The sequence below is a fragment of the Mycobacterium sp. ABE4_509 genome, from assembly GCF_056160785.1.
The window spans coordinates 1-56,431 of record NZ_JBSWXU010000016.1 but is presented as its reverse complement, the minus strand read 5'-3'; the positions used below and the strand labels follow the sequence as shown (position 1 = coordinate 56,431).

The 56,431-nt window shown below is 68.3% G+C and carries 50 protein-coding genes, 3 tRNA genes and 1 pseudogene (1 of these 54 cut by a window edge); 38 read left to right on the top strand and 16 right to left on the bottom strand.

Translation table 11 applies throughout. From position 1 onward, the window contains the following. Positions 1-81: the final stretch of a cupin domain-containing protein gene (locus ACXAID_RS06035; protein ID WP_475021275.1), read on the top strand. It extends 267 nt beyond the left edge of the window; 81 of the gene's 348 nt are visible here — the last part of the coding sequence; its start codon lies off the left edge, out of view; its stop codon occupies positions 79-81. 21 nt (positions 82-102) lie between these two features. Here ACXAID_RS06035 and bcp read toward each other — a convergent pair whose 3' ends face one another. After that, on the bottom strand, positions 103-576 hold the full coding sequence (gene bcp, locus ACXAID_RS06030) for a thioredoxin-dependent thiol peroxidase (protein ID WP_475021274.1): 474 nt from the start codon (positions 574-576) through the stop codon (positions 103-105). A 127-nt stretch (positions 577-703) separates the two neighbouring features. On the opposite strand from bcp, the gene ACXAID_RS06025 reads away from it, so the two are divergent. The 4 genes from ACXAID_RS06025 (at position 704) to ACXAID_RS06010 (ending at position 5,492) form a co-directional block, all read left to right on the top strand. After that, complete coding sequence (locus ACXAID_RS06025) at positions 704-931, top strand: DUF3618 domain-containing protein (RefSeq protein ID WP_475021273.1); 228 nt, start codon at positions 704-706, stop codon at positions 929-931. Positions 932-1,491: 560 nt separating this feature from the next. After that, complete coding sequence (locus ACXAID_RS06020; protein WP_475021272.1) at positions 1,492-1,881, top strand: hypothetical protein; 390 nt, start codon at positions 1,492-1,494, stop codon at positions 1,879-1,881. A 313-nt stretch (positions 1,882-2,194) separates the two neighbouring features. Further along, positions 2,195-5,005: a CocE/NonD family hydrolase gene (locus tag ACXAID_RS06015; protein ID WP_475021271.1), complete on the top strand. Its 2,811-nt coding sequence runs from the start codon at positions 2,195-2,197 to the stop codon at positions 5,003-5,005. A 124-nt stretch (positions 5,006-5,129) separates the two neighbouring features. Continuing rightward, positions 5,130-5,492, top strand: coding sequence for a SpoIIAA family protein (locus ACXAID_RS06010; RefSeq protein ID WP_475021270.1), 363 nt, complete (start codon positions 5,130-5,132; stop codon positions 5,490-5,492). 67 nt (positions 5,493-5,559) lie between these two features. Here ACXAID_RS06010 and ACXAID_RS06005 read toward each other — a convergent pair. Then, positions 5,560-5,635 (bottom strand) — tRNA-Lys (locus ACXAID_RS06005). 159 nt (positions 5,636-5,794) lie between these two features. Between ACXAID_RS06005 and ACXAID_RS06000 the strand changes: the two genes are divergently transcribed. Next, complete coding sequence (locus tag ACXAID_RS06000; protein ID WP_475021269.1) at positions 5,795-7,015, top strand: L,D-transpeptidase; 1,221 nt, start codon at positions 5,795-5,797, stop codon at positions 7,013-7,015. A gap of 260 nt (positions 7,016-7,275) precedes the next feature. Beyond that, positions 7,276-8,652, top strand: coding sequence for an MFS transporter (locus ACXAID_RS05995; RefSeq protein WP_475021268.1), 1,377 nt, complete (start codon positions 7,276-7,278; stop codon positions 8,650-8,652). Positions 8,653-8,710: 58 nt separating this feature from the next. On the opposite strand, the gene ACXAID_RS05990 is transcribed toward ACXAID_RS05995, so the two are convergent. From ACXAID_RS05990 to cmrA, 3 genes are all read right to left on the bottom strand, one after another. Continuing rightward, positions 8,711-8,783, bottom strand: a tRNA-His gene (locus ACXAID_RS05990). A 28-nt stretch (positions 8,784-8,811) separates the two neighbouring features. Beyond that, positions 8,812-9,459 (bottom strand): oligoribonuclease, encoded by a 648-nt coding sequence (gene orn, locus ACXAID_RS05985; protein ID WP_475021267.1) that lies wholly within the window; start codon positions 9,457-9,459, stop codon positions 8,812-8,814. A gap of 159 nt (positions 9,460-9,618) precedes the next feature. Beyond that, positions 9,619-10,425 (bottom strand): mycolate reductase, encoded by an 807-nt coding sequence (cmrA, locus tag ACXAID_RS05980; protein WP_475021266.1) that lies wholly within the window; start codon positions 10,423-10,425, stop codon positions 9,619-9,621. A 25-nt stretch (positions 10,426-10,450) separates the two neighbouring features. Between cmrA and ACXAID_RS05975 the strand changes: the two genes are divergently transcribed. Beyond that, the gene (locus tag ACXAID_RS05975; protein ID WP_475021265.1) at positions 10,451-11,776 is read left to right on the top strand and encodes an MFS transporter; all 1,326 of its coding nucleotides are present in this window, start codon (positions 10,451-10,453) and stop codon (positions 11,774-11,776) included. Positions 11,777-11,779: 3 nt separating this feature from the next. Here ACXAID_RS05975 and ACXAID_RS05970 read toward each other — a convergent pair whose 3' ends face one another. Continuing rightward, positions 11,780-12,577 (bottom strand): MmpS family transport accessory protein, encoded by a 798-nt coding sequence (locus ACXAID_RS05970; RefSeq protein WP_475021264.1) that lies wholly within the window; start codon positions 12,575-12,577, stop codon positions 11,780-11,782. Between the two features lie 135 nt (positions 12,578-12,712). On the opposite strand from ACXAID_RS05970, the gene ACXAID_RS05965 reads away from it, so the two are divergent. The 3 genes from ACXAID_RS05965 (at position 12,713) to ACXAID_RS05955 (ending at position 15,018) form a co-directional block, all read left to right on the top strand. Beyond that, positions 12,713-14,539 (top strand): alpha/beta hydrolase family protein, encoded by a 1,827-nt coding sequence (locus tag ACXAID_RS05965; protein ID WP_475021284.1) that lies wholly within the window; start codon positions 12,713-12,715, stop codon positions 14,537-14,539. 85 nt (positions 14,540-14,624) lie between these two features. Beyond that, positions 14,625-14,828 (top strand): hypothetical protein, encoded by a 204-nt coding sequence (locus tag ACXAID_RS05960; RefSeq protein ID WP_475021263.1) that lies wholly within the window; start codon positions 14,625-14,627, stop codon positions 14,826-14,828. 34 nt (positions 14,829-14,862) lie between these two features. Continuing rightward, positions 14,863-15,018 carry a DUF6131 family protein gene (locus tag ACXAID_RS05955; RefSeq protein ID WP_475021262.1) on the top strand — a complete coding sequence of 52 codons (156 nt, stop codon included), beginning with the start codon at positions 14,863-14,865 and terminating at the stop codon, positions 15,016-15,018. Here the strand turns inward: ACXAID_RS05955 and ACXAID_RS05950 are convergent. Beyond that, entirely contained in the window at positions 15,015-15,632 is a 618-nt protein-coding gene (locus ACXAID_RS05950; protein WP_475021261.1) for an SACE_7040 family transcriptional regulator, read from the bottom strand. The two genes, ACXAID_RS05955 and ACXAID_RS05950, sit on opposite strands and share 4 nt — an antisense overlap. 109 nt (positions 15,633-15,741) lie before the next feature. Here ACXAID_RS05950 and ACXAID_RS05945 point away from each other — a divergent pair, with 109 nt between their 5' ends. The 5 genes from ACXAID_RS05945 to ACXAID_RS05925 all read left to right on the top strand — a co-directional run bounded on the left by ACXAID_RS05945 (position 15,742) and on the right by ACXAID_RS05925 (position 21,847). Continuing rightward, on the top strand, positions 15,742-17,292 hold the full coding sequence (locus ACXAID_RS05945; protein WP_475021260.1) for a carboxyl transferase domain-containing protein: 1,551 nt from the start codon (positions 15,742-15,744) through the stop codon (positions 17,290-17,292). Positions 17,293-17,299: 7 nt separating this feature from the next. Next, on the top strand, positions 17,300-19,300 hold the full coding sequence (locus ACXAID_RS05940; protein ID WP_475021259.1) for an acetyl/propionyl/methylcrotonyl-CoA carboxylase subunit alpha: 2,001 nt from the start codon (positions 17,300-17,302) through the stop codon (positions 19,298-19,300). Then, positions 19,297-20,457: an acyl-CoA dehydrogenase family protein gene (locus tag ACXAID_RS05935; protein WP_475021258.1), complete on the top strand. Its 1,161-nt coding sequence runs from the start codon at positions 19,297-19,299 to the stop codon at positions 20,455-20,457. The genes ACXAID_RS05940 and ACXAID_RS05935 overlap by 4 nt, the downstream gene beginning before the upstream one ends. 77 nt (positions 20,458-20,534) lie before the next feature. Continuing rightward, positions 20,535-21,035: a MaoC family dehydratase gene (locus ACXAID_RS05930; RefSeq protein WP_475021257.1), complete on the top strand. Its 501-nt coding sequence runs from the start codon at positions 20,535-20,537 to the stop codon at positions 21,033-21,035. Beyond that, positions 21,032-21,847: an HpcH/HpaI aldolase/citrate lyase family protein gene (locus tag ACXAID_RS05925; RefSeq protein WP_475021256.1), complete on the top strand. Its 816-nt coding sequence runs from the start codon at positions 21,032-21,034 to the stop codon at positions 21,845-21,847. Before ACXAID_RS05930 ends, ACXAID_RS05925 begins: the two co-directional genes overlap by 4 nt. Before the next feature lie 37 nt (positions 21,848-21,884). On the opposite strand, the gene ACXAID_RS05920 is transcribed toward ACXAID_RS05925, so the two are convergent. The 3 genes from ACXAID_RS05920 to ACXAID_RS05910 form a co-directional block, all read right to left on the bottom strand. Continuing rightward, complete coding sequence (locus tag ACXAID_RS05920) at positions 21,885-22,637, bottom strand: enoyl-CoA hydratase (RefSeq protein WP_475021255.1); 753 nt, start codon at positions 22,635-22,637, stop codon at positions 21,885-21,887. 22 nt (positions 22,638-22,659) lie between these two features. Continuing rightward, positions 22,660-24,456, bottom strand: a complete 1,797-nt coding sequence (locus ACXAID_RS05915; protein ID WP_475021254.1) for a BCCT family transporter — start codon at positions 24,454-24,456, stop codon at positions 22,660-22,662. A 190-nt stretch (positions 24,457-24,646) separates the two neighbouring features. Then, a complete protein-coding gene (locus ACXAID_RS05910; RefSeq protein WP_475021253.1) occupies positions 24,647-25,468 on the bottom strand; it encodes a hypothetical protein in 822 nt (273 codons plus the stop codon). A 58-nt stretch (positions 25,469-25,526) separates the two neighbouring features. Here ACXAID_RS05910 and ACXAID_RS05905 point away from each other — a divergent pair, with 58 nt between their 5' ends. Together ACXAID_RS05905 and ACXAID_RS05900 are read left to right on the top strand one after the other, a co-directional pair. Beyond that, positions 25,527-26,438, top strand: coding sequence for a helix-turn-helix domain-containing protein (locus ACXAID_RS05905; RefSeq protein ID WP_475021252.1), 912 nt, complete (start codon positions 25,527-25,529; stop codon positions 26,436-26,438). Positions 26,439-26,594: 156 nt separating this feature from the next. Continuing rightward, complete coding sequence (locus ACXAID_RS05900) at positions 26,595-27,767, top strand: Fic family protein (protein WP_475021251.1); 1,173 nt, start codon at positions 26,595-26,597, stop codon at positions 27,765-27,767. 146 nt (positions 27,768-27,913) lie between these two features. On the opposite strand, the gene ACXAID_RS05895 is transcribed toward ACXAID_RS05900, so the two are convergent. Further along, positions 27,914-27,986, bottom strand: a tRNA-Arg gene (locus ACXAID_RS05895). Positions 27,987-28,084: 98 nt separating this feature from the next. Here ACXAID_RS05895 and ACXAID_RS05890 point away from each other — a divergent pair. The 8 genes from ACXAID_RS05890 to ACXAID_RS05855 all read left to right on the top strand — a co-directional run bounded on the left by ACXAID_RS05890 (position 28,085) and on the right by ACXAID_RS05855 (position 42,432). Further along, positions 28,085-29,566 (top strand): wax ester/triacylglycerol synthase family O-acyltransferase, encoded by a 1,482-nt coding sequence (locus ACXAID_RS05890; RefSeq protein WP_475021250.1) that lies wholly within the window; start codon positions 28,085-28,087, stop codon positions 29,564-29,566. A gap of 38 nt (positions 29,567-29,604) precedes the next feature. Beyond that, a complete protein-coding gene (locus ACXAID_RS05885; protein WP_475021283.1) occupies positions 29,605-31,293 on the top strand; it encodes an HAD-IB family hydrolase in 1,689 nt (562 codons plus the stop codon). Beyond that, positions 31,290-33,638, top strand: coding sequence for a glycerol-3-phosphate 1-O-acyltransferase (locus ACXAID_RS05880; protein ID WP_475021249.1), 2,349 nt, complete (start codon positions 31,290-31,292; stop codon positions 33,636-33,638). The genes ACXAID_RS05885 and ACXAID_RS05880 overlap by 4 nt, the downstream gene beginning before the upstream one ends. Before the next feature lie 462 nt (positions 33,639-34,100). Continuing rightward, positions 34,101-34,574 carry a single-stranded DNA-binding protein gene (locus ACXAID_RS05875; RefSeq protein ID WP_475021248.1) on the top strand — a complete coding sequence of 158 codons (474 nt, stop codon included), beginning with the start codon at positions 34,101-34,103 and terminating at the stop codon, positions 34,572-34,574. Between the two features lie 113 nt (positions 34,575-34,687). Next, positions 34,688-36,361 (top strand): energy-dependent translational throttle protein EttA, encoded by a 1,674-nt coding sequence (gene ettA, locus ACXAID_RS05870; protein ID WP_475021247.1) that lies wholly within the window; start codon positions 34,688-34,690, stop codon positions 36,359-36,361. A gap of 91 nt (positions 36,362-36,452) precedes the next feature. Next, positions 36,453-41,321 (top strand): NAD-glutamate dehydrogenase, encoded by a 4,869-nt coding sequence (locus tag ACXAID_RS05865; protein WP_475021246.1) that lies wholly within the window; start codon positions 36,453-36,455, stop codon positions 41,319-41,321. Beyond that, complete coding sequence (locus tag ACXAID_RS05860) at positions 41,318-41,737, top strand: acyl-CoA thioesterase (protein WP_475021245.1); 420 nt, start codon at positions 41,318-41,320, stop codon at positions 41,735-41,737. Before ACXAID_RS05865 ends, ACXAID_RS05860 begins: the two co-directional genes overlap by 4 nt. Continuing rightward, positions 41,734-42,432, top strand: coding sequence for a DUF8010 domain-containing protein (locus ACXAID_RS05855; RefSeq protein WP_475021244.1), 699 nt, complete (start codon positions 41,734-41,736; stop codon positions 42,430-42,432). Before ACXAID_RS05860 ends, ACXAID_RS05855 begins: the two co-directional genes overlap by 4 nt. Before the next feature lie 4 nt (positions 42,433-42,436). Here the strand turns inward: ACXAID_RS05855 and ACXAID_RS05850 are convergent, their stop codons facing one another. Beyond that, positions 42,437-42,838: a globin gene (locus tag ACXAID_RS05850; protein WP_475021282.1), complete on the bottom strand. Its 402-nt coding sequence runs from the start codon at positions 42,836-42,838 to the stop codon at positions 42,437-42,439. 167 nt (positions 42,839-43,005) lie between these two features. On the opposite strand from ACXAID_RS05850, the gene ACXAID_RS05845 reads away from it, so the two are divergent. The 4 genes from ACXAID_RS05845 to ACXAID_RS05830 all read left to right on the top strand — a co-directional run bounded on the left by ACXAID_RS05845 (position 43,006) and on the right by ACXAID_RS05830 (position 44,972). After that, positions 43,006-43,659 carry an HNH endonuclease gene (locus tag ACXAID_RS05845; RefSeq protein ID WP_475021243.1) on the top strand — a complete coding sequence of 218 codons (654 nt, stop codon included), beginning with the start codon at positions 43,006-43,008 and terminating at the stop codon, positions 43,657-43,659. 40 nt (positions 43,660-43,699) lie between these two features. Further along, positions 43,700-43,918, top strand: coding sequence for an aa3-type cytochrome oxidase subunit CtaJ (gene ctaJ / locus ACXAID_RS05840; protein ID WP_475021281.1), 219 nt, complete (start codon positions 43,700-43,702; stop codon positions 43,916-43,918). Next, positions 43,905-44,381: a DUF5130 domain-containing protein gene (locus ACXAID_RS05835; RefSeq protein WP_475021242.1), complete on the top strand. Its 477-nt coding sequence runs from the start codon at positions 43,905-43,907 to the stop codon at positions 44,379-44,381. The genes ctaJ and ACXAID_RS05835 overlap by 14 nt, the downstream gene beginning before the upstream one ends. Positions 44,382-44,447: 66 nt before the next feature. Continuing rightward, complete coding sequence (locus ACXAID_RS05830; protein ID WP_475021241.1) at positions 44,448-44,972, top strand: EspA/EspE family type VII secretion system effector; 525 nt, start codon at positions 44,448-44,450, stop codon at positions 44,970-44,972. Here the strand turns inward: ACXAID_RS05830 and ACXAID_RS05825 are convergent. The 3 genes from ACXAID_RS05825 to ACXAID_RS05815 are packed head-to-tail and all read right to left on the bottom strand — an operon-like array spanning position 44,945 to position 48,458. Then, positions 44,945-45,340 carry an HNH endonuclease gene (locus ACXAID_RS05825; RefSeq protein WP_475021280.1) on the bottom strand — a complete coding sequence of 132 codons (396 nt, stop codon included), beginning with the start codon at positions 45,338-45,340 and terminating at the stop codon, positions 44,945-44,947. The two genes, ACXAID_RS05830 and ACXAID_RS05825, sit on opposite strands and share 28 nt — an antisense overlap. 57 nt (positions 45,341-45,397) lie before the next feature. Beyond that, on the bottom strand, positions 45,398-47,983 hold the full coding sequence (gene pepN / locus ACXAID_RS05820; protein ID WP_475021240.1) for an aminopeptidase N: 2,586 nt from the start codon (positions 47,981-47,983) through the stop codon (positions 45,398-45,400). Between the two features lie 37 nt (positions 47,984-48,020). After that, entirely contained in the window at positions 48,021-48,458 is a 438-nt protein-coding gene (locus tag ACXAID_RS05815; RefSeq protein ID WP_475021239.1) for a DUF732 domain-containing protein, read from the bottom strand. Positions 48,459-48,724: 266 nt separating this feature from the next. Between ACXAID_RS05815 and ACXAID_RS05810 the strand changes: the two genes are divergently transcribed. The 4 genes from ACXAID_RS05810 (at position 48,725) to ACXAID_RS05795 (ending at position 51,269) form a co-directional block, all read left to right on the top strand. After that, complete coding sequence (locus ACXAID_RS05810) at positions 48,725-49,342, top strand: mycothiol-dependent nitroreductase Rv2466c family protein (RefSeq protein ID WP_475021238.1); 618 nt, start codon at positions 48,725-48,727, stop codon at positions 49,340-49,342. A 27-nt stretch (positions 49,343-49,369) separates the two neighbouring features. After that, a complete protein-coding gene (locus ACXAID_RS05805; protein ID WP_475021237.1) occupies positions 49,370-49,813 on the top strand; it encodes a nucleoside deaminase in 444 nt (147 codons plus the stop codon). 157 nt (positions 49,814-49,970) lie between these two features. Next, complete coding sequence (locus ACXAID_RS05800) at positions 49,971-50,444, top strand: ribose-5-phosphate isomerase (protein WP_475021236.1); 474 nt, start codon at positions 49,971-49,973, stop codon at positions 50,442-50,444. Between the two features lie 12 nt (positions 50,445-50,456). Then, entirely contained in the window at positions 50,457-51,269 is an 813-nt protein-coding gene (locus ACXAID_RS05795; RefSeq protein ID WP_475021235.1) for an Fpg/Nei family DNA glycosylase, read from the top strand. Between the two features lie 10 nt (positions 51,270-51,279). Here the strand turns inward: ACXAID_RS05795 and ACXAID_RS05790 are convergent, their stop codons facing one another. Continuing rightward, complete coding sequence (locus tag ACXAID_RS05790; protein WP_475021234.1) at positions 51,280-52,074, bottom strand: DUF1542 domain-containing protein; 795 nt, start codon at positions 52,072-52,074, stop codon at positions 51,280-51,282. 216 nt (positions 52,075-52,290) lie between these two features. Here ACXAID_RS05790 and ACXAID_RS05785 point away from each other — a divergent pair, with 216 nt between their 5' ends. From ACXAID_RS05785 to ACXAID_RS05770, 4 genes and pseudogenes are all read left to right on the top strand, one after another. After that, a complete protein-coding gene (locus ACXAID_RS05785; protein ID WP_475021233.1) occupies positions 52,291-53,901 on the top strand; it encodes a substrate-binding domain-containing protein in 1,611 nt (536 codons plus the stop codon). 9 nt (positions 53,902-53,910) lie between these two features. Then, positions 53,911-54,480: a hypothetical protein gene (locus ACXAID_RS05780; RefSeq protein WP_475021232.1), complete on the top strand. Its 570-nt coding sequence runs from the start codon at positions 53,911-53,913 to the stop codon at positions 54,478-54,480. A gap of 16 nt (positions 54,481-54,496) precedes the next feature. After that, the gene (locus ACXAID_RS05775) at positions 54,497-55,624 is read left to right on the top strand and encodes a hypothetical protein (RefSeq protein ID WP_475021231.1); all 1,128 of its coding nucleotides are present in this window, start codon (positions 54,497-54,499) and stop codon (positions 55,622-55,624) included. A 224-nt stretch (positions 55,625-55,848) separates the two neighbouring features. After that, positions 55,849-56,431, top strand: a pseudogene (locus ACXAID_RS05770) (hypothetical protein); the annotation flags it as partial.

Sequence of the window (56,431 nt, the reverse complement as noted above, 5' to 3'; positions counted from 1 at the left end):
GGAAACCCGGTGATCCCGCACGACTTCCGCGTCCTGGTGCTGAAGATCGACTACCGCGACGACGACACCGTGTGGCACTGACCACCGGGCCGCGTGGCCGGCTCAGACGGACAGGTCGCGCCGTAGCTTGGCGACGTGCCCGGTGGCGCGGATGTTGTACTGCGCCAGCGCGATCTTTCCCTTCTCGTCGACGACGAACGTCGACCGGATGACGCCCTGAACGGTCTTGCCGTACATCTTCTTCTCGCCGTAGGCGCCCCACGCCTCGAGCACCGTGCGTTCGGGATCGGCCAGCAGCGGGAAGGTGAGCCCTTCCTTGTCGCGGAACTTCGCCAGCTTCTCGGGTTTGTCGGGTGAGATGCCGACGACGTCGAGGCCGGCCTCGTTGAGCTCGCCGAGGTTGTCGCGGAAATCGCAGGCTTCCTTGGTGCAGCCCGGCGTGGACGCCGCCGGGTAGAAGTAGACGATGACTCTGCGGCCCTTATAGTCGGAGAGCTTGACGGTCTTACCGTCGGCGTCGGGGAGGCTGAACGCGGGCGCGTTGTCGCCAACCTCGAGCCGGGGGGTCTGCGGCATGGTCGATGTCCTCCAGTATCGCGGCGTGTCCGGTGCGGTCGGTCGACCGGGGCGCTCACGCGCGCTCCGGCTGATCTAGGGTAGTTCGGCAGGACAGCCCGGTAGGCGAGTAGGCACGGAGGCAGATGTGGCGGACCGCGATCCCGACACGATCAAGGCGGACATCGATGAGGCCCGCGAGCAGTTGGCCGTGACCGTGGACTCGTTGGCCGCGAGGGCCAACCCGCGCCGAATGGCCGATGATCTCAAGGCCGGAGTGGTGCGGTTCGTCAAGCAGCCCGCGGTGGCGGTCACACTGGCCGGTGTCGGTGTCGTCGTGATCGTGGTGACGGTGCGCCGGCTCCGGCAGCCCTGAGCCGCGGTTCAGCGTCGGCGGCCGACTCGGAACCAGTCCGCCAGCGAGAACCCCGGGGGGTTGGCCACCCGTCCCAGCCGGCTGCAGCTGTACACCGCGACCGGTTGTTGCGTAGTTACGCTGACAGCCGAGTCGTCGTCTCCAGCACCGGGAGCTATCGGTTCCCTCATGCCTGCCATCAGCTAATTCCTCGATCCTTCGTTCGCGACCTGGCCAAGGTTGGGCGCCTCGGTGGTCAGCTAACTGAGACCCTATCACTAGTTCGCGTCTTTTCGCAGCACAGATCCATTCTCGTCCGATATTGACTCGCTCGTCGTTACGTTCGAATCAAGATCGACCGAACGGTGCCCGTGTCTGATGCGTGAGGTTTAGCACAGTGCGTTCAGTGTGGCGATCTGAGGCACGCGAATTTACATTGTCGTCAATGGGCTAAGTCCTCGGCCTTGCCGGGAAGGCGCCCGGCCGGCTCTCGGGGAAATCCGGGCGGGGTGATACCGCGCGTCGCGCAGCCCGGTGTCCTCTACGCTTGCGCTGTCAACGACGAGCAAAGGAGCGCGGGCATGGCATGGTTCCTGGCCCTGCAGGGCGCGACGCAGCCCAGCCACCAGTCGTCGGTCTACGAACTGCAGGACTCGACCGACGTCGACAAGCTCGCCCAGGAACTGGTCAGCGCCGTGACGCTCGACCGAGTGGTTCCTGTCCCGGCGATGCTGCCGCAGTCCACCCGCAAGAAGCAGAAGGTGACGCTCTATGTGCGGCCGGCGGCGTGGGGCATGTGGACGTTCTACGAGCTGTCCGATGAGGACCGTCGCCAGTTGATGAAGGACAACCCGCTGGTCCAGGCCATCCAGCAACAGCGGGGCCAGGCGGGGCAGCCGGGTCAGCCCGCCGGGCCGGCCAACCCGCTCATCGGGCAACCCGGCCCAGGTGGGTTCGGCACTCCGCGCTGACTGACGTGTTCGGCGCCGGCAGCGTCATTGCTGCGCCGGTCGCCGGGTTGCGGGAACGGCCGCCGGGGTGTGAATCGCGGCGTACTCTGCTCCCTACCGGGGGCGGCGCCTGAGCGGCGGTGTACCGGTGAGTTTTGCCCGCACCGTCCGCCGTGGCTCCTTCCGGACCTGCTGTACGGGCACCTTCGTGCCCAACTCGGGTTGACTGCAGCAATTATGACCGTTTCGACGGCGTTCGTTCATTCGGCCGCGCACACGTATTGACGAGACCTATAGTTTGCCGGGCAGTCGCGCGAGGTCGGGAGGCAAGCTAATGAGCGCAGGCGGATACGTGGGTCGGATCGGTGGCCTGGCGGTCGCCCTCGGTGTCGGGACCGCCGTCCTGACCGGATATGGAGTCGCGGCCGCCGACACCGGCACCGCAGACTCCGGATCGGCCTCCTCGGCGTCGAGTTCGTCCGGCTCGCCGGGCGCCCGCGCCGGAAGTTCGGCCGATTCGGGCAGTGCCGACTCGGCGACCGGCTCGACCTCCGACAGCGACGACGCCGGCGACGGCAGCGGCTCGGCGGCGGGAAGCGCCGACGCCGCCGATGACACCGACGCCGACGACGATCTCGACGGCGCCGACTTGGACGTTGGCGACGACGCCACCGATGACGCCGATGACGCCGACGGTGCCGACGACGCCGACGAGGAGAACGCGGACCTCGGGACCGAACCGGCTGATGACGTGGATGATTCGGATCTCGCCGACGACGATGCCGGGGGAGTCGACGTCCTCGACGATGCCGTGGCGGAAGAGGAGACCGAGGCATCGGGTTCCGCCGGATCGGCGCAGCCCGGTGTCGACGACGCCGCAACAGACGCCGGGGCGGGCGCACCGACCGATCAGGAACCCGAGACCGACACCGCGACCGACCTCGACATCCCCGCCGACCGGCGCGCCGAGGCGGTCGAATGGCTGGCCAGCCCGCAGGCCGCAGCCGGTCGCGCCACGGCGCGCTCGGCGACGTCGGCCTACACCATTGCCGCTGCGGCGGTGGGGACTCCGGATCCCGCGCCGGTCCAGACTGCCACCGCGGCCCCGAACTGGATCTTCGATCAGATCACCGGCCTGCTGAGCCCCTTCGCCGGAGGCGGACCGCTGGTGCCGCCGGTTAACTCCCCGATGGAGTGGGCGATGGCCGCGGCCGCCCGGCGCGACTTCCTCAGCGGGCCCATCTCGGTCAGCCCGATGCTCGAATTCGTCGACGGCGTCATCTACGGCGACGTCGGGGCGACCGATTCCCGGGGCAACCCGCTGATCTACACGGTGGTCAGCGGCCCCGACCAGGGCGGCAAGGTGTCACTGGCCTCCGACGGCACCTTCTCGTTCCTGCCGGACCTGTCCGTGGTGGACACCGCCGGCACCGAGCGGTTCACCGTCCTGGTCAGCGAGCGGACCCGGCTGGTGACGGTCCTCGAGCAGATCCCGCTGCTGGGCGGCTTCGTCCAGCCGATCGTGCTGGGCCTGCAGCAGGCCCCCATTCTCGGTGAACTCCTGCAGCCGCTCATCGGGTACCGGGTCTACGCGCCCATCGACGTCAACGTCGGCGAGCTGGTGCCCGACGGTGACCCGGTCGCGTTCACCACCATGGTGACGTCGTTCGACGGGGTGCAGATCTCCACCAACTTCTTCCCGGCGTCCGGGCTGCTGGCGGGCGAGACCGCGCCGACGGTGCTCAACGGGCCGGGGCTGGGCAGCGCCGGCAACATCGACCCGGCCTCCGAGACGTCGGTCTACAACCTGGTGCCCGGTCTGGCGCCGCTGCGCGAGGCCGGCTACAACGTCGTGACGTGGGATCCTCGCGGTGAGTTCGATTCCGGCGGAATCCTGCAGCTGGACAACCCCTTCTTCGAAGGCCGCGACGTGCAGGCCATCATCGACTGGGTGGCCACCCTGCCCGAGACCGAGCTCGACGCCCCGGGTGACCCGACTATCGGCATGGTCGGCGGCTCCTACGGCGGCGGTATCCAGCTGGTCACCGCGGGCATCGACGACCGCATCGAGGCCATCGTTCCGGTGATCGCCTGGAACTCGCTGAACGAGGCCCTCTATCCCACCGGGGCGTTCAAGAGCGGCTGGGGCACGCTGCTGGCCTTGGACCTGCTCGAGGGCGGGGCCCGGATCAACGGGCAGATCTACCCGGCCGTCATCCTCGGCGACCTGCTCGGCTACCTGACCCAGACCCAGCAGGCGATCCTGGCCAGCAGCGGCCCCACCGTGCTGGTCAGTCAGATCACGGCGCCGACGCTGCTCATCCAGGGCACCGCCGACGGCCTGTTCACCCTTGCGCAATCCCTCACCAACGCCGAACTGCTCGAGGCCGCCGGAACCCCGGTGGACATGATCTGGGCGTGCGGCGGGCACGGGGTGTGCCTGGATCCGTTGAACCCGTTGCAGACTCCGCTGCTGATGAATTCGACGCTGGACTGGCTGGACAAGTACGTCAACGGCGAGGTGGTTCCCAGCCGGCCCCGGTTCGAATGGTTCGACCAGAACGGCGACTACCACTCCTCGGACCTGTTGCCCACGGATCCGGACTTCTACGGCGACCCGGTCGTCACCACCGCCGCCGGCGGATTCCTGCCGATCATTCCGCTGCTCGGCGGCTCAGGGCCGCAGACCATGTCGCCCACCCCGCTGCTGGTCTCACCGGCACTGGCCTCCGAGGCGAGCCTGGCGATCAACGTCGACATTCCGTCACCGGACAGCACCATCGAGGTCGTCGGCGCTCCCGAGATCACCCTCACCTACTCCGGTCTGGGCACCGGCCGGCACATCTACGGCCAGCTGGTCGACAACACCACCGGGCTGGTCCTGGGCAATCTCGTCACCCCGATCCCGGTGATCCTGGACGGCCGTACCCGCACGGTCACCATCGATCTGGAGGGGATCGCCTACACGATGACCCCGGATGACAGCCTCACCCTGCAGTTGGTCGCCTCGGCGACGCCGTACGAGAACCTCACCTCGGTGGGCTGGATCAACGTCGGCGAGGTCACCCTGGCGATGCCCACCGTGGCCGGTGTCGGGGGGATGGCCGCCGCGGTGGCGTCCGAGGAGAACGTGGTGGCCGCATAGCGCTGTGCTGCAGCGACTCTCCGATGAAGCGCCAAACCGGGCCCCGGAGTGACTTTCTGCTCTACGCCCACCGGTCCGGTCGCGCTCAGGATGGACGGGTCACTGGGTGTTGGGAGGATAAATCATGATCGAACAGTTGACCGGCTTCCCCGACAACGTCGCGGCGTTCGCCTGCCGCGGCCATGTCACCAAGGCCGACTACGAGACGGTGCTGATCCCCGAGGTGAACCGGCGCCTCGAACGGCACGACAAGATTCGGATCTACTACGAGATCGACCCCGATTTCGGCGGTTTCGACCCCGGCGCGGTGTGGGACGACACCAAGGTCGGCTTCCGGCACTTCCACCGGTGGGAACGCTTCGCCGTGGTCACCGACATCGGATGGATCGAGCAGACCATGAAGTTCGTCGGCTTTCTGATGCCGGGCGAGTTCCGCGCCTTCCCGGTCGCCGAGGAGGCCAAGGCGCGGGAATGGATCGCCGAGTAGCGGTATCCGCTCGAACCCGGGCAGCCCCCTACAACCACAAAAACCCTGCCTGAGCAGGGTTTCTGGGTGGTGCGCCGTCAGGGTTTCGAACCCCGGACCCGCTGATTAAGAGTCAGCTGCTCTACCAACTGAGCTAACGGCGCGCGTGTGAGACAATAACAGGCCCGCGGCGCAGGGGAGAAATCACGTCGTCCGCGCGGTACCGGGTGGCGACGTCGGCGTCGCATTCCCGTCACAATGTGGCCGTAGAATCGGTGCGAGAATTTCGGTGGATCAACCCTGTTTGTGAGGTGGAGCGGAGTATGTGGCAGGTCAGCACGGCAAACCGTGCGCGGCGGAGCCGTGTGTGGTTGACGGTCGCCGCATTGGTTCCTGCGGTGGCGCTCGTCCTCACCGCATGCGGCGGTCCGGCGGAACCACCGGCGCCCGAGGTGATCAGCGACAAGGGCACCCCCTTCGGTGACCTGCTGGTGCCCAAACTCACCTCGTCGGTGGATGACGGCGCCGTCGGCGTCAGTGTCGAGTCCCCGGTGACGGTGAGCGCCGAGTTCGGCGTGCTCGGCGCGGTGACGATGGTCAACGAGAGCGGCGAGCAGGTTTCCGGCGAGTTGTCCAAGGACGGCCTGACGTGGCAGACCACCGAGCCGCTCGGCTACAACAAGCGCTACACGCTCAACGCGCAGTCGTTGGGCCTGGGCGGAGCCACCAGCCGGCAGATGTCGTTCGAGACGCACTCGCCGGAGAACCTGACGATGCCCTACGTGCTGCCCAACGAGGGTGAGGTCGTCGGAGTCGGACAGCCGGTGGCGATCCGCTTCGACGAGAACATCCCCAACCGGCTGGCCGCCGAGCGCGCCATCACCGTGACGGCCAACCCGCCGGTGGAAGGCGCGTTCTACTGGCTGAACAACCGCGAGGTGCGCTGGCGTCCGGCGGAGTACTGGAAGCCCGGGACCGCGGTCGAGGTGTCGGTGAACACCTACGGGGTGGATCTGGGGGACGGGCTCTACGGCCAGGACAACGTGTCGACGAACTTCACCATCGGCGATGCGGTCATCACCACCGTCGACGATGCCACCAAGACGCTGACGGTGACGCGCAACGGTGAGGTCGTCAAGACGATGCCGGTGTCGATGGGCAAGAACAGCACGCCCACCAACAACGGCGTCTACATCGTCGGTGACCGGCGCTCGCACATGGTGATGGATTCATCGACCTACGGCGTGCCGGTCAACTCGCCCAACGGTTATCGCACCGAGGTGGACTGGGCCACCCAGATCTCCTACAGCGGCATCTACGTGCACGCCGCGCCGTGGTCGGTGGGCAGCCAGGGTTACAGCAACGTCAGCCACGGCTGCATCAACGTCAGCACCAGCAACGGTCAGTGGTTCTACGACAACTCCAAGCGCGGCGACGTCGTGGAGGTCATCAACACGGTGGGTTCGACCCTGCCGGGCACCGATGGCCTCGGCGACTGGAACGTCCCGTGGCACCAGTGGGAAGCCGGCAACGCCAGCATCTGACGCGGACGCCCGGCCGCGCGCCTCGGCCACCAGACATCCCCCTCCCGTTCGCGGGTGGGGGATGTCTCGTTTGCGGGCCGTGACCACGGTGACGACTGCGGGGCGACCAGCCGGTCTCGCATTCACAGCAACCTCGCAGCGTGTGCACAGCTGATCCGCTGACTGGCGCCGCATCCTTCCATGGGCCGACCGAACGGCGGCCCACCAGCGAGGGCTCTCGCCGCGGTGGTCACCGTGGCCCTGCAGAGACGGAGGGAACCATGATCGACGACGCGTTGAGCGTACCGGTGTCCCAGCCCGGCGCCACGGTCCCGCTCCGTCGGGTCGGCTTGGCGTGCGCCGCCGGCACCACGATCGAGTATTACGACTTCTTCATTTTCGGTACCTGCGCGGCGCTGGTGTTTCCCGACGTGTTCTTCCCCCACCTCGGGCCCACCATGGCCACCGTGGCCGCGTTCGCGACCTTCGCGACCGCCTTCCTCGCGCGCCCGCTGGGGGCCTGGTTCTTCGGGCATTTCGGCGACCGGATAGGACGCAAGAAGACCCTCGTGATGACCCTGCTGATCATGGGTGTCGCGACGACGGCGGTCGGACTGGTCCCCTCGGCGGCGTCCATCGGAATCGCCGCGCCGCTGATCCTGGTCGTGCTGCGCCTGCTGCAGGGTTTCGCCGTCGGCGGTGAATGGCCGGGCTCGGCCGTACTCAGCGCCGAGTACGCCCCGGAGGGCAAGCGCGGGCGGTTCGGCATGTTCACCCAGCTCGGTTCCGGCGGCGGAATGCTGCTGGCGGGCCTCGTCTTCCTGGTGGTCAACGTGGCGGTCGGGGAAACCAGCGCGGCGTTCCTGGAATGGGGCTGGCGACTGCCGTTCTTCTTCAGCGCAGTGCTGGTCGTGGTGGCGCTCTACGCGCGGTTGAACATCGCCGAGCCTCCGGTGTTCGTCGTTCAGACCGAGCAGGCGTCCACGGCGAGAACGCCCATGTCCGAGCTGTTGGCCAATCAGCTCCGTCAGGTCGTCCTGATGGCCGGCCTGCTGAGCACTCCCTTCGCGTTCAGCTACCTGGGCAGCACCTATCTGCTGGGCTATGCCAGCGACAAGTTGGGCTATTCCCGGACCCTGGTGCTGGCGGCCGGTGTCCTGGGGGCGTGCGCGCTGATGGCGTGGACGGTGGTCTCGGCGGTGGCGTGCGACCGGCTGGGCCGTCGCCGGGTGGTGCTGTTCGGGACCGCACTGGGGATCCCGATGTCCTTCGCGATCATGCCGCTGATCGACAGCGCCACCACCGTCGGCCTCGTTGCCGGCATCGTCGGGACGTTGTCGGTCGTGGGGATGGTCTACGGGCCCGTGGCCGCCTACGTCCCGGAGATCTTCGCGACCCGCTACCGCTACACCGGGGCCGGACTGTCCTACAACCTGGCCGGCGTCGTGGGTGGGGCCGTCCCGACGGTGATCGCCGGCGCGCTGCTGGCCGCGTTCGGAAGCGCCGCGATCGCGGTGATGATGGCGGCCATCGCACTGGTCAGCCTGATCTGTAGTTGCCTACTGCCCGAAACCAGGCACCACACGCTGTGGCACGGACTTCCGTTTGATGCTGCTCGCCGGCCGGAGGTAGGTGCGGCAGCGACGGTGTCGAGATGACGCACTGCGGGAGAACGAGTGTGGCCCCGCCTAGCCGGCGGGGCCACACCCGAACTTGGGTGGCTGACGGGACTTGAACCCGCGACCCCCAGGATCACAACCTGGTGCTCTACCAACTGAACTACAGCCACCATTGCCGCGTGTGCGGCGTGCTAGATACTAGCTGCTGGAACCCTCGTCGATCGAATCAGTATCCGAATCCGCTGGTGAGGCCGGTCCCAGCGCCTTCGCCACCTCGGCGATCTCGCCGGTCGAAGGCCCCGGCGGCGCGACGAACGCGGTCTGCCGGTAGTACTTCAGTTCCCGGATCGATTCGTAGATGTCGGCCAGTGCGCGGTGCGCGAGCCCCTTCTCCGGCTGGCCGAAGTAGATCCGTGGATACCACCGCCGGCACAGCTCCTTGATCGAGCTGACGTCGATCATCCGGTAGTGCAGGTAGTCGTCGAGTTTGGGCATGTCGCGGGCGATGAAGCCGCGGTCGGTGCCGATGGAGTTGCCGGCCAGCGGTGCGGTCTTGGCCTGCTTGACGTGGGTGCGGATGTAGTCGAGCACCATCTCCTCGGCGGTGGGCACGTCGACCGTGGAAGCCCGCACCTCTTCGATCAGCCCGGATTTGGTGTGCATCTGCGCGACGACGTCGATCATCGACGTCAGGGCGTCCTCTCCGGCGTGGATGACCACATCCACCCCGTCGCCGAGGACGTTGAGCTCTGAGTCGGTCACCAACACCGCGATCTCGATGAGCAGGTCGGACTTGAGGTCCAGCCCGGTCATCTCGCAGTCGATCCACACCAGTTCGTCGCGCACAGCGTTTCACAGTAAGCCCAACGGTGCGTCGGGTCGGCCCGGACCCCCTTCGGGGCGCGTCGCCGGCCGCCACCCCCGGTCTGGCGCCGAAACGGCATTCCAGCAGGCTTCTACTCGAACTTTCGCTGCCGGAATGCCATTTCGGCAGCGGGGGGGGGGTTAGCTGCCGCCGAGCTTCTTGTAGGCCGCCCCGACGATCGGCGCGACGATGGCCCGGGGAGCGTAGCCGCTGGCCGCCGACATCGCCTTGGACGTCACACCGGGGACCACCCGCATCTTGTTGTGGACCAACCCGTCCAGCGACACCTTGGCGGTGTAGGTGGTGTCGATCCACAGGAAGTCCGGGATGAGCCGGTCGACCAGCGACTGCTTGCCGGCATCGGGCAGTTCGGTGCGCACCGGGCCGGGTGCCAGCACGGTGACGTGTACGCCGGCGGATTTCAGTTCCCCGCGCAGCGACTCGCTGAAGGTGTTGGCGAACGCCTTGGTGGCGGCATAGGTCGCGTTGTTCGGGATCGGCGAGTTCCCGGCCGCCGATCCGGAGATCAGGATGCCGCCGGCGCCGCGCGCAACCATGCCGGGCAGCACCGCGAGCACCAGGTCGTGCACGCCGAGCACGTTGAGCTGCACCTGCTTGCGTTCTTCGGCCGGATCCAGCGTCGCCACCGGGCCGAACGTGGCGGTGCCGGCGTTGGCGCACAGGATCGAGATGGTGCGGGTGGCCAGCTCGTCGCACAGCTCACCGCGGGCCTGCGGGTCGGCCAGGTCGACCGCCCGCACCTCCACCGTCACCCCGTACTGTTCGCGCAACCGGTCGGCCAGAACCTCGAGGACCTCGGCGCGCCGTGCCGTGATGATCAGGTTGTGGCCACGGGCGGCGAGCTCGACGGCCAGCGCCTCGCCGATGTTCTGCGACGCGCCGGTGACGACCGCCCGGGCCTCGGCGCTGGGTTCCGGTACTGGCATGGGCCGGACTATATCGTGGGCACCCATGAGCGAGCCGCCGCCTCCGACCGAGGCGCCCGTCGCCGTGGCCACCCGATCACGGATCCTGGCCTGGGCGTTGTGGGACTTCGGCGCCACGGCGGTCAACGCGATCGTGATCACCTTCGTGTTCTCGGTGTATCTGACGAGCACCGTCGGCGACGATCTGCCCGGCCCCACCAGTGCCGCCAGTTGGCTCGGCCGGGCGCTGGCGGTGGCCGGCATCGTGGTGGCGCTGCTGGCGCCGCTGACCGGGGTGTGGGTGGACGCGCCCGCGCGCCGACGCAAGGCGCTGGCCGTGCTCACCGGGCTGGTGGTGGCACTGACCGCCTCGATGAGCCTGATCCGCGACGACCACCGCTACCTGTGGCCGGGGTTGATCCTGCTGGCCTGCACCGCGGCCTGCAGCGAGCTGGCCACCGTGCCCTACAACGCGATGCTGCGTCAGCTGTCCACGCCGAGGAACTCCGGAAGGGTCTCCGGATTCGGTTTGGCGCTGGGCTATTTCGGCAGCGTGCTGGCCCTGCTGGTGGTCTACGTCGGCTTCGTCGCCGGCAGCGGCGACACCCGCGGGCTGCTGGCGTTACCGGTGGCCGACGGTCAGAACGTCCGGGCGGCGATGCTGCTCGTGGCGGCCTGGTTCGGACTGTTCGCCCTACCGCTGCTGGTGACGGTGCCCGTCACCCGCGCCGCGGAGCCCGCCGAACGCATCGGCGTGCTCGGCGCCTACCGCCGGCTGGGGCGGGGGCTGCGCGACGAGTGGCGTCGCGACCGCCATGTCGTCTACTACCTGGGGGCCAGTGCGGTGTTCCGGGACGGGCTGGCCGGGGTGTTCACCTTCGGCGCGGTGCTCGGCGTCACCGTCTACGGCGTCTCGCAGGCCGACGTGTTGCTCTTCGGTGTGGCGGCTTCGGTGGTGGCGGCCGTCGGGGCGGTGCTGGGCGGGCGCGTCGACGACTGGGTCGGCTCGAAACGGGTCATCGTGGCGTCGCTGGCCGCGATGGTCGCGGTCGGGCTCACACTGCTGGTGTTGTCCGGGCCGGGCGCATTCTGGGCGTGCGGGCTGGCGTTGTGTCTGTTCATCGGCCCGACGCTGTCCTCGGCCCGGACGCTGATGTTGCGGATGACGGTGCCGGGCAACGAGGGTGTGGCGTTCGGGCTCTACACGACGGTCGGCCGGGCGGCGACGTTCCTCGCGCCCTGGATGTTCTCGCTGTTCATCGACGTCTTCGGCACCGATCGCGCCGGGTTGGGCGGGCTGGTCCTGGTGCTGGCGCTGGGTCTGGCCGCGATGGCGGGGGTGCGGGCCCCGCATCGGCGGGTGCTGGATTGACCGCTACCGGGTCGCGGCGCAGATGGTCAGCCCCGCGCCGGCGCGGCGTTCGATCTGGGTGCCGTTGACCGAGATCGAGCAGGTCACCTCGCGGCCGACGTTGATGATGCTGATGCTTGCCGAGTCCTCTCCGGGGCGCGGCAGCGACACCTCCCGGCTCCAGGGCAGCATCACGTTGAACTCGGTCTGTAGCAGGCCGCCGGTGTCGACATAGGTGATGTTGATGGCCCGCCCGCTGCCCGAGACGTTGTAGACGACGGTGTCGGTGGCGGCCGGCGCGGTGGTGGTCGCGGTGGGTGGCGTGGTGCGCGGGGAACTCGTCGGCGGCGGCAGCACCGGGCTCGGTGGGGTGCGTGAGGTGGTGGTGGGGGTGCGCTCGGTGGGCGGCGAGACGCTGGGCTCGGGTTGGGCCGGCAGCGGTGCCATCACCGTGTCCTGCTGGGAACTGTTGACGATCACCAGCGCGATGACCAGACCGATGACGGTCAGCACCGCCACGCCGGCGACGATCCACAGCCAGCGCGGCGATTTCGGACCGTCCGGCTCCGGGGGCTCCCCACCCTGGCCAGGGGGGTATTGCGGCGGGAACTGGCCGCCGCCGTAGGGGTCGTAGCCGTAGCCGGGGTAGCCGGGCATCGGCTGGGTCGGAAAGGCTCCCTGGGTGGGTGGCGGTTGGTAGGGAGGTCCGTACGGCGTCTGGCTGGCGTACGCGGGATCGGGGTAGCCGGGGTGCCCGTTGCCGAAGGCCTGCGTCGGCTCTTCCTGGTTGCCCCATTGCCCGCGGTGTGGTGAATCCGTCATGACCACCTCATGGCTGCAGGGTACCTGTGCACCCGCTCAGTCTGCGCCTTCGTGGCCTCACATCCCGCCGGGCCGGTCGAGCGTGCACAATCGAGCATCGTGGGAGAACAGGTTCGCCGGGTATACGGCGCGTCGATGTCGCCGGACGCGACCGCTTTCGCCCACTTGGTCGATGACGGCGGCTATCCACGCGCGGTTCAGCGGTTCCTGCGGGGTTGGCGGGCCAGTTCCTCGCGTGATGTGGAACTGCCCCTGGAAGGGCCCGTGACCCGGGTGATGCACTCGGCCGACGGTCACTGGCTGGCCTGCCAGGTCGCCCCCGAGGGCGGGACCCGCAATCAGATCTGGGTGGTGACAACCGATCCCGACGACCGGGATGCGCGCCGGATCGACTACTGGCCGTCCGGGGTGGAAGGCACCGCCGAGCTGATCGGCTGGGACGGCGCCCAGGTCGCGGCGATCCTGACCGGCGAGGACGGGGTCGGCAGTTCGTGCCTGATCGACCCCTCGGGCCAGTCCTCGATCGTGCTGGACCGCCGCACGGGCGGCCGGCTGGTCGATGCGTGGGCGGGTGCGTCGCTGGTGCGGGTGGGTCCGCGCGGCTACCGCGACCTGATCATGCTGCGCGGCCTGACCGAGACCGCGTTGCTGCCCTACGACCCCGGCTCGACCACCGACACCGGGATCATCCTCGACGACCACAGCCCGCGCCGGCTGCGCTCGGGTGTCGAAGGGGAGCTGCTCGAGCTCTACCACCCGGCCAAGGACTACGGCCTCAACAGCACCGAGGGCTACGTGCGCGCGCTGATCCGCAGTGAGAACGGCGCCCAGCACGCGCGGCTGCTCGAGGTGACGGTGACCGCCGACGGGGTGGCCTACCAGGTGCTCGCCGAACGGCCCGGCTACGAGCTCGACGAGTTCGCCGTCAGCGACGACCTCTCCACCGTGGCGATGCTGTGGAACATCCACGGCGCCAGCGAATTACAGGTCCTCGAGTTCGGTGACAACACGCTGTATCAGCCGATCCCGCTGCCCGGGCTGGTCGCCACCGAGCTCAGCATCAGCGCGGGCGGGTCGATGCTCGCGCTGACGGTCGAGGGCCCGTCCAAGCCGCCGACCGTCGAGCTGGTGGACCCGCGCACCGGCGAGTGGGAGCTCGTCGACCGGGTGCCCAGTACGGGCCCGCTGTCCAGCGACCCGACATTGGAGACCGTCACCGCCCGGGACGGGTTGCGGTTCACCGGGTGGCTGTTCCGTCCGCCGGAGGGTGTCGAGACCATCGGTGCGATGCTGTTCCTGCACGGTGGTCCGGAGGGGCAGGGCAGGCCGGGGTACAACGAGTTCTTCCCGAGCCTGGTCGACGCGGGTATCTGTGTCTTTCTGCCCAACGTGCGTGGCTCGGGCGGGTTCGGGCGGGCCTTCATGCACGCCGACGACCGCGAACGGCGGTTCGCGGCGATCGACGACGTCGCCGACGCGGTGCACTACCTGGTCGGCAACGGGTACGCGCCGCAGGGATGTGTGGCGTGCTGCGGCTGGTCCTACGGCGGCTACCTGACCCAGGCGGCGCTGGCCTTTCACCCCGAGGAGTTCGCCGCCGGCATCAGCATCTGCGGGATGAGTGACCTGAACACCTGGTACCGCACCACCGAGCCGTGGATCGCCTCGGCTGCCTACCCGAAGTACGGTCATCCGGTCAGCGACCAGGATCTGCTGGAGCGGCTGTCGCCGCTGCCGCGCGCCGCCGCGGTGACCGCCCCGCTGTTGCTGGTGCACGGTCTCAACGACACCAATGTGCCGCCCTCGGAGTCGCTGCAGATGCACGATGCGTTGTCCGCGTTGGACCGCAGATCCGAGCTGTTGTTGTTCGACGACGACGGCCACGAGATCGACAAGCGGGAGAACCGTGCGGTGCTGCTGAAGGCCATGACCGCTTGGCTCACCGAGGCTTTCGGCCACTGAGCCGCCCGGGCAGGTTTATCCGAATTGTCACCAGGGTAAAGCTGTGCTGCGCGTCATTGCGGCGCGTGGACGGAGGAGACAGGACATGCGAGGAGCTCTCGGCGTCATTGTGCTCGTCTGGTTACTGATCGGCGTTTTCGCGGCATACCAGCGGGACTACTTCAGCGGCGGCGAAGCCAACTGCGCCACTGCCGGAAGCATCGCGCTGACCGTCGTCGCGGGGCCGCTTAACTATTTCGGAGTCAATCCCGAAGTGACGGAATGCAATATTCCGCAGCCCAGCCAGTAGCACGCTGACTGGTCAACTGGAGAACGGAGCGATCATGATCGTGCTCGGTGCGATCCTGCTTGTGCTGGGTCTGATCTTCAATTTCGCGGTCCTCACCTATATCGGCGTGGTGCTGCTGGTGATCGGAGCCGTGTTCTGGGTCCTCGGATCCATCGGCCGGCCGGTCGGCGGCCGCAAGGCCTGGTACTAGCCCCCGGGCCCACCCGGGGTCAGCGCGGCGACGGTCATCGTTCGCAGGACGTTTCGCGAGCCGGCGTCGGCCGTCTTGGTCATCCCGGGCTTCATGCTGTGCGCGGTGGAGTTCAGCAGCCCGAATGTGGCATGGGCCATCAGCCGGGCCTGTGACTCGGACAGGTCGGGGTCGCGCCGGCGCAGCACCTCGACCCAGATCTCGACGTACTGCCGCTGGGCGCGCCGCACCTGACGCTTGGCCGAGGGGGGCAGGTTTCCCAGGTCGCGGTCCTGGATGCGGATCAGGTCTGATTCGCCGAGGGCGAAGTCGAGGTGGAAATCGATGAGCGCCGCGAGCGTCGCCGCGGCGTCGGCGGCGTCGGCGGCCACCGCCTGGGCTCCGGCCAGCAGGCGGGTGCTGATCCCGACCAGCAGTTCGGTGAGCAGCGCCTCCTTGTTCGGGAAGTGCCGGTAGATCGCCGGGCCGCTCACTCCGGCCGCGGCGCCGATGTCCTCCAGGCGCACCGCCAGGTAGCCGTTCTCGGCGATCAGCCGCTCGGCCGCCGCGATCAGCTGGCTGCGCCGGTCGGACTTGGCCCGACTTCGCCGCGAAGCGGCGTCCGTGGCGGTCATGACGGAAACCTCCGGCGGTTGCTGGTCGGGGGGCGGTGGACAAGGTGAGTTAGTGATGATTAACATACCACCGGTTAGTGGTCATTAACTCAACTCGAGGCGGGCGCCGATGGCAGTGCGGACATCACACCGTGACGACCACCTCGCGCTGGTCGATCAGTTGCGCGGCAAGCTGGCCGCGGCAGCCCTCGGCGGCCCGGAACGCGCCCGTGAACGCCATGTCAGCAGGGGCAAGTTGCTACCCCGCGAACGCGTCGACGGGCTGCTCGACCCCGGCAGCCCGTTCCTGGAGCTGGCGGCGTTGGCGGCCGACGGCATGTACGACGACGAGTGCCCGGGCGCGGGCATGATCGCCGGGATCGGACAGATCTCGGGCCGCGAGTGCATGATCGTGGCCAACGACGCCACCGTGAAGGGCGGGACCTACTACCCGGTCACCGTCAAGAAGCACCTGCGCGCTCAGGAGATCGCGCTGCAGAACCGGCTGCCCTGCGTCTACCTGGTGGACTCCGGCGGCGCCTTCCTGCCCCGCCAGGACGAGGTGTTCCCGGACCGCGAACACTTCGGCCGGATCTTCTACAACCAGGCGACCATGAGCGCCAAGGGAATCGCGCAGATCGCGGCGGTGCTGGGATCGTGCACCGCCGGTGGCGCCTACGTTCCGGCGATGAGCGACGAAGCGGTCATCGTGCGCAACCAGGGCACCATCTTCCTGGGGGGACCGCCCCTGGTGAAGGCCGCCACCGGTGAGGTGGTCAGCGCCGAGGACCTCGGCGGTGGTGACCTGCACTCCAAGGTTTCCGGGGTCACCGATCACCTGGCCCACGACGACCGCGACGCGCTGCGCACCGTGCGCCGGATCGTCGGCACCCTGGCGCCGCGCGCCGAACCCCCGTGGCAGGTCGCCCCGACGGTCGAGGCCGTCGCCGATCAGGACGAGCTCTACGACGTGGTCCCGGTGGACGCCCGGGTCCCCTACGACGTGCACGAGGTGATCACCCGCATCGTCGACGGCGGCGAGTTCGACGAGTTCAAGGCCTCCTACGGCACCACGCTGGTCACCGGGTTCGCCCGTATCCACGGCCACCCGGTCGGCATCATCGCCAACAACGGCGTGCTGTTCGGCGAGTCGGCGGTCAAGGGTGCGCACTTCATCGAACTGTGCGACAAGCGTGTGGTCCCACTGTTGTTCCTGCAGAACATCTCCGGGTTCATGGTGGGTCGTGACTACGAAGCGGGCGGCATCGCCAAGCACGGGGCCAAGATGGTCACCGCCGTCGCCTGTGCGAGGGTGCCCAAATTGACCGTGGTGATCGGCGGCTCCTACGGTGCCGGCAACTACTCGATGTGCGGGCGGGCCTATTCCCCTCGGTTCCTGTGGATGTGGCCGAACGCCCGGATCTCGGTGATGGGCGGCGAGCAGGCCGCCTCGGTGCTGGCCACCGTGCGCGGTGAGATGACCGCCGAGGAAGCCGAAGCGTTCAAGGCGCCCATTCGGGAGCAGTACGAAAACCAGGGCAATCCGTACTATTCGACGGCGCGGCTGTGGGACGACGGTGTCATCGCTCCTGCGGACACCAGAACGGTTGTCGGGCTGGCGCTCTCGGTGGTCGGCCAGGCGCCGCTGGAGCCGGTCTCCTACGGCGTTTTCAGGATGTGAGGCGAAGATGACTGTCCATCTCGCGTGCTTCGACACCGTTCTGGTCGCCAACCGCGGCGAAATAGCGGTCCGGGTCATCCGCACGTTGCGGGCCATGGGAATACGCTCGGTCGCGGTGTTCAGTGACGCCGATGCGGGCGCCCGGCACGTGCGCGAAGCCGACGTGGCCGTGCGGCTCGGCCCGGCGCCGGCCCGGCAGAGTTACCTGTCGATCGAGGCACTGCTGGCGGCGATCGAACGCACCGGCGCCCAGGCTGTCCACCCCGGCTACGGGTTCCTGTCGGAGAACGCGCAGTTCGCGACCGCCCTGAGCGAGGCCGGGATGGTGTTCATCGGTCCTCCGGTGCAGGCCATCGAGACGATGGGCGACAAGATCACCGCCAAAGCCGCGGTGTCGGCATTCGGAGTGCCTGTGGTGCCGGGTATCTCGCGCCCGGGGTTGACCGACGAGGACCTGCTCGCCGGCGCTGCGGACGTCGGCTTCCCGGTGCTGGTCAAACCGTCGGCCGGTGGCGGCGGCAAGGGCATGCGCGTCGTGCACGAGGCCTCGGAGCTCGCCGCCGCCCTCGCCTCGGCGCGGCGCGAGGCCGCGTCGGCCTTCGGCGACGACACGTTGTTCCTCGAGCGCTACGTACTCAACCCGCGCCACATCGAGGTGCAGGTGCTCGCCGATTCCAGCGGCAACGTCGTGCATCTCGGCGAGCGGGAGTGCAGCCTGCAGCGCCGGCATCAGAAGGTGATCGAGGAAGCCCCGTCACCGCTGCTGGACGAAGCCACCCGCGCGCGCATCGGCGCGGCGGCGTGCGACACGGCGCGCAGCGTCGACTACACCGGCGCCGGCACCGTGGAGTTCATCGTCTCGGCCGACCGGCCCGACGAGTTCTTCTTCATGGAGATGAACACCCGGCTGCAGGTCGAGCATCCGGTGACGGAGATGATCACCGGCCTGGACCTGGTCGAACTGCAGGTCAGGGTGGCCGCGGGGGAGAAGCTGCCACTGGCACAGGGTGACGTCGAGCTGCGTGGGCACGCGATCGAGGCGCGGGTGTACGCCGAGGACCCGGCCCGCGGCTTTTTGCCCACCGGCGGGACGGTGCTGGCGGTTCGCGATGCGGGCGGGCCCGGTGTGCGGGTCGACTCCGGGCTGGCCGACCGCACCGTCGTCGGCAGCGACTACGACCCCATGCTGGCCAAGGTCGTCGCCCACGCCGGTGACCGTGCCGGCGCATTGCGTTCGCTCGATGTCGCGCTGGCCGGGACCGCGGTGCTCGGGGTGCAGACCAACGTCGAATTCCTGCGCTTTCTGCTGGCCGATCCCGATGTCGCCGCCGGCCGGCTGGACACCGGGCTGCTGGACCGGCGCACCCCGGACTTCATCCGGGCGCCGACGTGCGACGACGACCTGATCGCCGCCGCGGCCTACCGCTGGCTTCGGTCCTGGCCCGCAGGTGCCACCAGCGGCTGGGATGTCCCCTCGGGGTGGCGGATCGCCGGCTCGGCGCCGATCCCGTTCCGCATGCGGGCCGGCGAGCGGACCGACCACGTCTGGCTGACCGGCACCCCGCAGGACGCGACCGCAACCGTCGAGGGGGGTCTTCCCCGGACCCTGGCCGCGGCGCTGACCGGCTCGACGCTCGCCGTCACGATCGATGGCCTGCGCACCGACTACCTGGTGGCCTCGGACGGCAGCCAGATCTGGCTGGCCGGCGGCGGGCGCACCGTGGTGGTCGAAGAGGTGCTCGAGGCCCCGGTCCGCCCCGACGACGCCCACAGTGGCGACGCCGAACTCACCAGCCCGATGCCCGGCTCGGTGGTGGCGGTCGGCATCGAGAACGGGGGCACGGCTCGCGTCGGCGATGTCGTGGTGACCGTCGAGGCGATGAAGATGGAGCACACGCTCACCGCGCCCGTCGACGGCACGGTGGAACTGCTCGTCAGCGCGGGCGATCAAGTGAAGGTGGGCCAGCTGCTGGCCCGGATAACGGCAACCGAGGAGCCTGGAACATGACGGACTTTCTTTCGACCGGCACTCTGCCCGACCACTACGAGCAGCTGGCCAAGACGGTGCGCGACTTCGCCCAGAGCGTCGTCGCCCCGGTGTCGGCCAAACACGACGAGGAGCACTCGTTCCCCTACGAGGTCGTCGCCGGGATGGCCGACATGGGGCTGTTCGGTCTGCCGTTCCCGGAGGAGTACGGCGGCATGGGCGGCGACTACTTCGCGCTGTGTCTGGCGCTCGAGGAACTCGGCAAGGTCGACCAGAGCGTCGCGATCACCCTCGAGGCCGGGGTGTCGCTGGGCGCGATGCCGGTGTACCGCTTCGGCAACGAGGAGCAGAAGCAGCAGTGGTTGCCGCTGCTGGCCTCCGGCAAGGCACTGGGTGCTTTCGGGCTGACCGAGGCCGGCGGCGGCAGCGACGCCGGCGCCACCAAGACGACCGCCCGGGAGGACGGGTCGAGCTGGGTGATCAACGGCTCCAAGCAGTTCATCACCAACTCCGGTACCGACATCACCAAGCTGGTGACCGTCACCGCGGTGACCGGAGAGCGGGACGGCAAGAAGGAGATCTCGTCGATCCTGGTGCCCGTGCCGACACCGGGTTTCACCGCCGAACCGGCATACAACAAGGTCGGCTGGAACGCTTCGGACACCCACCCGCTGAGCTTCGACGACGTTCGGGTGCCGCAGGAGAACCTGCTCGGCGAGCGCGGCCGCGGCTACGCGAACTTCCTGCGCATCCTCGACGAGGGCCGCATCGCCATCGCCGCGCTGTCGGTGGGCGCGGCGCAGGGCTGTGTGGACGAGAGCGTCAAGTACGCCAAGGAGCGCGAGGCGTTCGGCAGGCCCATCGGTGCCAATCAGGCGATCGCGTTCAAGATCGCCCGGATGGAGACGCGCGCGCATGTGGCCCGCTCCGCCTACTACGACGCGGCGGCGCTGATGTTGTCGGGCAAGCCGTTCAAGAAGCAGGCGGCGATCGCCAAGCTGGTGGCCAGCGAAGCCGCGATGGACAACGCCCGCGACGCCACGCAGATCTTCGGCGGATACGGCTTCATGAACGAGTACCCCGTCTCCCGCCACTACCGCGACAGCAAGATCCTCGAGATCGGTGAGGGCACAACCGAAGTCCAGCTGATGCTGGTCGGGCGGGAGCTGGGACTGTGAGCGGTGCGAACGATCAGACAGAAGTGAGCGGTGCGAACGATCAGACAGAAGTGAGCGGTGCGAACGATCAGACAGAAGTGAGCGACGACAGCGGAAAGAAGATCGTCACGCAGCGCGGGCTGTGGTTCGAGGAGTTCGAAACCGGCGTGGTCTATCAGCACCGTCCCGGGCGCACCATCACCGAGGCCGACAACGTCCTGTTCACCACCTTGACGATGAACACCCAGGCACTGCATCTCGATGCCGCGTTCTCCGATGCCTTGCCGCCGTTCAACCAGCGGCTGGTCAACTCGATGTTCACGCTGTCCACACTGGTGGGGCTGTCGGTGGCGCAACTGACCCAGGGCACCATCGTCGGTAATCTCGGCTTCGGTGAGGTGGCGTTCCCGAAGCCGCTTTTCCACGGCGACACCCTCTATGCCGAGACCGAGGTCACCGACAAGCGGGAGTCCAAGAGCCGCCCGGGCGAGGGCATCGTCACCTTCGCCCACACCGGCCGCAACCAGCACGGCGACATCGTGGCCACGGCGTCCCGAAAGACCATGGTGCGCAAACGGCCCCAGGAGGAGCGTCGATGACTGCGACGACCGGGCTGGTGGCGGGGCCGGGGTGGCTGTTCTGCCCGGCCGACCGTCCCGGGCGTTTCGAGAAGGCCGCCGCGGCAGCCGATATCGTGATTCTCGACCTCGAAGACGGGGTGGCCGCCGACGACCGCCCCGCGGCCAGGCAGGCGCTGGTCGATGTTCCGCTGGACCCCGCGCGCACCGTGGTGCGGATCAACCCCAGTGACACCGCCGACCATCCCCTGGATCTCGAGGCGCTCGCCCGGACTCCGTACCACACCGTGATGCTCGCCAAGACCGAGGGGCCCGAACAGATCAGCGCGCTGGCCCCACGCAACGTGGTGGTGCTGATCGAGACACCGTTGGCGGCATTGCGGGTGACCGAGTTGGCCCGGGTCGACAATGCGTTCGCACTGATGTGGGGCGCCGAGGATCTGTTCGCGGTGCTGGGCGGTACCGCCAACCGGTATCCCGACGGCTCGTACCGCGAGGTGGCCCGGCACGTGCGTTCGCAGTCGCTGCTGGCCGCCAAGGCCTACGGCCGGCTGGCGCTGGACTCGGTGTACCTCGACATCAAGGATCTCGACGGGCTGCGCGCCGAGGCCGACGACGCGGTCGCCGTCGGATTCGACGCCAAGGTGGCCATCCATCCCAGCCAGGTCGCGGTCGTGCGGGCGGCCTACGCCCCGACCGAGGAGCAGGTGGACTGGGCGCGCCGGGTTCTCGACACCGCACGGCGCGAACGAGGTGTGTTCGCCTTCGAGGGCACCATGGTCGACGCCCCGGTGCTGCGGCGCGCCGAGCGCATCGTGGCGTTGGCGCCCTAGCCCGGGGACTGGTCGGGGAGCCGGCGACCGAAGCCGGTCACCGGCGTTTGGCGGCCGCCAGGCGTTCGGCGAATGCCGGGGACAGGATCGAGCACGCCTGCGGGCCGAGTTCGGTGTCCACCGCGATGCGGTGCTGGTCGGTGTCGACGACACCGGGGTTGGCGGTGGCCCGCATCGACGCCTTGGTGGCCAGCACCACCTCACGGGGGGCGCCGGCAGGCCCGGCGGCGAGGTCGCGTGCCGCGGCGACCGGGTCTTCGGCGATCTGCAGGGCCAGACCGTGCCGGACCGCGGCCTCGGCGTCGAAGCGCATGCCGAACAGCAGTGACGCCCGGGCGACTTGAGGCCCGACCGCCCGCTGCAGCATCCAGGTGGCGCCACCGCCGGGATGGATCCCCAGCTTCTGGAAGCGGGGATCGAACAGTGCGGCCGGGCCGGCGATGCGTACGTCGGCGGCCAGCGCCAGGTTCAGCCCGGCCCCGACCGCGGCACCGTTGACCGCGGCGATCGTCGGCAGCGTGCAGTTGGCCACTGCGAGGAAGCCGTCATAGATCGCCAGCAGCCCGTCTTCGGTGGCCTCGCCGAGGGCACTGAGGTCGGCCCCGGCGCAGAACGCCTTGCCCGCCCCGGTCACGATGACCGCGTGCACGTCGGGGTCGGCCTCGGCGTCGTCGACGGCGGAGCGCAGGGCCGCGGAGATCTCCGCGGTCACCGCGTTGCGCCGCTCGGGGTCGTTGACGGTGAGTAGCGCAACGCGGTCCTCGACGTGGACCAGTACCGGATCGGTCATCGGCTCAGCCTACGGATCGGCCTCAGCTCGATGTCGAGGACTGCTCCTTGTGGTCACCCTCGAAATCACCCTCGCCCTCGCCGAGCGGATCCACCGGCTTGGCGACGGTGATCTGGCCGGTCTTCTCGTGCACCTGAACGGTGTCGGCGTTGATCTGGTGCACCGCGACGAAGCCGGCCAGGGTGGCCGACATCTCGTGGTGGCGCTTGCCGTTGGTCGGGGCGTGTTCGGCCGCGTCGGACACCCGCATGAACTGGGGTGTGGTGGCCAGGTCGTAGCGGAACGCACGGAACATCGCGACACACGCCGCGACCATCACCAGCGAGAACGGCAGTGCCGTGGCGATGGACGCCGTCTGTAGCGCTGTCAGCGAACCCGACCCGCCGATCACCAGCAGCACGGCGGCGGCCACACCCTCGAGGATGCACCAGTAGATCCGGCTGGCCTTCGGCGGATCCAGGTCGCCACCGGCGGCGAGGATGTCGACGACCAGCGACCCGGAGTCCGACGAGGTGACGAAGAAGAAGATGATCACCGCGATCGCGATCACGCTGGTGATCACGCCGAGGGGCAGCCCTTCGAGCAGGCGGAACAGTGAGGTGTTGGCGTCCACGGCGCCGTCGACGAGCATGTTGCCCTCTTCGCGCTGGCGCATGATGCCGGAGTCGCCGAACACGGTGAACCACAGCGAGCCGATCACGGTGGGCACGAGCAGCACGCCGATGACGAACTGGCGGATGGTGCGGCCGCGGGAGATTCGGGCGATGAACATGCCGACGAAGGGCGCCCAGCTGATCCACCAGCCCCAGTAGAAGATGGTCCAGCTACCGAGCCACGCACCGTCGGTGAACGGGCCGGTGCGCAGCATCAGTTCGGGCATCGACGTCGCGTAGTTGCCCAGGTTCTGCACCCAGGCCTGCAGCAGAAACAGCGTCGGGCCCAGCAGCAGGACGAACACCGTCAGCCCGGCGGCCATCGCCATGTTGATGTTCGACAGCCATTTGATGCCGCGACTGACGCCGAGAATCACCGAGCCGGTGGCGACCGCGGTGATCGCGGCGATCATTCCGACGGTCCACCAGTTGTTCACCTCGATCCAGCCCAGGTATTGCAGCCCGGAGCTGATCTGGGTGATGCCGAAGCCCAGCGAGGTGGCCACACCGAACAGCGTGCCGACGATCGCGACGACGTCGACGGCGTGCCCGATCCAGCCTTCGACGCGTTCGCGGCCGATCAGCGGCTCGAGCAGCCAGCGCACCGACAGCGGACGGCCGCGGCGGTAGGTCATGTAGGCCATGCCCAGCCCGACAACGACGTAGATGGCCCAGGCGTGCAGTCCCCAGTGGAACATCGTCAGGGACAGCGCCTGGTTGGCGGCCGCGTCGGTGGAACCCTCGATGCCCATGCCCGGCGGCGGGTTGATGTAGTGCGACATCGGTTCGGCGACGCCGTAGAACACCAGGCCGATGCCCATGCCCGCGCTGAACAGCATCGCCAGCCAGGCGTAGAACCCGTATTCGGGGCGTTCCGTGTCACGGCCCAGCCGGATGGTGCCGATCCGGGACAGCCCGCAGTACAGGGCGAACACGACGAAGCCCGTGACGACCAGGACGTACCACCAGCCGACGGTTTCGGTGATCGCGGAGTTGAGGTTGGTGAACGCGTTCTCGGCGGTAGAGGAGAAGACCACCGAGAAGATGATGAGTCCGAAGATGACTATCGAGGCGGGAATGAAGACCGCGGGCAACACGCTCCGCCAGGCCGCCTTGAGCGGCCCGTGGCTCTTCGTTTCGCCGTCGGGCGGACTCGTGGTCGCCACGATTGCCTCCTATATACCGTCGTCAACTCGTTACGTGCGCCAGTCATCACTGGTTCATCCCGTGGAGGGTCGTGCTGTGACCCTACTCGCTCGCCCGGCCGCTAGCGCAGCTGACCGACCAGCGACTGGGTGGTACCCGTTTCGTGAAGACGCCACACCGGTAGTTCGTGGGCTCCGTCGCGGCCGGCCGTCACGGTATGAACTGCTGCTCGCCGGCGCGGGTGTGGCGCCAGTCCTGGTAGAGCAGCTTGGCTCCGAGGTAGCCGAAGACGAGCGGGAACACGAAGTACTGATACTGCGTCCACAGCAGCGCCAGCAGGGTGTCGGCCACGCCGCCGGGCATGTTGGTGAAGCCGCCGAACACCTCGCTGAACGAGAAGATGAAGGTGGCCACCACGGGTTCGCCGGCGCCGAGCACCGGGATGAGATAGCGCGCCGCCGAGCGCTTGCGGTTCAAGTGCCAGAACGCGACGACCGAGGCGGCGTTGACGAACGCATAGATCTCCAGCGTGAAGAACGTCGGATCGTGATTGACGGTGCGCAGGTCGACCGATGCGAACGAGGCCAGGTCCCACCAGTACATGTGCAGGATGTTCTCCCGCATCCATGGCGTGTAGGCGATCACGTCGCCGAGCGTGTTCAGGTCGTGGAAGACGAAGGGGGAGAAGATCACCCACGGGATCTCCCAGAGCAGGTTGGTCAGCAGGTAGGAGACCATCCAGAGCACCAGGCATTCGTGGAAGAGCTGCATGCGGGGCCTACGCCGCGCGCCGGGAAGCAGTAGTGGGATGACCCAGCCGTTGAGCCAGATGCTGATGCCGTAGAGGGACGCCTTGGTGCTGGTGGTGAAGTCGAGCACGCCCAGATAGAAGAGCGTGGCCAGGATCGCGGTCGCACCCCAGAACAGCGCTGTCCAGATGCCGAAGGCCCGCCAGGTGGTTGCCGCCACCTTCCGTTCCGGGGCCAGCGTCGGTGTTCGGGTGTTTTTCTCGGTGCCGTCCAGCGTCGCCATGTCGTGGATTCCCCTCAGCTCTTGCTAATGTCGAAATATCGACATAGAGTTCGATAATGTGACAGAGACGGTAGCCGGGTCGGTGAGTGGCGGTCAAGGGACCTCACCGCCGACCGAACGTGTCGTGTCGGTGCTGGAGCTCCTCGGCCGCGATCCGGCCCGGCAGTTCTCGTTGGCCGAGATCTGCCGCAGCCTCGACATCAGCCGGGCCACCGGGCACGCCATCCTCGTGACACTGGCGGCACGCGGATGGGCGGTCCGCGACTCCGAGACGGCCTGTTACGCGTGGGGTCCGGCCGTGGCGGCGCTGGGGCAGCCGGCCGAGGTGCATCAGCACCGAGCCGACCTGCAGGCGCTGGCCGCTTCGGCAGGCAGTCAGGTTTCCCTCGCCCGGCGCGAAGGAGCCACCCTGGTCGTCGTCGACACCGTCGGCGAATGCCTGACCGGGCCGAGGATCTGGCGTGGGATGCGCACCCCGTTCGTGGCGCCGATCGGCCGCGACTACATCGCGTGGTCGAACGCCGAGGCCCAGCAGCGGTGGCTGCACACCACCGGGACGCCGAGTCGCGCCTTCGAAGCGCGGATGACCGCCGTGCTCGACGAGATCGCCCAGCGCGGCTTCGTCGTCGAACGGCTCAGCCGTCAGTACGTGCGGGTGTACACCGCGCTGCGGGCACTCAGCGCCGACGGCGAGGTCGACGAGATCACCACAAAGCTGGCGCAGGCGTTGGCCGACCTGGCGGTCATCGACGTCCTGGGGGAGGAACTCGACAAGCCGGACCCCTACAGCGTCGCCACCATCTCAGCGCCGGTGCGCAACCCCGACGGTGGGGTGACGATGACGGTGATGGTCTCGGTGTTCGCCACCCTCGATGGCACGGCGATCCGGGGCCTGGGTCAGCAGGTGCGCGCCACCGCCGACGCGATCGAAGCCCGCCTGGCGCGGTTCGGGAATCCGGCGGGAAGCTGAGCGGGTCAAGCGGATGCGGTTGGGCGCCTTGACCATGAGTCAGACCGCCAACGTGGGGTGGCGGTCGTTATTGGGCGGACCGTCTCGCCCGCAGATCTGAAGTCAACCCGCCCCATTAACTTCACTTATACATATAGCTGAAGTTAGACTCGGAGCGTGACTTCACTTCGTCCCATCACCTACGAGGACGTCCGCTGGGAGCCGCAGGACGGGCGCGACGTGGGTGGGGCGCGACCTCGATACGGCACTTATCACCCCGCCGTACCGGCTGGCATTGCCGACCTCACCCTCGATCTGCCGCCGTCGTTGTTGGCTGAGGCGGAGTCCGCCAGCCGCGAGATCGCACGCTTCGATGCGGAGCTCGGCGGCGAGATAGCACCGTTTGCTTCTGTGTTGTTGCGGTCGGAGTCTGCGGCGAGCTCGCAGATCGAAAACCTGACCGCAACGGCGCGCGCCGTTGGCGAGGCCGAGCTGCCTGGTGGCAAAGCTAAGCGAAACGCTGAGATGATCGTCGCCAACACCTCTGCGATGCAAGCAGCGCTCGCCTTGTCCGACACCGTCAATGCCGACGCCATCCGGGCGATGCACCGGGCGTTGATGGTCAACGATCCACTCCACACGCCAGGGGAATTCCGCACCGAGCCCGTGTGGATAGGAGGTGGTTCAACTCCGATCGGCGCGACGTTCGTCGGCCCGCGCCATGAGTTGATCGCTGAGGCGATAGGCGACCTCATCGAGTTTGTGCACCGCGCCGATGTTCCGGCGCTGCCGCAGATCGCGGTGGGCCATGCACAGTTCGAAACCATTCACCCGTTCACCGACGGCAACGGCCGTACGGGCCGCGCTTTGGTGCAAGCGCTGCTGCGCAACAAAGGCTTGACGCGCCAGGTGACGATGCCGGTCTCAGCCGGGCTGCTGGCAGACACCGACGCGTACTTCGCCGCGTTGACCCGTTACCGCGACGGAGACGCCGCGCCGATTGTCGAACGCTTCTCGCGGGCCACCGTCCTGGCCATTGCCAACGGGCGACAACTAGTCACCGAACTCCGCGATATCCGCGAAGGTTGGAACGAGGTGATCGCCGCGCGATCGGACTCCGCGGTGTGGAAGGTGGCTGACTTGTTGACCCGTCGCCCGGTCGTGAATGCCGCACTGTTGGCGCAGGAGCTAGGCATCGAGTCCACCAACGCGCACCGCTACCTCAACCCGCTCGCCGAGGCGGGAATCCTCGTCGAGGCGGCCAGCGGGCCCCGTAACCGGGTATGGCGTTCGCCCGAAGTGCTTGCAGTACTCGATGCTTTCGCCGAACGCGCCGGCCGGCGACGCTGAACACATCCGGCTGGCGCCGCTGAGGGTCGTCAACGAGGTCGCAGACCTGCTCGACAAAGCCGTCGCCGACAACTCAGGGCCGCGAGAGACGACGAATAGACGACGACCGGCCTTGTTGAGCACGGGAAAAATACCACTCTGACGAGCGCCCCCGGCAGGGATCGAACCTGCGACCGACCGCTTAGAAGGCGGTTGCTCTGTCCGCTGAGCTACGGGGGCAACGCCGAGGAGTGTATCGCGTCGGCAACAGGTGACCGCCGTGCCGACCGCGACAAAAGGCGTTCCGCACTGTTGGGTCGCCGACTAGTTTGGACGCCATGAGCAACGCGCCGGAACTGGATGCGGCCGGACTGCCGGAGGAACTCAGCCCACTCGATCAGATCCTGCATCGCGGCGAAGCCAACCCGCGGACCCGCTCGGGCATCATGACCGTCGAACTGCTCGACACCACCCCGGACTGGGAGGTCTTCCGGACCCGCTTCGAGAACGCCTCGCGCAAGGTGCTGCGGCTGCGGCAGAAGGTCGTCACACCGACATTGCCGACGGCCGCGCCGCGCTGGGTCGTCGACCCGGACTTCAATCTGGACTTCCACCTGCGCCGGGTGCGGGTCCCCGAGCCCGGAACCTTCCGGCAGGTGATGGATCTGGCTGAGGTCGCCGCCCAGTCACCGCTGGACATCTCGCGCCCGCTGTGGAACGCCACGCTGATCGAAGGGGTGCAGAACGGGCAGGCCGCCCTGATGGTGCACCTCAGCCACGCCGTCACCGACGGCGTCGGGGGAGTCGAGATGTTCGCCCATCTCTACGACCTCGAGCGCGACCCGCCCCCGCAGGACACCCCACCGCTGCCGATCCCGGCCGACCTGTCGCCCAACGACCTGATGCGGCGGGGCCTCAACCGGCTGCCGATCACCATCGTCGGTGGGATGCGCGACGCGGTCGTCGGCGCCGCGCACGCGGTGGGGCACGTGGTGCGCGACCCGGTGGCCCGGATGGGCAGCGTCATCGACTATGCGATGTCCGGTGCGCGGGTGATCGGTCCGGTGGCCGACCCCTCGCCGCTGCTGCGCAGGCGCAGCCTGTCCTCACGCAGCGAGGCGATCGACATCGAATTCGGCGATCTGCACCGCGCCGCCAAGGCGGCGGGCGGGTCGATCAACGACGCCTACCTGGCCGGGCTGTGTGCGGCGCTGCGGTTTTATCACGGGGCCAAAGGGGTGCCGGTGGACACGTTGCCGATGGCGGTCCCGGTCAATCTGCGGTCCGAGGCGGATCCGGCCGGCGGCAACCGGTTCGTCGGCGTGAACCTGGCCGCGCCGATCGGGTTGGCCGACCCCGAGGCGCGGATCAAGAACATCAGATCGCAGATGACCCGCAAGCGCGACGAGCGGGCGCTGGACATGGTCGGCGCCATCGCGCCGGTCGTGAGTCTGCTGCCCGACACCGTTCTGGAGTCGATGGCCGGGTCCATCGTCAACTCCGACGTGCAGGCCAGCAACGTGCCGGTCTACGCGGGTGACACGTTCATCGCCGGCGCCAAGGTGCTCAGACAGTACGGCCTCGGACCGCTGCCCGGCGTCGCGATGATGGTGGTGCTGGTGTCGCGGTCGGGCTACTGCACGATCACCGCACGCTACGACAGGGCCTCGATCAGTGATCCGGGCCTGTTCGCCCAGTGCCTGCTGGCCGGGTTCGACGAAGTGCTCGCACTCGGCGGCGACGGGCAGGCCATCCCGGCCACTTTCACCGAGGACTCCCAGGCATTCACCTACGCGCACAACGGAAGTGGTCCACAGTGACGTTCGAGCTCACGCCCGGCTCCGCCGGCAACCGGCAGATGCGGCTACCCGGGTCGGTCGCCGAGGTCGAGGCGAGCCCGCAGGGTTCGGCGGTCGGTGCGTTCTTCGACCTCGACGGCACGCTGGTGGCCGGGTTCACCGGGGTGGTGATGACCCAGGACCGGCTGCGGCGCCGCCAGATGTCGGTCGGGGAGTTCATCGGCATGGTGCAGGCCGGCCTCAACCATCAGCTCGGCCGCTCGGAGTTCGAGGACCTGATCGGCAAGGGTGCGCGGATGTTGCGCGGGAACTCGGTCGCCGACATCGACGAACTCGCCGAACGGCTCTTCGTGCAGAAGATCGTCAGCCGGATCTACCCGGAGATGCGCGAGATCGTCCGCGCCCACATGGCCCGCGGGCACACCGTCGTGCTCAGTTCCTCGGCGCTGACGGTGCAGGTCGAGCCGGTCGCCCGGTTCCTCGGGATCAACAACGTGCTCAGCAACAAGTTCGAGACCGACGAGGACGGGCTGATCACCGGCGAGGTGCAACGACCCATCATCTGGGGTCCGGGTAAGGCCAGGGCGGTCCAGGAGTTCGCCACCGCCAATGGCGTCGACCTGTCCAAGAGCTACTTCTACGCCGACGGCGACGAGGACGTCGCGTTGATGTACCTGGTCGGCAACCCCCGCCCGACCAACCCGGAGGGCAAGCTGGCGGCCGTCGCCGCCAAGCGCGGCTGGCCGGTGCTGCGGTTCAGCAGCCGCAGCGGGGCCAGCCCGGTCTCGCAGCTGCGCACCGTCGCCGGCATCGCCACCATGGTGCCGGTGGCCGCGGGCGCGCTGAGCCTCGGTCTGCTGACCCGCAACAAGCGCACCGGAGTCAACTTCTTCACCTCGGTGTTCGGACGCACCCTGCTCAACACGGTGGGCATCAACCTGCAGGTGCTGGGCCGGGAGAACCTGACCGCGCAACGTCCGGCGGTGTTCATCTTCAACCACCGCAACCAGGCCGACCCGCTGATCGCCGGGCGGCTGGTCAACGACAACTTCACCTCGGTGGGCAAGAAGGAACTCGAAAGCGATCCGGTGGTCGGCACGATGGGCAAGATCCTCGACGCCGCCTTCATCGACCGCGACGATCCGCAGAAGGCCGTCGAGGGGCTCAAGAAGGTCGAGGAACTCGCCCGCAAGGGCCTGTCCATCCTGATCGCCCCGGAAGGCACCCGGCTGGACACCACCGAGGTCGGCCCGTTCAAGAAGGGTCCCTTCCGGATCGCGATGTCGGTGGGCATCCCGATCGTGCCGATCGTGATCCGCAACGCGGAGGTGATCGCGGCGCGCGACTCGAGCACGTTCAACCCGGGAACGGTGGATGTCGTTGTCTATCCGCCGATTCCGGTGGATGACTGGACGCATGACAACCTCAACGAGCGAATCGCCGAGGTGCGTCAGCTCTACCTGGACACCCTGAAGGACTGGCCACACGACGAGCTGCCCACCCCGCAGCTCTACCGGCGTGCCGCCGAGAAGGCCCCGGCGAAGAAGACCCCGGCGAACAAAGCCGCGGCGAAGAAGACTCCCGCCAAGAAAGCGGCGAAGAAGACCGCCGCCAAGAAAGCGGCGAAGAAGACCGCCGCCAAGAAAGCGGCGAAGAAGACCACGCAAGCCAAGGACGCCGACTCCGCAGGGCCGACACCGGCCAAGGATGCGCCCGCCAAGCAGACCGGCAGCAGGGGACGGCCATGAAGATCCGCGCCGACGACATCACCGCGTTCTCGGCGGTCGACGACACGCTCGTCCTCGCGTCGGTGTCGTCGCCGGCCGAAGAGGAGCTGCTCGCCGACTGGCTGCGCCGCCAGCGCCAGGAGCACCCGGATTCCAAGATCGAGGTGCTCAAGCTGCCCGCCGACGACGACCCGCCGCCCGGCGTGCTGGCCCGGCTCGTGGAGCTGCTCGAAGCCGACGACGACCGCTCGGTGGTGCCGGTGCGGGTGTTCTGGGTCCCCGGCGGTCTGCCGACCCGCTCCAAGGTGGTGGCCGTGCTGTCGGGCCGGGACACCTACTGCCCACCCAAGCTCGTGCAGCACAGCATCCTGAAGCGCGACCCGTCGAGGGCGCGTGTGGTGGCCGGTGAGCCTGCGAAGGTGTCCGAGCTGCATCGGCAGTGGAGCGACACCACGGTGGCCGAGAACGCCAGGGAATTCGCTCGATTCGTCATCCGGCGGGCCATCCTGGCGATCGAACGGGTGGAGCTGCGACTGCTCGGGCCCGAGTACAAGTCACCCCGGCTGATCAAACCCGAGGTGCTCGCCTCGGCACGGTTCCGCGAAGGCCTCGACAAGATCCCCGGCGCGACGGTCGAGAAGGCCGGCGAGATGCTCGACGAACTCGGCACCGGGTGGAGCAGGTTCTCGGTGGATCTGATCCCCGCGCTGGGGCGGGCGATCTTCAGCCGGGGGTTCGACCCCAACATCGACTACGACCGCACCGAGGTCGAATCGATGCGCCACGCACTGGAATCGCATCCCGCGGTGCTGCTGTTCTCCCACCGTTCCTACCTCGACGGGGTGATCGTCCCGGTGGCGATGCAGGAGAACCGGCTGCCCCCGGTGCACACCTTCGCCGGCGTCAACCTGTCCTTCGGCTTCATGGGCCCGCTGATGCGTCGCTCCGGCGTCATCTTCCTGCGGCGCAAACTCGATGACCCGCTCTACAAGTTCGTGCTGCGCCAGTTCGTCGGCTACATCGTGGAGAAGCGGTTCAACCTGTCCTGGGCGATCGAGGGAACCCGGTCACGCACTGGAAAGATGTTGCCGCCCAAGCTCGGTCTGCTCGCCTACGTTGCCGACGCCTACCTCGACGGGCGCAGCGACGACATCCTGCTGCAGCCGGTGTCGATCAGTTTCGACCAGCTGCACGAGACGGCCGAGTACGCCTCCTACGCCCGGGGCGGGGAGAAGACCCCCGAGGGGTTGTCGTGGCTGTTCAACTACATCAAGGCGCAGGGTGAGCGCAACTACGGCAAGATCTACGTGCGCTTCCCCGAGGCCGTCTCGATGCGGGAGTACCTGGGCGAGCCGCACGGTGCGATGACCCGCGACGACGCCGCCAAACGGCTTGCGCTGCAGAAGATGGCCTTCGAGGTGGCGTGGCGCATTCTTCAGGTCACGCCGGTCAACGCGACCGCGCTGGTGTCGGCGCTGCTGCTGTCCACCCGCGGTGTCGCGCTGACCCTCGATCAGTTGCATCACACGCTGCAGGACACGTTGGACTACCTCGAACGCAAACAGGCACCGATGACCAACAGCGTGCTGCGGCTGCGCGCCCCCGACGGTGTCCGGGCCGCGGTGGACGCACTGTCGAACGGACATCCGGTCACCCGTGTCGACGGCGGCCGCGAGCCGGTGTGGCTGATCGCCCCGCAGGACGAGCTCGAAGCCGCGTTCTACCGCAATTCGCTCATCGACGTGTTCCTGGAGACCTCGCTGGTCGAGTTGTCCCTCGCGCACGCGTCGAGGGCGAAAAACGATCGGTTGGAGGCGTTCTGGACCCAGGTGATGCGTCTGCGCGACCTGTTGAAATTCGACTTCTACTTCGCTGACTCCGCGGGTTTTCGCGAACACGTGGCCGAGGAGATGTCCTGGGAACACAACTGGGAGGACGATGTCGCTGCCGGCGGCGAACGCATCGACGCCGTGTTGCGGGCCAAGCGCCCGGCTATCGCCGGGCCGCTGCTGCGGCCGTTCTTCGAGGCCTACTGGATTGTCGCCGACGTCCTGGTCGATGCGCCGGCGGACATCTCGGAGAAGGACCTGACGGCCAGGGCGCTGGCGGTGGGGCAGCAGTACATCGCGCAGGCCGTCGTCCGCTCGGCGGAGTCGGTGTCGGCGTTGTTGTTCACCACGGCCCGGCAGGTCGCCGCCGACCAGAACCTGCTCACCCCCGCGGCCGACCTACGCGAGCGACGGGAGGCTTTCCGCGACGAACTGCGGGGCGTTCTGACCGACATGGACAAGGTCGACGCCATCGCCCGCGACCAGTTCGTCGCCCGCGAGCGCAGCCGCCGCGAACTGCATCCCGAGGTCGTCTGACCGGACCCGTTGGGCCCGGACCATCCGCGCCGAAGGATCGCTGGGCTGCGGGGGGCGGCAGATGGTGACAATTTATCTGTCTGAGTGTTCAGATATTCAGTTTCGGTGATAGCGTGGCGGTACGGGCCGGCCTGGCGCCGCCGATGCAGCAGATCGTTTACCGTTTCCGACCTCGGGGTGGTAGTCGACGCCACGGCCGGCCCGTTCCGGCCGCCGAACCCGCTGACTGTCGCGGTTCGGCCAACCCGGCCTCTCCCGGTGCCCCCAAGCCCGCAGCGGTCCTCGGCGCTGCCCTGCCGCCGGGGCTTTCCCCGGTCATCCCCAATGCGGGTTTCATCCACAGAGCTTGCCCGTCGCCCGGCCGCGAGCCGCCACGTGTCGGGGCCCGGGCGGTCAATGGTCGTGTGACCGACCGGGCAGGTGCCCTACCTGGCCCGCAGCCGAAGACAGAGAGGATCCATCATGTTCGAGACCCCCATCACCGCAGTGGGCACCATCGTCACCAGCCCGGAGCGTCGCCGGGTCGGCGATCAGGAGCTGATCAAATTCCGGGTGGCGTGCAATTCGCGCCGCCGTGGCGCCGACGGAAGCTGGGAGCCGGGCAACTCGCTGTACGCGACCGTGAACTGCTGGGGGCGCCTGGTGACCGGCGTCGGCGCCGCCCTCGGCAAGGGTGACGCGGTGATCGTCGTCGGCTTCATCTACACCAGCGAATACGAGGACCGTGACGGCAACCGGCGATCCTCGCAGGAGATCCGGGCCACCGCGGTCGGGCCGGATCTGGCCCGCTGCATCGCCCGGGTCGACAAGCGGCGCCATCCCGAGGCGGCAGAGCCGGCCACCGACCCCGAGTCCGTGGCTGCCGGCACCGACACTGCCGAGGTCAACGAGGTGGGGCAGGCCGACGAGGCCGGGGAGCTGTCACTGAGCGCCTAGCGCCGCAGACCGGATTCGTGACCGCGCCTAGGATGGGGCCCGACTACCGCGGAGGTCCGAGATGATCCCGGGAAGCACCACACCGGGATCGAGAAAGGCGACATCGAAGGCAAATGGCCGAATTCATCTACACGATGCGGAAGGTCCGCAAGGCGCACGGCGACAAGGTCATCCTTGACGACGTCACGCTGAACTTCCTTCCGGGCGCGAAGATCGGCGTGGTCGGTCCCAACGGGGCCGGTAAGTCGAGCGTCTTGCGGATCATGGCCGGATTGGACCAGCCCAACAACGGCGATGCGTTCCTGCAGCCCGGAGCGACGGTCGGCATCCTGCAGCAGGAGCCCCAGCTCGACGAGACCAAGACGGTGCGCGAGAACGTCGAAGAGGGCGTGGCCATCAAGGCCAAGCTCAACCGCTACAACGAGGTCGCCGAACTGATGGCGACCGACTACTCCGACGAGCTCATGGAGGAGATGGGCAAGCTCCAGGAGGAGCTCGACGCCGCCGATGCGTGGGACATCGACTCGCAGCTCGAACAGGCGATGGACGCGTTGCGCTGCCCGCCGCCCGACGAGCCGGTCACCCACCTGTCCGGCGGCGAGAAGCGCCGGGTCGCGCTGTGCAAGCTCTTGCTTTCCAAGCCCGATCTGCTTCTGCTCGACGAGCCGACCAACCATCTCGACGCCGAGAGCGTGCTGTGGCTCGAGCAGCACCTCGCCGAGTACAAGGGCGCGATCCTGGCGGTCACCCACGACCGCTACTTCCTGGACAACGTCGCCGAGTGGATCCTCGAGCTCGACCGTGGCCGGGCCTACCCCTACGAGGGCAACTACTCCACCTACCTGGAGAAGAAGGCCGAGCGCATCGCCGTCGCCGGGCGCAAGGACGCCAAGCTGCAGAAGCGGCTCAAAGACGAGCTGGACTGGGTGCGCTCCGGTGCGAAGGCTCGGCAGGCCAAGAACAAGGCCCGGCTGCAGCGCTACGAGGAGATGGCCGCCGAGGCCGAGAAGACCCGCAAGCTCGACTTCGAGGAGATCCAGATCCCGACCGGCCCGCGACTGGGCAACGTCGTGGTCGAGGTCGATCACCTCGACAAGGGTTTCGACGGCCGCACGCTGATCAAAGACCTGTCCTTCACGCTGCCGCGCAACGGCATCGTCGGGGTGATCGGACCCAACGGCGTCGGCAAGACGACGCTGTTCAAGACCATCGTCGGCCTCGAACAACCCGACAGCGGCACCGTCAAGGTCGGCGAAACGGTCAAGCTGAGCTACGTCGACCAGAACCGTGGCGGAATCGACCCCAAGAAGACGGTGTTCGAAGTGGTCTCCGACGGCCTGGACTTCATCGAGGTCGGGCAGAACGAGATGCCGTCGCGTGCCTATGTGTCGGCTTTCGGTTTCAAGGGTCCCGACCAGCAGAAGCCGGCTGGGGTGCTGTCCGGCGGTGAGCGCAACCGGCTCAATCTCGCGCTGACCCTCAAGGAGGGCGGCAACCTGATTCTGCTCGACGAGCCGACCAACGACCTCGACGTGGAGACCCTGAGCTCGCTGGAGAACGCGTTGCAGAACTTCCCGGGCTGTGCCGTGGTGATCAGCCACGACCGGTGGTTCCTGGACCGCACCTGCACCCACATCCTGGCCTGGGAGGGCGACAGCGACAACGAGGCCAAGTGGTTCTGGTTCGAGGGCAACTTCGGTGGGTACGAGGAGAACAAGATCGAGCGGCTGGGTGCCGATGCTGCCCGTCCGCACAGGGTCACACATCGGAAGCTCACGCGGGACTAGTCTCGTCGTGCGGACCACGTAACCGTCACCCGCAGCGGCGCTCGGTTGCAGCCAACGGGGGCCGGTGCGCACGTGTGAGTAGGAGCGGCGAATGTCGTTGAACCCAGGGGCGATCGAGGGTCAGGTCGATGGGGAGGTGCCTCCCGATGTCGTCGACCGGCTGGTCCCGGCCTACCTCGAGACCTACCGGGGGCCGCACGGCGGCGCCCCGGGCGCCGAGGCGGCCGTCACCGGCCCGGTGAAGCGGCCGGGCGGGGGCGCGGTTCCCGAACCCGAGTTGGTCGAAGCGCAGTACCGGCTCGGCCGGCAAAGGCCGATGGGCACCACCCGGGTGGCGGTCTACGGCCCCGACGACTCCGGCGGGTTCGGACCTGCGCTGCAGATCGTGACCGACAACGCGACGTTGTTGATGGACTCGGTCACGGTGCTGCTGCACCGCCTCGGGGTGGCCTACACCGCGATCATGAACCCGGTGTTCGCGGTGCGTCGTGGCGCCGCCGGTGAGCTGCTGGACATCGCACCCAAATCGGATGCCGACTTCAGCGGCGGCGTGGACGAGACCTGGGTGCACGTCCAGCTGTCCTCGGCCGCGGACCGGCGAACGATCGACGAAGCCGAACAACTGCTGCCCAGGGTCCTCGCCGATGCCCGGCAGGTGGCGGTCGACTCCGCCGACATGGCCGCCACGGTGCGCAGGCTGGCCGCCGAACTCGACGGGGACAACGGGCGCCGCTTCCCCAGCGCCGACCGCAGGGACGTCGCGGCGCTGCTGCGCTGGCTCGCCGACGGGCACTTCGTGCTGCTGGGGTATCAGCGCTGCACCGTGCGCGACGGGGAGGCGACCGTGGAGAAGGGCAGCCGGCTGGGCGTGGTGCGGCTGCGCGAAACGGTGCTGCCGCAGCTGACCAGCCCGGGCGAGCTGCTGGCGCTGGCGCAGGGCACCATCCCCAGCTTCCTGCGGTACGGAAAGTACCCGCAGATCATCGTGGTCCGGGAAGAGGCCGACGAGGCCGGCGCCGACCCGATCGAGCACCGCTTCGTCGGCCTGTTCACCGTCGCGGCGATGAACGCGAACGTGCTCGACATCCCGCTGGTGTCCCGCCGGGTCGACGACGCGTTGGCGATGGCCCACCGGGACCCGAGCCATCCCGGACAGCTGCTGCTCGACATCATCCAGACCATTCCACGCTCGGAGTTGTTCGCGCTGTCGGCCCGTGCGCTGCTCGACATGGCGATGGCGGTGGTCGACCTGGGGGCGCGCCGGCGCACCCTGCTGTTCCTGCGGGCCGACCCGCTCGCGCATTTCGTGTCATGCCTGGTGTACCTGCCCCGGGATCGCTACACGACCGCGGTCCGGCTGCAGATGCAGGAGATCCTGGTCCGCGAACTCGGCGGGGAGAGCATCGACTACTCCGCGCGGGTCAGCGAATCGCCCTGGGCGCTTGTTCATTTCACGGTGCGTTTGCCCGAGGGTTCGCGCCTGAACGACATCGACGTCTCCGAAGACAACCAGGTGCGCATCCAGGATCTGCTCAGTGAAGCTGCGCGCACCTGGGGTGACCGGCTGCTGGCCGCCGCCCGTGAGGGCACCGTCGACCAGGTCACCGCCGAGCACTACGCCGGCGCGTTCCCCGAGGTGTACAAGCAGGCGATCTCGCCGCCGCACGCGCTGTCCGACATCGCGCTCATCGAAGATCTCGAGGACAACGCCGTCAAGCTGGTGCTCTCCGACAGCGACGAGACCGGTGTCTCCCATCTGATGTGGTACCTCGGCGGTCAGTCGGCCTCGCTGAGCCAGCTGCTGCCGATGCTGCAGTCGATGGGTGTCGTGGTGCTCGAGGAACGCCCGTTCACGGTGACCCGGCCCGACGGGCTGCAGGTGTGGATCTACCAGTTCAAGGTCTCGCCGCACTCCGACATTCCCGAGGCCCCGGCCGGACCGCAGCGCGATGCCGCCGCCGACCGCTTCGCCGACGCCGTCACCGCGATCTGGCGAGGTCATGCCGAGATCGACCGATTCAACGAGCTGGTGCTGCGGGCCGAGTTGAACTGGCAGCAGGTCGCCGTGCTGCGGGCGTACGCGAAGTACCTCAAGCAGGCCGGATTCCCGTACAGCCAACTGCGCATCGCCGAGGTCCTCAACGACAACGCCGCCACCGCCCGCTCGCTGATCACACTGTTCGAGGCGTTGTTCTGCCCGAGCGAGCACGCCGAGGACGGCGGGCACCGTCGCGACGCGCAGGCCGCCGTTGCTGCGGTCTCCGCCGACATCGACGCGCTGGTCAGCCTGGACACCGACCGGGTGCTGCGGGCATTCGCCTCGATGATCCAGGCCACCCTGCGCACCAATTACTTCGTCACCCAGCAGGATTCGGCCCGTGCACAGAACGTGCTGTCGTTCAAGCTCAGTCCCGAGCTCATCGACGAATTGCCCTTGCCACGGCCGAAGTTCGAGATCTTCGTGTACTCACCGCGGGTGGAGGGCGTGCACCTGCGATTCGGCTACGTCGCGCGCGGCGGGCTGCGCTGGTCGGACCGGCGGGAGGACTTCCGCACCGAGATCCTCGGCCTGGTCAAGGCGCAGGCGGTCAAGAACGCGGTCATCGTCCCCGTCGGGGCCAAGGGCGGCTTCGTCGTCAAGCAGCCCCCCGTCCGCACCGGCAACCCCGCCGTCGACCGCGAGACCACCAGGGACGAGGGGGTGGCCTGCTACCGGCTGTTCATCGCGGGCCTGCTCGATGTCACCGACAACGTCGACAAGGCATCCGGGGCGATCCTCACCCCACCCGAAGTGGTCCGGCGCGACGGCGACGACGCCTACCTGGTGGTCGCGGCCGACAAGGGCACCGCGACGTTCTCCGACATCGCCAACGAGGTCGCCATCTCCTACGGCTTCTGGCTGGGGGACGCGTTCGCCTCCGGCGGCTCGGTGGGCTACGACCACAAGGCGATGGGTATCACCGCCAAAGGCGCGTGGGAGTCGGTCAAGCGGCACTTCCGCGAGATGGGCGTCGACACCCAGTCCGAGGACTTCACCGTCGTCGGTGTCGGTGACATGAGCGGCGACGTGTTCGGCAACGGGATGCTGCTGAGCGAACACATCAGGCTGCTGGCGGCCTTCGACCACCGCCACATCTTCATCGACCCCGACCCGGACGCGGCGGCGTCCTGGCAGGAGCGCAAGCGGCTGTTCGACCTGCCCCGATCCAGCTGGGAGGACTACGACACCGCGCTGATCAGCGACGGCGGCGGCGTGTACAGCCGGCAACAGAAGTCGATCCCGGTCTCCGCCCAGGCGCGCGCGGCACTGGGCATCGACGACACCGTGTCGGAGCTGACGCCTCCGGCGCTGATGAAGGCGATCCTGCGGGCACCGGCGGATCTGCTGTTCAACGGCGGCATCGGCACCTACGTCAAAGCCGAGACCGAGGCCGACTCCGATGTCGGCGACCGCGCCAACGACGCGGTGCGGGTCAACGCCAACCAGGTGCGGGCGAAAGTCATCGGCGAGGGCGGCAACCTCGGTGTCACGTCGCTGGGCCGCGTCGAATTCGACCTGATCGGCGGCCGCATCAACACCGACGCACTGGACAACTCCGCCGGCGTCGACTGCTCCGACCACGAGGTCAACATCAAGATCCTGATCGACTCCCTGGTGACCGCGGGCAAGGTAGCCCCCGAGGACCGGACCGACCTGCTGCTGTCCATGACCGACGAGGTCGGCCGACTCGTGTTGGTGGACAACGAAAGCCAGAACGACCTGATGGGCACCAGCCGGGCCAACGCGGCCAGCCTGCTGTCGGTGCATTCACGCATGATCAAGCAGCTGGTGGATCACCGCGGCCTCAACCGGGAGCTCGAGGCGCTGCCGTCGGAGAAGGAGATCACCCGCCGCTCGGATGCCGGAATCGGGCTCACCTCACCGGAACTGGCCACCCTGATGGCGCACGTGAAACTGTCCCTCAAAGACGAGCTGCTGGCCGGTGACCTGCCCGACCAGGAGGTGTTCGCCGCGCGCCTGCCGTCCTACTTCCCGGTGACGCTGCGTGACCGGTTCGCCCCCGACATCCGCGCCCACCAGCTGCGGCGCGAGATCGTCGCGACCATGCTGGTCAACGACGTCGTCGACACGTCGGGCATCTCGTATGCCTTCCGGGTCACCGAGGACGTCGGAGTGGCCGCCGTCGATGCGATCCGCAGCTTCGTCGCCGCCGACGCGATCTTCGACCTGAACCGGGTGTGGCGGCAGATCCTGGCGGCCGGGGTGGCCGGAGTGTCGGTGGCGGTGACCGACCGGATGACCCTCGACCTGCGCCGGCTGGTCGACCGCTCGGCGCGCTGGCTGCTCAACTTCCGTCCCCAACCGCTGGCGGTCGGCGCCGAGATCAACCGGTTCGCCGAGAAGGTCGCCACGTTGACACCCCGGATGCCGGAATGGCTGCGCGGCGACGACCGGGCCATCGTGACCAAGGAGTCGAACGACCTGACCGCTCAGGGGGTGCCCGAGGACCTGGCGTTCGCCGTGGCCAGTGCGCTCTACCAGTTCAGTCTGCTCGACGTCATCGACATCGCCGACATCGTAGACCGGGACCCCGCCGAGGTCGCCGACACCTATTTCGCGCTGATGGATCACCTCGGCACCGACGGGCTGCTGACCGCGGTGTCCCGGCTGTCGCGCAAGGATCGTTGGCATGCGTTGGCCCGGTTGGCGATTCGCGACGACATCTACGCCTCGCTGCGGGCGTTGTGCTTCGATGTGCTCGCGGTAGGAGAGCCCGACGAAACCGGCGAGGAGAAGATCGCCGAGTGGGAGCTGACCAACGGTTCCCGGGTGGGCCGGGCCCGCCGCACCCTCTCGGAGCTCTACGACAGCGGTGAGCATGACCTGGCGACACTGTCGGTGGCCGCCCGCCAGATCCGCAGCATGACCCGGACCAGCGGCACGGGGTCCACCGCGTGAGCGCCCCGCACGGCTTCACCGCGCCGGTTCATGTGCGGTGGTCGGACATCGACATGTACCAGCACATCAACCACGCGACGATGGTCACCATCCTCGAAGAGGCCCGGATCCCGTTCCTGCGCGAACCCTTCGGTGCGGACATCGCCACGATCGGCCTGCTCATCGCCGAGGTGAACATCACCTACAAGGCCCAGCTGCGGCTGGTGGACTCCCCGCTGCAGGTCACCATGTGGTCCAAGCGGGTCAGGGCCGTCGACTTCACCGTCGGATACGAGGTCCGTTCGGTCGGCGCGGCGCCCGACTCGAAACCGGCCGTCATCGCCGACACCGTGCTTGCGGCGGTGCACGTCGAAGAGCAGCGGCTACAGCGGTTGTCGGATCAGCAACGGGAATACCTGCGGCACTGGATGCGATGACCGGCACCGAACGCGGACTGTGGCTGACCGACCCCGGCCACCGCGAAGACCTGTCCACCTTCGCCGAGCGGGCGCGCCGCCTCGACGACGCGGCGGTGGTGCGGCTGCGCGAACGGCCCGGCGGAATGGTCGTGGCCTGGTCCGCGACCGGGTTCGACGTGTTGGCCAGCCGGGTGGTCCAGGGGACGGTGCGACCCGCCGACCTGTGCGCCGGCGCCGATCAGCTCCTGGCCGGGCTGACCGACACGTCGAAGCGGGCATCCGACGGGTACGTCGATCCCGGCTTCGGCATGGATTCGGCATGGCGTGGCGTGCTGCCACCCGATACCGGGTTCGTCCACCTCGACGACGTTCCGGCCCGGGCGGTGCTCGGCCTCGCCCAGCGCGGCTCGACCCTGGCCCGCGAGCACTCCAGCGCGCACGGACCGCCCGCGTCGCTGCTGGACCAGGAGGTCGTCGACGTGTCCGCGGGAGACGACTCCGTCGGGGTCCCGATGCGGTGCGTGTTCGCCCTGACGGCGATGGGGTTCCTGCCCCAGGCCGCCGGGGTGTCCGAGTTCGCGCAGTTCGCGCCCGAATCGGTCAGCGCCGACGAGGTCGTCCGGGTGCGTGCCACGGCGGCATGGCTGCGGGTCGACGCGCGGTTCGGCAGCGTGTACCGCCGTCGCGGCGACCCCGCGGTGGTGCTGCGCTGAGGCTTCAGAACGGCGAGTTGACCATGGACTGCGCGGCCATCTCCAGGTAGGCGATCAACTCCTGGCGGTGGGCGTCGTCGAGGGTGTCGGAGTCGATCTCGGCGACCGCGGTGTGCATGCACCGCAACCACGCGTCCCGTTCCAGGAAGCCGATCCGGAACGGCACGTGGCGCATCCGCAGCCGTGGGTGACCGCGCTGATCGGAGTAGGTGCGCGGGCCGCCCCAGTACTGCTCGAGGAACATCCGCAGCCGGTCCTCGGCGCCGTCCAGGTCGTCCTCGGGGTAGAGCGGACGCAGGATCTCGTCCTCGCGGACCTGCTCGTAGAACCGTTTGACGATCGTGTGGAAGGTCTTGTGGCCGCCCACGGCGTCGTAGAACGACTGCTGCTTGCCGGCCGGATCCATCTGCGCGTCCATCACCGTCCATTGTGGGCCATCGCCGCGTCCGGGTTCGAAATGGCCGCGGTGCTGCGGTGCGGTCACGAGATGTTCATCGGACTGACCAGCGAACACAGTCGGAATTGTCGTGCGTTCGGTGCGGAATCGTGGTGGACTGTCACATCGGAGGACGTATGGCGCAGCGCAAGAACGGTCGCGGCCACCGGCACCACCGGGCCGCGACGGGCTCAACCGGGCCGACAACCAGCACCGCTCCGCGCCCGCTCCACAGCGTCGACACGGCGCCCAGCACCGGTCAGGAGACCTCGATCTGGGGCCGCAGACGGGTGCTGCTGCTGAACTCGACGTACGAACCGCTCACCGCGCTGCCGATGCGCCGGGCGATCATCATGATCATGTGCGGCAAGGCCGACGTCGTGCACGACGACCCCGTCGGCCCGGTGATCCACTCGGCGACCCGCACCGTCGTCGTCCCGTCGGTGATCCGGCTGCGCACCTACGTTCGGGTGCCCTACCGGGCCCGCATCCCGATGACCAGGGCCGCGTTGATGCACCGCGACCGGTTCCGCTGCGCCTACTGCGGCGGCAAGGCCGACACCGTGGACCACGTCATCCCGCGCAGTCGAGGTGGCAGCCATTCCTGGGAGAACTGTGTCGCGGCATGCTCGGGATGCAATCACCGCAAGGCCGACAAGCTGCTCACCGAACTGGGCTGGTCACTGCTGAGCACCCCGCTGCCGCCCCAGGGGCAGCACTGGCGGCTGCTGTCCAGCATCAAGGAATTGGACCCGGCCTGGGTCAGATACCTGGGTGAGGGAGCGGCCTGACCCGTCGGTGGGATACGGTTTGCACGTGAGCACTACTGCGATGTTGCACGCGAGTTTCGTGCTGGTCCCGTTGGCGCTTGCGGCGGTGTTGGCCCTGTTCATCTTCACCAAGAAGGGGCCTCATCCCGCGACGTTCGACATGTCCGAGCAGTGGACGCACGACCCGATCCTGTGGGCGGCCGACGAACCGGCCGAGCACGGTCACGGCGGCCACGGTTCACACCTGACGGTGGGAGGTGGCGCAAGTGGCAGGTGGTGAGGTCTCGACTGTCGCATCGACCGAGGTCGCCGAGCTGCCCCGCGGGTCGGCGATCACCGCGAGCGGCCGCATCTCGGCGGTCACCGAGCCCGGTGAACTGTCGGTGCACTACCCGTTCCCGACCATGGACCTGGTCGTCCTCGACAACGCCATGAAGTACGGCTCGCGCGCGGCCAAGGCCCGCTTCGCCGTCTACGTCGGCGACCTGGGCGCGGACACCGCGGCGACCGCCCGCGAGATCCTGTCCAGGGTGCCCACCCCGGACAACGCGGTGCTGCTGGCCGTGTCGCCGAACCAGAAGGCCATCGAGGTGGTCTACGGCTCGGAGGTCAGCGGCCGTGGCATCGAGGAGTCCGCCCCGCTCGGGGTGTCGGCTGCCGCCGCGTCGTTCAAGGAAGGCAACCTGATCGACGGTCTGATCAGCGGTATCCGGGTGCTCTCGGCCGGCGTCTCGCCACGCTGACGAATTTGGTGCGTCGACCTGTCTCCCGGCGGCCCTAGACTCGTCTGCGAGGGAGGGAGCTGGCCGATGGGCGTGCTGGACGCGTTCCTGGCGACGTGGTCGAGGGCGCGTGCCACGTTCGGCGACGGCGTTCCGCAGGACGGCTCGGCTTACGACGAGAGTCCGACACTGTTGGCGCTGCAGGCCGAACTTCAGCACGCCGGGTCCGGGCAGCAGTGGACCGGTCCCGGTGCGGAGGTCTATGCGGCCGCCAGCGCGAAGCAGGCCACGGTGCTCGGCGATGCCGCCCGGCTGGACCGGATGTTGCGTGCCGAGGTCGACAGGTCGGCCGAAATCGTCGCCGCGGCCCGGCGCGAGCTCGACGGCGTTCGCGAGTGGGTGCTCAGCGTCGCGTCACGGGTGCCGCCGACCGCCGAGGGTGACCGGATGCTCTACCCCGCGGTGAGTCGGGGGTCGGCGGAGATCGCCGAGATCGTCGAACGCTGCACCGCTGACATGGCGTCGATCTCCACCCGCATCGGGGGGATCGGCGCGCAGTATCAGGCGCTGGGTGGCGACCACGGTCAGCGAGCGGGTTCTCCGGAGGCCTGAGCAGTCAGCTCCGCACGAATCTGCACGTAGCGCTCGAGGAAGCGCCGTTCGTCGAGCCTCTTGCGGCGCAGCCAGCCGGTGACCTCGTCGTTGCACTTGCTGGCGTTGCACGCCGCGCAGGCGGGCACCACGTTGTCGATCGTGTAGCGCCCGCCCCGCGAGATCGCCATCACGCAGTCGCGCTGCAGCGTCGTGCCGGTGGCCCCGCAGTAGGCGCACCCGTTCCAGGCGGCTTTGATCGCACCCCACTGCTGGTCGGTGAGGTCGTTGTCGACGGCGGCGACCCGGCGCTGGCGTCGTCGCGCGGCCCGGGCCCGGCGACTGTTCCTGGCCGGCACACCCAGAGCATGCTCCGCGAGCGTGCGCAAAGTCGGCTGGCGACCCGGCGTGTCGCCGTCGAACACGCACGCTCGCGGGGGTTCGGGCTAGGTGGTGTCGAAGGTGCGGGCCCGCAGCGACCGCTCCACGCCGGCTCGTCCCTCGAGCACCAGCCGGCGCAGCGCCGGCGGCACCTCGGGATCGGACAGGAACCGATCCGCGGCGTCGAGCGCCTCCGCGCTGATGTCCCACGACGGGTACAGCCCGACCACGACGGTCTGGGCGACCTCGCTGGACCGGCGCTGCCACACCGCCGAGATCGTGCTGAAGTACCGGTCCCGGAACGGGGCGAGCACCTCGCCCTGGCCTGGCTGTACGAAACCGCCGATGATCGCCCGGGCGGTGATGTTGGCCAGCGTGTCGTCCTCGACGACCTGCTGCCACGCCGCCTCCTTGACCGCCGGCTGCGGCCGGGCCGCTGCAGCGGCCGCAGCGTGGCGTCGTCCCGCGGCGGTGCGGTCGGCCTCGGACTCGGCGTCGATCATCGGGGTCTGGCCGCCGTCGGCGTCGATCACCCCGGCGCGCGCCAGCGCGGTCACGATGCGCCAGCGCAGATCGGTGTCGATGACCAGACCGGCCAGGTTCACCTCCGCGGGCTCGTTGTCCAGCAGAGTCGACAGCACCGCGACGTGGTTGGGGGAGAGCACCGAGCTGCACAGCGCGTTGACGAAGGCCAGCTGATGATCCGAGCCGGGCGCGGATTCGCGGGCCAGGTCGAGCAATTTGTCCCCGAACGCGGGCCAGCCGTACTCGGCCGCCCACGCCGGGTCGGAGTACGACCCCAGCGCGGTCTGTGCCTGCAGTACAAGGCGTTGTGCCACACCCACTTCCGATTCGGCGTGCAGACCGCTCATCACCAGGGCAACGAAGTCGCGGGCGCGCAACTCGGCGTCGCGGGTCATCTCCCAGGCTGCCGACCACGCCAACGTGCGGGGCAGGGGCTCGGCGATGTCGGCGATGCGGGTCAACACCGTCTGCAGCGATTCGGGATCCAGGCGCAGCGAGCAGTAGGTCAGGTCGTCGTCGTTGACCAGGATCAGCTTGCCGCGCGGAACACCTTGCAGGGCAGGCACATCGGTGCTCGCCCCGTCGACGTCGAGCTCCTCGCGGTGCACCCGCACCAACTTGCCCGAGGCGTCCTCGTCGTAGACGCCGACGGCAAGGCGGTGTACCCGGGTCTCACCGGCTCCCGGCTTGGCGCCGCCCTGGTCGATGACGAAACGGGTGAACCTGCCGTCGGAGTCGACGTCGAAGTCCGGCCGCAGGGTGTTCAACCCGGTGGTCTTGAGCCATTGGCGGCCCCAGCCCGACAGGTCCCGGCCCGACGACTTCTCCAGTGCGCCCAGCAGGTCACCGAAGGTCGCGTTGCCGAACGCGTGGTCGCGGAAATAGTCGCGCAGCCCGGCAAGAAAGGCCTCCAGCCCGACGTAGGCCACCAGCTGCTTGAGCACACTGGCGCCCTTGGCGTAGGTGATGCCGTCGAAGTTGACCTCGACGGCGTGCAGGTCGGGGATCTCGGCGGCCACCGGATGGGTGGAGGGCAGCTGGTCCTGCCGGTAGGCCCACGACTTCTCCACGTTGGCGAACGTCGTCCAGGCCTGGGTGTACTCGGTGGCCTCGGCCTGGCACAGCACCGAGGCGAACGTGGCGAAGGACTCGTTGAGCCACAGGTCGTCCCACCACTGCATGGTGACCAGGTCGCCGAACCACATGTGCGCCATCTCGTGCAGCACGGTCTCGGCCCGGCGCTCATAGGAGTACCGGGTCACCTTGGACCGGAACACGTAGTCCTCCAGGAAGGTGACCGCGCCGGCGTTCTCCATCGCGCCGGCGTTGAACTCCGGCACGAAGAGCTGGTCGTACTTGCCGAACGCATACGGAGTGCCGAAGTTGTCGTGGTAGAAGCCGAAGCCCTGCTTGGTCTCGGTGAACAGCCGCTCCGCGTCCATGAACTCGGCCAGCGATGTGCGGCAGAAGATGCCCAGCGGGATGTCGCTGTGGTCATCGGAGTACACGTCGTCCCACCGGGCGTAGGGGCCGGCGATCAGTGCGACCAGATAGGTGCTCATCCGCGGGGTGGCCTTGAAGGTGTGCTTCTTCGCCGGACCGTCGTCGGCGACCTCGAACGTCGCGCCGTTGGAGATCACCTCCCAGTGCGCAGGCGCGGTGACGGTGATGTCGAAGGCCGCCTTCAGGTCGGGCTGGTCGAAGCAGGCGAACATCCGCTTGGCGTCGGCGGTCTCGAACTGCGAGTACAGGTACACCTCGTCGTCGACCGGGTCGACGAACCGGTGCAGTCCCTCGCCGGTGTTCGAGTAGCGGCAGTCCGCGTCGACGACGACCACGTTGTGGGCGGCCAGACCGGTCAGCGGGATCCCGGTGGATTCGTCATAGCCCGACACGTCGATGTCGGCGCCGTTGAGCGTTGCGCTGCGGATGGTCTCGGCGGCGAGGTCGAGGTAGGTGTCGGCGCCGGCCAGTGCCTCGAATTCGACGGTGGTGACCGACCGGAACGTCTTCTCGCTCGGCTTTCCGGCACCGTCGGTGAGGTCCAACGCGATGTGATAGCTGTCGACGGTCACCAGCGCGGCGCGCTCAGCGGCCTGGTCCTGGGTCAGATTGGGGAGTGCCACGACCGTCAACAGTAATCGGCCGTGGCGGCGCCGGGTACTACTGCCCTGTCCCCAGCAACGCGGACAGGGCCGGAAGGGCGTCGGTGCCGGCGCGGGTGCCGATCCCGGTGGCCGCCACCCCCGGCAGCCCGCCCAGCTGGTTGAGCACGCTGCCGTCGGTGACCGAGGCCAGCATCGCCGGACAGTACATCTGGATGGCGACCCCGGCGAAGAACGCGGCCATCTGCGGCGGGACGCCGTTGTCGCGCACCTTGGCGACCGCCGAGGCGAACGTCTTGCCCGGCTCGACCAGCAGCGAACAGATGGACTCGCCCAGTGAGGCGGTGTCGATCGGGTTGGCGTAGTCGATGCCGGCGGCCGAGAGCCTGCTCAGGAAATCGGTGTCGGTGTCGGCATGTGCGGGTGCCACCGCGATTGCCGGTGCGGCCAGCAGGGTGGCGCACGCGGCCACGGTGGTCTTGACGCGGATCGCCATCTGCAGCTCCTGAACGGTTGGGGGCTTGGGAGGCGTCGTCACGGTCCTGATCGGCGCCCGGATCAACCATTGATCACAGAGGTAACTTCCGTAACACGGTTGGGTCACGGGTTGCTCCCTATGCGTTTCCTGAACGCGATTTCCTCACCGCGTGTGCTTGTGCGCATAGTTGAGGGGTCCGGCCGGGAACACCCCGAGGTGCCCGTCAGTTGTGTTGGACGAAGTCCTTCGAGCCTGATCGATCGTTTCAAGGAGTGACAAACGCAATGTCGTCGACCTCGCAGAAATCCCGCGCCGACTTCTGGTTCGACCCGCTGTGCCCGTGGTGCTGGATCACCTCCCGCTGGATCCTCGAGGTGGAGAAGGTGCGCGACATCGACGTCAACTTCCACGTCATGAGCCTGGCGGTGCTCAACGAGGGCAGGGAGCTGCCCGAGGAATACCAGCAGATGATGACCAAGGCGTGGGGCCCGGTGCGCGTCGCGATCGCCGCCGAGCAGGCCAAGGGAGCAGACGTGCTCGGCCCGCTCTACACCGCGATGGGAACCCGGATCCACAACCAGGAGAACAAGGACTTCGATCAGGTGATCAAGGAATCCCTCGACGAGGTCGGGCTGCCCGCCGAACTGGCCGAGGCCGCGACGTCGCAGTTCTACGATCAGGACCTGCGTGACAGCCACCACGCCGGCATGGACGCCGTCGGCGAGGACGTCGGCACCCCGACCATCCACGTCAACGGGGTGGCGTTCTTCGGCCCGGTGCTCTCCCGAATCCCGCGCGGTGAAGAGGCGGGCAAGCTCTGGGACGCGTCGGTGACCTTCGCCTCCTATCCGCACTTCTGGGAGCTCAAGCGCACCCGCACCGAGTCGCCCGTCTTCGACTGAGCGGCCCGCACCGGCCGGCGAGCAGCGATGAACACCCCCGGGCAGATGCTTGACGTCGCCGTCGAGGAGGCCCGAAAAGGCCTGTCCGAGGGCGGCATACCGATCGGGGCGGCGTTGTTCGCCGCCGACGGAACGCTGTTGGGCAGCGGCCACAACCGGCGGGTCCAGCTCGACGATCCGTCGATCCACGCCGAGACCGACGCGTTCCGCAACGCGGGCCGTCAGCGCGGCTACCGCTCGACGACCATGGTGACCACCCTGTCGCCCTGCTGGTACTGCAGCGGCCTGGTGCGGCAGTTCAACATCGGGTCGGTGGTGATCGGGGAGAGCCGGACGTTCACCGGTGGTCACGACTGGCTGGCCGAACACGGGGTGTCGGTCGTGGTCGTCGACGACGAGCGCTGTGTGGCGCTGATGCGGGATTTCATCGCGACCAGCCCGGATCTGTGGGCGGAGGACATCGGCGAATGAATGTGGTTGCCGGGGTGGATCGTCGCTGGTGGCCGACCGTGACGTTGTCCTCACGTTCGCCGGGTCCTCACGTTCGCCGGCGAGGGTGAAGATGGCGGCACGTTCGCGGGCCGATGCTCGGAACCGGCGCCGGTGACAGGGCAGTAGGGTAAGCGCCATGCGCGTCTACCTCGGTTCTGACCACGCCGGATACGAGCTCAAGCAGGTAATCGTCGAGCACCTCGCGGCGACGGGCCACGAGCCGGTCGACTGCGGGGCGTTCAGCTACGACGCCGAGGACGACTACCCCGCCTTCTGCATCGCCGCTGCGGAGAAGACGGTGGCCGACCCGGGCAGCCTGGGCATCGTGCTCGGCGGGTCGGGCAACGGCGAGCAGATCGCGGCGAACAAGGTGCCCGGCGCCCGCTGCGCGCTGGCGTGGAGCACCGAGACCGCGTCACTGGCCCGTGAACACAACAACGCGCAGCTGATCGGCATCGGCGGCCGCATGCACACCACCGAGGAGGCGCTGGCCATCGTCGACGCCTTCCTGGGCACGGCGTGGTCGCAGGCCCCGCGCCATCAGCGCCGCATCGACATCCTGGCCGAATACGAGAAGACCCACGTGGCGCCGCCCGTTCCCGGCGCCTGATCCAGCGCCTGCATGCCCGAGGGCCACACGCTGCACCGGCTGGCACGGCAGCACCAACGCCGATTCGGCCGCGCACCGGTCGTGGTGTCCAGCCCGCAGGGTCGTTTCGTCGACGGCGCCGCAGCAGTGAGCGGCCGGGTGTTCACCCGGGCCAGCGCCTGGGGTAAGCATCTTTTCCACCACTACGAGGGTGGCCGGGTCGTGCACGTGCACCTGGGTCTGTACGGCACCTTCACCGACTGGCCGGTGCCCGACAGCGGTGTCGAACCCGAACCGACCGGCCAGATCCGGATGCGGATGATCGGCACGGAACTGGGCACCGACCTGCGCGGACCCACGGTGTGCGAGGTGATCGCGGAGCCGGAGATCGCCGACGTGGTCGCCAGGCTGGGGCCGGACCCGCTGCGTCCGGACGCCGATCCGGCACCGGCATGGCGACGGATCAGCAAGTCCCGCAGAGCCATCGGCGCGCTGTTGATGGACCAGGCGGTGATCGCGGGGGTGGGCAACGTGTACCGCAGCGAACTGCTGTTCCGGCACCGGATCGATCCGTTCCGGCCCGGCACGACGATCGGCGCCGACGAGTTCGAGGCGATGTGGAGCGATCTGGTCGCGCTGATGAAGATCGGGGTGCGCCGCGGCAAGATCGTCGTGGTGCGGCCCGAACACGATCACGGGCCGCCGTCGTACCGGCAGGGCCGGCCCCGGACCTATGTGTACCGCCGCGCCGGCGACCCGTGCCGGGTGTGCGGTGCCACGATCCGGACCACCGAACTGGAGGGCCGCAACCTGTTCTGGTGCCCGCAGTGCCAGGCTCCGGACTGAGCGCGGCTCGCTAGAACCCGAACCCGCCGAGATCTCCGCCGAAGTCGCCGCCACCGAACTCGCCGCCGCCCCAGTCGCCGCCGGAATCCCAGCCGCCGGCACCGCCGTCGAAACCGCCGCCGTCGCCGGCGGCCATGCCGTCGGCGAACCCTTCGCCGTAGCCGTTCTCGAAGCCCTGGGCGCCGTAGCCGACGCCGGCCATCCCGGAGAACAGCGTGCTGAACAACAGCACCGAACCGACACCCCAGGCGCCGGCGACCAGCGCGGGCTTCCACCACGGCTCGGAGTACCAGCCCGCCGGAACCGGGCGTCCGGCGACCCGGCCGCCGGGGTAGTAGTTCGGGGTGCGCTCCGACGGTGCGGGCGACGCCTCGATCTGGCGGCCCTCGAACTCGATGCTGCGGTCCTCGGTGACGGTGCCGGCGCTGCGCTGACCGTTGAGCGACTCCAACTCCGGACCGGGATCCATGCCCATCGCGGTGCGCGCGGCCCGGATGTAGTACAGGCCCTCCATCGCGCTTTCCTTGGCCAGCTCGGCCTGCCGCGGCGTGGTGGCCTGTTCGATCTGGGAGGACGCCGCCGTGTAGCGCTCGGACGCGTCGGCGAGGGCCTGCCTGGCGGCGTCGTCGGTGGCCGACAGGGCGAACACCTGGCCGCCGAGCCGCTCGATGACGCGGCGGGCGTCGGCCTGGGCGTCGGACAGCGACGCCGCGTTGCGCTGACCGGAGGCCTTCGAGGTGGCGTACACCGCGATGCCGATCGCGGCCACGACCAACAGGATGAGAACGAGGAGGGCGCCTTCCATGGCTCTCAGCGTACCGACAGGATCCGTCGGCTCCCGGGGTGCGAACTCGCGGGCTCCAACCGGCCTTGCGGCGCAGTTCATGACGCTTCGGCTCCAGCCAGCCTGCCCGCACCGGGCCTTGTAGAGTCCTGAGCGGGTGAAAATCGGATAGCTGTGGAGCGTGGTCCACGGGGAAGGCCCAGCATGCGTAGCACTCTCGTCGCTGCCCTGTCATTGGTGATCTTGATCGTCGCGGGCTGCTCCGGAGGCGGCGACGGCGAGGACGCCCCGCTGCGCTACGACGACGACCCCGACGTCCTCAACATCGTGATGGGCTCCGAACAACGCCTGGTGTTCAGCGAGATCGTTCGCCCGTGGTGCGAGGACAACGGGCTGACCTGCAACCCGACCGAGCTGGGGTCGGTCGACCAGGCCAACATGCTCAGCGAGAGCTGTACGGACCTGCCGCCCTACGACGCCTTCTGGTTCGCCTCCACGGTTTTCGAGCAGCTCGGCGACGACCGCTGCGGCAACCTCGCCGACTCGGCCCCGATGTTCTCCTCGCCGATCGTGTTCGCCGGCTGGCAGCAGTCCATGGATCGCCTCGGGTTCACCCCCGGCAGCGACACGTCGATCACCCAGATCCTCGACGCCATCGAGTCCGACCGGGTGAAGGTGTGGATCACCAACCCCACCCAGTCGAATTCCGGCGCCACGGTGTTCTTCGCCTTCCTCAACCATTTCGCCGGGAATCCGCCCGGTCAGGCGCTCACCCAGGAGCAACTCGACTCCGAGCCGGTGCGCAGCGGCGTCACCGAGCTGATGACCAAGTTCTCCAACACCCCGCCGTCGACGGGCACCATGATGCGCGAGTGCGCCGCGTCTCCGGACCGGTGCGAGGCCGTGTTCACCTATGAGGCCCTGGTCATCGAAACCAATCTCGAGCGGGTCGAGCAGGGGCTCGAACCGATGACGGTCGTCTACCCGCAGGGGTCGCTGGCCTTCGCCGATTCGCCGCTGGGATTTCTGCCGCACGGCGACAACAGCGAGAAGAAAGCGAACTTCGAGAAGCTGCAGAGCTATCTGCTCAGCCAGCCGGCCCAGGACAAACTTCTCGAGCTCGGCCGCCGGCCCGTCAACAGCAGGGGGCTGTCGCTGCCGAACCTGCCGCCGAAAATCCGCGACGACGTGTTCCGCAGCGAATGGGGCATCGTCACCGACCGTCAGGAACAGCCGATCCGCTTCCCCTCGGCCTCGGTGATCGAGAACGCGCTCTACAACTACAACACCGTCTACCGCCAGCCCGGGAACTTCGTCTACTGCATCGACGGATCGGGAAGCATGGACGGTGCGGGCTGGGCCGGGGTCGAGGACGCCGCCGACATCCTGTTCGACCCGGCCAACGCGCGGAAATACCAGCTGCTGGCCAACCCGAAGGACAGCACCACGGTGTTCATCTTCGACGACGGCATCAAAGGCGGTCCGTGGACGGTCGACGGCAACGGCCGCGACGACCTGCTCGACCTTCGGCAGAGGATCGTCGACGCCGACCCGGGAGGGGGCACCGACCTGCGTGGCTGTCTGGCCCGCGCGATCGAGGTGTTCCGCGGCTACGGAGAGGACCCCCGCAAGAAGGCCGTCGTGCTGCTCACCGACGGCCAGGACGACAACGACGACCAGGCCCCGATCAACACCCTTGCCGCGATGGGGATCCCGGTCATCGCCATCGGACTGGGATCGGTCAACGAATACGACCTGCGCGATGTCATCGCCGCCGGCACCGACGGCACCTTCATCCACAAGGACAACGTCGTCAGCGCGCTGCGCGACGCCGCAGGGTTCCGGTAGGCCGCCGTGATGTCCCCGTCGCAGCGCACCACCTTGATCGCACTGGCCGCCGGTGCGGCGGGGTTCGTCGTGCTGTTCGCCTTCGGAGTGGGCTGGCTGGTTGCCGCCGGGCTGGCCGCTGCGCTGGCGGTGTCGGTGTGGTTCACCCTGAATTACCTGAGCCCCACCGACGCCCAGGGCGAGCTGGACGACAATCTGCACCGCCTCGACGCCTGCGCGGGCCGGATCCGGGCATTGAGCCTGCAGGTCAGCGACGACCAGACCCGGACGTCGCTGCAGGCCGGATGCGATGCGATGCCGGGCATGGTCGAGCTCATCCGGGCCCGTGACGTCCGGGTGGCGGTACCGCTGTCGCAGCGGAGCCTGCTCTACGTCAAGGACGTCGCGGCCACCCTCGAGGACTACCTCGACGTCCAGCACCGTGCCGACTCCGAGTACATCAGGCTCGGCCAGCGCGAACTCACGCGGTTCGCGTCGTTCACCGCTCAACCCGACCGGGAGTTGTCCGAGCAGAAGATGAACGAATACATCAGCTCGTTGACGTCGCTGAATCTCAACCCACCGCCGGAGCTGTCGTGACCGGGCGGATCAGACGATGAAGAGGTCCAAGGGCGCGTTCTACGTGGGGTTGGTGGGCATCGTCGTGGTGCTCGTCGCCGCGGTGGTGGTCATCCTGATGTCGCGCGGTGACGATGCGCAGGCCGGCGACGGGGTCACCACGATCACCTGCCTGGGAGGTTCGGAGAAGGAAGACCTGATGAAGGATCCCGAGGTCAGGCAGATCCTGCGGGACTCCTACGGCATCGAGGTCGATTTCAACTCCACGGGTTCCTACCGGCAGGTGCAGATCCCGGCCGAGGAGCTCAAGGAGAACGACATCGACTGCCTGTGGCCGTCCTCGGCCAGCGCGCAGGCGATCTTCGAGGGTTCGGGAACGGCCAAGGCTTTCGGCAACGACTACGAAGCCGCCTCGGTGCTGCAGTCACCGGAGGTCCTCTACGCCAATCGGGAGGCCGCCGACGGGCTGGTGCGGACGGGTCTGGTGCAGGTCCGCGACGGCGTCTACTACCTGGTCGACCTGCGCCGCCTGCTCGAGGACTATCTGCTGCAGGGCAAGACGTGGGCCGACGTCGGCGTGAACATCCCCTCGGGGCCGTTGTTGATCAACAGCAGCGACCCGGCGAGCTCGAATTCCGGGATGACGCTCGCACAGCTGGAATTGGCGACGGTGGCCTCGGGTGACCCCTATCAGCCGGCTACGCCGGCGCAGGCGCAGGCCTCGCTGGCGAAGGTCAAGGCGCTGGTGGAGTCGCAGGGCTTGATGCGCAAGGGTTCCGACAGCGCCTTCGAGCAGTGGGTCATCCAGCAGACCGGTGGGCTGTTGGCCGGCTACGAGAACCAGTTGCTGCAGTGGATCACCACCCGGAACCAGGGGGTGGTGCCCGAGGGGATCGTCACGATCTATCCCGAGCCGACGATCTTCAACGACCACCCGATCCTGGCGCTCACCGAGCCCGCCGCCCGGCTGATCGAGGCGATGGAGGACGACGCGGTGCAGCAGATCGCCTGGCAGCGTTACGGTTTCCGGTCCGGAACCCGGGTGCTCGAGCAGGCCTTCGAGGGGGTCGCCGTGCCGCCGACCCGGGATCTGAAGAAGACCCAGGCGCCGGGCTACGAGGTCACCAAGCTGCTGCTCGACTGTTTCGTCGACAACCGGTGCTGAGCGCCCGGAGACGGGCTCAATATTGATGGTTTCGTCAGAAACGATTGACTGACTTCATCTTCATATGTGAGGATTTCGTCAGTAAATCGCTGATGCCTAGGTGAGTGACGTTGCCGGGCCAGCACACCGGGCGGCGGGTCGGCTCCACACGTCTTGGTTCGGCTCCTTGTGGGGCGCGCGATACCCGGCACAGGTTCGACGCTGTCGAGGACGGGGTGTGATCGATGATGGCCAGGCGTGCTTTCCCACGCGTAGCAACCGGCGGCGTCGCGATCGCCGGAGCGGCCGTTCTGTTGGCCGCGACACCGGATTCGGCGCGCGCCGACACCAACGGGCAGTCGGACGTGGTCTCGGCGGACACGGCATTGCCGGCGGTGCCGATGACTCCCGCGATGGAACCGTGGTGGCTTCAGGAAGGGAGCAGTCTCTTCGGACCGGCCGGTGGTTCGACGGCTGCCGACGCGGAGGCGGCCGTGGACAGCGTGGGAGGCTCGCGGCCGCTGGTCGGCCCGGGTGGGTGGCTGATCGGCAACGGACTCGACGCCTCCGCGGACTGCGTGGGCGCCGCCTGCAACGGCCAGGACGGGGGAATCCTGTGGGGCAACGGCGGCGACGGCGCCAACGGCGGCAACGGCGGCAACGCCGGGTTGATCGGTAACGGCGGCAACGGGGGCGACAGCCTGGTGGTTGGGCTGGCCGGAGGGCGCGGCGGCGACGGCGGCAGCTTCATCGGAGACGGTGGGGACGGCGGCGACGGCGGCGACGGTGCGCCCGGCGCAGCGGGTGCGGCCGGTGGCGACGGAGGCA

Excerpts from the sequence above, each read along its gene's own strand:
- ACXAID_RS05940 (WP_475021259.1), top strand. The coding sequence starts at position 17,300 with ATGACTGTCCATCTCGCGTGCTTCGACACCGTTCTGGTCGCCAACCGC.
- ACXAID_RS05965 (WP_475021284.1), top strand. The coding sequence starts at position 12,713 with ATGTCGCCGGACGCGACCGCTTTCGCCCACTTGGTCGATGACGGCGGC.
- ettA (WP_475021247.1), top strand. The coding sequence starts at position 34,688 with ATGGCCGAATTCATCTACACGATGCGGAAGGTCCGCAAGGCGCACGGC.
- ACXAID_RS05795 (WP_475021235.1), top strand. The coding sequence starts at position 50,457 with ATGCCCGAGGGCCACACGCTGCACCGGCTGGCACGGCAGCACCAACGC.
- ACXAID_RS05805 (WP_475021237.1), top strand. The coding sequence starts at position 49,370 with ATGAACACCCCCGGGCAGATGCTTGACGTCGCCGTCGAGGAGGCCCGA.
- ACXAID_RS05925 (WP_475021256.1), top strand. The coding sequence starts at position 21,032 with ATGACTGCGACGACCGGGCTGGTGGCGGGGCCGGGGTGGCTGTTCTGC.
- ACXAID_RS05970 (WP_475021264.1), bottom strand. The coding sequence starts at position 12,577 with ATGACGGATTCACCACACCGCGGGCAATGGGGCAACCAGGAAGAGCCG.
- ACXAID_RS06015 (WP_475021271.1), top strand. The coding sequence starts at position 2,195 with ATGAGCGCAGGCGGATACGTGGGTCGGATCGGTGGCCTGGCGGTCGCC.
- ACXAID_RS06010 (WP_475021270.1), top strand. The coding sequence starts at position 5,130 with ATGATCGAACAGTTGACCGGCTTCCCCGACAACGTCGCGGCGTTCGCC.
- ACXAID_RS06000 (WP_475021269.1), top strand. The coding sequence starts at position 5,795 with ATGTGGCAGGTCAGCACGGCAAACCGTGCGCGGCGGAGCCGTGTGTGG.
- ACXAID_RS05955 (WP_475021262.1), top strand. The coding sequence starts at position 14,863 with ATGATCGTGCTCGGTGCGATCCTGCTTGTGCTGGGTCTGATCTTCAAT.
- ACXAID_RS05910 (WP_475021253.1), bottom strand. The coding sequence starts at position 25,468 with ATGGCGACGCTGGACGGCACCGAGAAAAACACCCGAACACCGACGCTG.
- ACXAID_RS05920 (WP_475021255.1), bottom strand. The coding sequence starts at position 22,637 with ATGACCGATCCGGTACTGGTCCACGTCGAGGACCGCGTTGCGCTACTC.
- ACXAID_RS05810 (WP_475021238.1), top strand. The coding sequence starts at position 48,725 with ATGTCGTCGACCTCGCAGAAATCCCGCGCCGACTTCTGGTTCGACCCG.
- ctaJ (WP_475021281.1), top strand. The coding sequence starts at position 43,700 with ATGTTGCACGCGAGTTTCGTGCTGGTCCCGTTGGCGCTTGCGGCGGTG.
- ACXAID_RS05865 (WP_475021246.1), top strand. The coding sequence starts at position 36,453 with ATGTCGTTGAACCCAGGGGCGATCGAGGGTCAGGTCGATGGGGAGGTG.
- ACXAID_RS05855 (WP_475021244.1), top strand. The coding sequence starts at position 41,734 with ATGACCGGCACCGAACGCGGACTGTGGCTGACCGACCCCGGCCACCGC.
- ACXAID_RS05995 (WP_475021268.1), top strand. The coding sequence starts at position 7,276 with ATGATCGACGACGCGTTGAGCGTACCGGTGTCCCAGCCCGGCGCCACG.
- ACXAID_RS05850 (WP_475021282.1), bottom strand. The coding sequence starts at position 42,838 with ATGGATCCGGCCGGCAAGCAGCAGTCGTTCTACGACGCCGTGGGCGGC.
- bcp (WP_475021274.1), bottom strand. The coding sequence starts at position 576 with ATGCCGCAGACCCCCCGGCTCGAGGTTGGCGACAACGCGCCCGCGTTC.
- ACXAID_RS05875 (WP_475021248.1), top strand. The coding sequence starts at position 34,101 with ATGTTCGAGACCCCCATCACCGCAGTGGGCACCATCGTCACCAGCCCG.
- ACXAID_RS05945 (WP_475021260.1), top strand. The coding sequence starts at position 15,742 with ATGGCAGTGCGGACATCACACCGTGACGACCACCTCGCGCTGGTCGAT.
- ACXAID_RS05845 (WP_475021243.1), top strand. The coding sequence starts at position 43,006 with ATGGCGCAGCGCAAGAACGGTCGCGGCCACCGGCACCACCGGGCCGCG.
- ACXAID_RS05950 (WP_475021261.1), bottom strand. The coding sequence starts at position 15,632 with ATGACCGCCACGGACGCCGCTTCGCGGCGAAGTCGGGCCAAGTCCGAC.
- ACXAID_RS05935 (WP_475021258.1), top strand. The coding sequence starts at position 19,297 with ATGACGGACTTTCTTTCGACCGGCACTCTGCCCGACCACTACGAGCAG.
- ACXAID_RS05780 (WP_475021232.1), top strand. The coding sequence starts at position 53,911 with ATGTCCCCGTCGCAGCGCACCACCTTGATCGCACTGGCCGCCGGTGCG.
- ACXAID_RS05880 (WP_475021249.1), top strand. The coding sequence starts at position 31,290 with ATGAAGATCCGCGCCGACGACATCACCGCGTTCTCGGCGGTCGACGAC.
- ACXAID_RS05830 (WP_475021241.1), top strand. The coding sequence starts at position 44,448 with ATGGGCGTGCTGGACGCGTTCCTGGCGACGTGGTCGAGGGCGCGTGCC.
- ACXAID_RS05815 (WP_475021239.1), bottom strand. The coding sequence starts at position 48,458 with ATGGCGATCCGCGTCAAGACCACCGTGGCCGCGTGCGCCACCCTGCTG.
- cmrA (WP_475021266.1), bottom strand. The coding sequence starts at position 10,425 with ATGCCAGTACCGGAACCCAGCGCCGAGGCCCGGGCGGTCGTCACCGGC.
- ACXAID_RS05790 (WP_475021234.1), bottom strand. The coding sequence starts at position 52,074 with ATGGAAGGCGCCCTCCTCGTTCTCATCCTGTTGGTCGTGGCCGCGATC.
- ACXAID_RS05885 (WP_475021283.1), top strand. The coding sequence starts at position 29,605 with ATGCGGCTACCCGGGTCGGTCGCCGAGGTCGAGGCGAGCCCGCAGGGT.
- ACXAID_RS05800 (WP_475021236.1), top strand. The coding sequence starts at position 49,971 with ATGCGCGTCTACCTCGGTTCTGACCACGCCGGATACGAGCTCAAGCAG.
- ACXAID_RS05975 (WP_475021265.1), top strand. The coding sequence starts at position 10,451 with ATGAGCGAGCCGCCGCCTCCGACCGAGGCGCCCGTCGCCGTGGCCACC.
- ACXAID_RS05960 (WP_475021263.1), top strand. The coding sequence starts at position 14,625 with ATGCGAGGAGCTCTCGGCGTCATTGTGCTCGTCTGGTTACTGATCGGC.
- ACXAID_RS05775 (WP_475021231.1), top strand. The coding sequence starts at position 54,497 with ATGAAGAGGTCCAAGGGCGCGTTCTACGTGGGGTTGGTGGGCATCGTC.
- ACXAID_RS05890 (WP_475021250.1), top strand. The coding sequence starts at position 28,085 with ATGAGCAACGCGCCGGAACTGGATGCGGCCGGACTGCCGGAGGAACTC.
- ACXAID_RS06020 (WP_475021272.1), top strand. The coding sequence starts at position 1,492 with ATGGCATGGTTCCTGGCCCTGCAGGGCGCGACGCAGCCCAGCCACCAG.